Source organism: Lentisphaera araneosa HTCC2155, assembly GCF_000170755.1.
GTDB lineage: Bacteria > Verrucomicrobiota > Lentisphaeria > Lentisphaerales > Lentisphaeraceae > Lentisphaera > Lentisphaera araneosa.
The window spans coordinates 1-57671 of sequence record NZ_ABCK01000009.1; the positions used below are offsets into that span (position 1 = coordinate 1).

At 42.4% G+C, this 57671-nt stretch carries 45 protein-coding genes, 3 tRNA genes and 1 other RNA gene (1 of these 49 running past the window's edge); 18 read left to right on the forward strand and 31 right to left on the reverse strand.

What is annotated here, in order from left to right; all coding sequences use genetic code 11:
• From LNTAR_RS10590 to LNTAR_RS10620, 7 genes are all read left to right on the forward strand, one after another.
• On the forward strand, positions 1 to 451 hold a 451-nt coding region (locus LNTAR_RS10590), incomplete at its 5' end, for an ATPase, T2SS/T4P/T4SS family (RefSeq protein ID WP_007278694.1).
• A 2-nt stretch (positions 452 to 453) separates the two neighbouring features.
• Positions 454 to 1134 carry a 7-cyano-7-deazaguanine synthase QueC gene (gene queC / locus LNTAR_RS10595; RefSeq protein WP_007278695.1) on the forward strand — a complete coding sequence of 227 codons (681 nt, stop codon included), beginning with the start codon at positions 454 to 456 and terminating at the stop codon, positions 1132 to 1134.
• Between the two features lie 65 nt (positions 1135 to 1199).
• Positions 1200 to 1275, forward strand: a tRNA-His gene (locus tag LNTAR_RS10600).
• A gap of 11 nt (positions 1276 to 1286) precedes the next feature.
• Positions 1287 to 1362 (forward strand) — tRNA-His (locus tag LNTAR_RS10605).
• A 28-nt stretch (positions 1363 to 1390) separates the two neighbouring features.
• On the forward strand, positions 1391 to 1954 hold the full coding sequence (locus LNTAR_RS25545) for a response regulator (RefSeq protein ID WP_007278697.1): 564 nt from the start codon (positions 1391 to 1393) through the stop codon (positions 1952 to 1954).
• On the forward strand, positions 1951 to 3837 hold the full coding sequence (locus LNTAR_RS10615; protein ID WP_007278698.1) for an ATP-binding cassette domain-containing protein: 1887 nt from the start codon (positions 1951 to 1953) through the stop codon (positions 3835 to 3837). Before LNTAR_RS25545 ends, LNTAR_RS10615 begins: the two co-directional genes overlap by 4 nt.
• A 179-nt stretch (positions 3838 to 4016) precedes the next feature.
• Positions 4017 to 4098: transfer RNA gene (locus tag LNTAR_RS10620), tRNA-Leu, on the forward strand.
• A 69-nt stretch (positions 4099 to 4167) separates the two neighbouring features.
• Here the strand turns inward: LNTAR_RS10620 and LNTAR_RS10625 are convergent.
• From LNTAR_RS10625 to LNTAR_RS10640, 4 genes are all read right to left on the reverse strand, one after another.
• A complete protein-coding gene (locus LNTAR_RS10625) occupies positions 4168 to 5721 on the reverse strand; it encodes a sulfatase family protein (protein WP_007278699.1) in 1554 nt (517 codons plus the stop codon).
• A 9-nt stretch (positions 5722 to 5730) separates the two neighbouring features.
• Positions 5731 to 8829 carry a beta-galactosidase, LacZ type gene (lacZ, locus tag LNTAR_RS10630; protein WP_083800015.1) on the reverse strand — a complete coding sequence of 1033 codons (3099 nt, stop codon included), beginning with the start codon at positions 8827 to 8829 and terminating at the stop codon, positions 5731 to 5733.
• A 203-nt stretch (positions 8830 to 9032) separates the two neighbouring features.
• A complete protein-coding gene (locus LNTAR_RS10635; RefSeq protein WP_157473482.1) occupies positions 9033 to 9917 on the reverse strand; it encodes a glycoside hydrolase family 16 protein in 885 nt (294 codons plus the stop codon).
• A gap of 43 nt (positions 9918 to 9960) precedes the next feature.
• On the reverse strand, positions 9961 to 11286 hold the full coding sequence (locus LNTAR_RS10640; RefSeq protein WP_007278702.1) for a sulfatase-like hydrolase/transferase: 1326 nt from the start codon (positions 11284 to 11286) through the stop codon (positions 9961 to 9963).
• Positions 11287 to 11467: 181 nt separating this feature from the next.
• Between LNTAR_RS10640 and LNTAR_RS10645 the strand changes: the two genes are divergently transcribed.
• A complete protein-coding gene (locus tag LNTAR_RS10645) occupies positions 11468 to 12049 on the forward strand; it encodes an RNA polymerase sigma factor (protein WP_007278703.1) in 582 nt (193 codons plus the stop codon).
• Here LNTAR_RS10645 and LNTAR_RS10650 read toward each other — a convergent pair.
• From LNTAR_RS10650 to LNTAR_RS10710, 14 genes are all read right to left on the reverse strand, one after another.
• Positions 12022 to 14130 carry a serine/threonine-protein kinase gene (locus LNTAR_RS10650; RefSeq protein ID WP_007278704.1) on the reverse strand — a complete coding sequence of 703 codons (2109 nt, stop codon included), beginning with the start codon at positions 14128 to 14130 and terminating at the stop codon, positions 12022 to 12024. The genes LNTAR_RS10645 and LNTAR_RS10650 overlap by 28 nt on opposite strands.
• Before the next feature lie 118 nt (positions 14131 to 14248).
• Positions 14249 to 14809, reverse strand: a complete 561-nt coding sequence (locus LNTAR_RS10655) for a flavodoxin family protein (protein WP_007278705.1) — start codon at positions 14807 to 14809, stop codon at positions 14249 to 14251.
• Between the two features lie 66 nt (positions 14810 to 14875).
• Entirely contained in the window at positions 14876 to 15547 is a 672-nt protein-coding gene (pyrE, locus tag LNTAR_RS10660; RefSeq protein WP_007278706.1) for an orotate phosphoribosyltransferase, read from the reverse strand.
• Complete coding sequence (gene recR, locus LNTAR_RS10665; RefSeq protein ID WP_007278707.1) at positions 15547 to 16149, reverse strand: recombination mediator RecR; 603 nt, start codon at positions 16147 to 16149, stop codon at positions 15547 to 15549. The genes pyrE and recR overlap by 1 nt, the downstream gene beginning before the upstream one ends.
• Complete coding sequence (gene dnaX, locus LNTAR_RS25550) at positions 16146 to 18818, reverse strand: DNA polymerase III subunit gamma/tau (RefSeq protein WP_007278708.1); 2673 nt, start codon at positions 18816 to 18818, stop codon at positions 16146 to 16148. The genes recR and dnaX overlap by 4 nt, the downstream gene beginning before the upstream one ends.
• Before the next feature lie 35 nt (positions 18819 to 18853).
• An RNA gene (gene ffs / locus LNTAR_RS26615) (signal recognition particle sRNA small type) lies at positions 18854 to 18953 on the reverse strand.
• A gap of 72 nt (positions 18954 to 19025) precedes the next feature.
• The gene (accD, locus tag LNTAR_RS10675) at positions 19026 to 19895 is read right to left on the reverse strand and encodes an acetyl-CoA carboxylase, carboxyltransferase subunit beta (RefSeq protein ID WP_007278709.1); all 870 of its coding nucleotides are present in this window, start codon (positions 19893 to 19895) and stop codon (positions 19026 to 19028) included.
• Positions 19896 to 19898: 3 nt separating this feature from the next.
• A complete protein-coding gene (locus LNTAR_RS10680; RefSeq protein WP_007278710.1) occupies positions 19899 to 20582 on the reverse strand; it encodes a ComF family protein in 684 nt (227 codons plus the stop codon).
• Entirely contained in the window at positions 20575 to 21489 is a 915-nt protein-coding gene (locus LNTAR_RS10685; protein WP_007278711.1) for a CPBP family intramembrane glutamic endopeptidase, read from the reverse strand. The genes LNTAR_RS10680 and LNTAR_RS10685 overlap by 8 nt, the downstream gene beginning before the upstream one ends.
• Before the next feature lie 6 nt (positions 21490 to 21495).
• Positions 21496 to 22515, reverse strand: coding sequence for a UDP-3-O-(3-hydroxymyristoyl)glucosamine N-acyltransferase (gene lpxD, locus LNTAR_RS10690; RefSeq protein WP_007278712.1), 1020 nt, complete (start codon positions 22513 to 22515; stop codon positions 21496 to 21498).
• 2 nt (positions 22516 to 22517) lie between these two features.
• Positions 22518 to 23129, reverse strand: a complete 612-nt coding sequence (locus tag LNTAR_RS10695) for an OmpH/Skp family outer membrane protein (RefSeq protein ID WP_007278713.1) — start codon at positions 23127 to 23129, stop codon at positions 22518 to 22520.
• A gap of 18 nt (positions 23130 to 23147) precedes the next feature.
• Positions 23148 to 23627, reverse strand: a complete 480-nt coding sequence (locus LNTAR_RS10700; RefSeq protein ID WP_007278714.1) for an STAS domain-containing protein — start codon at positions 23625 to 23627, stop codon at positions 23148 to 23150.
• Between the two features lie 133 nt (positions 23628 to 23760).
• Positions 23761 to 24153, reverse strand: coding sequence for a hypothetical protein (locus tag LNTAR_RS10705; RefSeq protein WP_007278715.1), 393 nt, complete (start codon positions 24151 to 24153; stop codon positions 23761 to 23763).
• A 173-nt stretch (positions 24154 to 24326) separates the two neighbouring features.
• Positions 24327 to 26921 carry a hypothetical protein gene (locus LNTAR_RS10710; protein WP_007278716.1) on the reverse strand — a complete coding sequence of 865 codons (2595 nt, stop codon included), beginning with the start codon at positions 26919 to 26921 and terminating at the stop codon, positions 24327 to 24329.
• A 198-nt stretch (positions 26922 to 27119) separates the two neighbouring features.
• Here LNTAR_RS10710 and LNTAR_RS25555 point away from each other — a divergent pair, with 198 nt between their 5' ends.
• Both LNTAR_RS25555 and LNTAR_RS10720 read left to right on the forward strand, forming a co-directional pair.
• On the forward strand, positions 27120 to 28940 hold the full coding sequence (locus LNTAR_RS25555; RefSeq protein ID WP_007278717.1) for a sugar phosphate nucleotidyltransferase: 1821 nt from the start codon (positions 27120 to 27122) through the stop codon (positions 28938 to 28940).
• A 10-nt stretch (positions 28941 to 28950) separates the two neighbouring features.
• Positions 28951 to 29904 (forward strand): 5'-nucleotidase, encoded by a 954-nt coding sequence (locus LNTAR_RS10720; RefSeq protein ID WP_007278718.1) that lies wholly within the window; start codon positions 28951 to 28953, stop codon positions 29902 to 29904.
• A 189-nt stretch (positions 29905 to 30093) separates the two neighbouring features.
• Here the strand turns inward: LNTAR_RS10720 and LNTAR_RS25560 are convergent, their stop codons facing one another.
• The 3 genes from LNTAR_RS25560 to LNTAR_RS25570 form a co-directional block, all read right to left on the reverse strand.
• Positions 30094 to 30729: a prepilin-type N-terminal cleavage/methylation domain-containing protein gene (locus LNTAR_RS25560; protein ID WP_007278719.1), complete on the reverse strand. Its 636-nt coding sequence runs from the start codon at positions 30727 to 30729 to the stop codon at positions 30094 to 30096.
• 81 nt (positions 30730 to 30810) lie between these two features.
• The gene (locus LNTAR_RS25565; RefSeq protein WP_007278720.1) at positions 30811 to 31443 is read right to left on the reverse strand and encodes a prepilin-type N-terminal cleavage/methylation domain-containing protein; all 633 of its coding nucleotides are present in this window, start codon (positions 31441 to 31443) and stop codon (positions 30811 to 30813) included.
• 114 nt (positions 31444 to 31557) lie between these two features.
• On the reverse strand, positions 31558 to 32208 hold the full coding sequence (locus LNTAR_RS25570; protein ID WP_007278721.1) for a prepilin-type N-terminal cleavage/methylation domain-containing protein: 651 nt from the start codon (positions 32206 to 32208) through the stop codon (positions 31558 to 31560).
• A 222-nt stretch (positions 32209 to 32430) separates the two neighbouring features.
• On the opposite strand from LNTAR_RS25570, the gene LNTAR_RS10740 reads away from it, so the two are divergent.
• From LNTAR_RS10740 to LNTAR_RS10750, 3 genes are read left to right on the forward strand one after another with little or no spacing between them, the layout of a single operon-like run.
• Positions 32431 to 33099, forward strand: coding sequence for an HAD family hydrolase (locus LNTAR_RS10740; protein WP_007278722.1), 669 nt, complete (start codon positions 32431 to 32433; stop codon positions 33097 to 33099).
• The gene (locus tag LNTAR_RS10745; protein ID WP_007278723.1) at positions 33100 to 35304 is read left to right on the forward strand and encodes a DUF1592 domain-containing protein; all 2205 of its coding nucleotides are present in this window, start codon (positions 33100 to 33102) and stop codon (positions 35302 to 35304) included.
• Positions 35305 to 35336: 32 nt separating this feature from the next.
• Positions 35337 to 36668 (forward strand): DUF1552 domain-containing protein, encoded by a 1332-nt coding sequence (locus tag LNTAR_RS10750; protein ID WP_007278724.1) that lies wholly within the window; start codon positions 35337 to 35339, stop codon positions 36666 to 36668.
• Here LNTAR_RS10750 and LNTAR_RS10755 read toward each other — a convergent pair.
• From LNTAR_RS10755 to nrdA, 7 genes are all read right to left on the reverse strand, one after another.
• Positions 36665 to 38014 carry a nitronate monooxygenase gene (locus LNTAR_RS10755; RefSeq protein WP_007278725.1) on the reverse strand — a complete coding sequence of 450 codons (1350 nt, stop codon included), beginning with the start codon at positions 38012 to 38014 and terminating at the stop codon, positions 36665 to 36667. The two genes, LNTAR_RS10750 and LNTAR_RS10755, sit on opposite strands and share 4 nt — an antisense overlap.
• A gap of 38 nt (positions 38015 to 38052) precedes the next feature.
• A complete protein-coding gene (locus LNTAR_RS10760; protein WP_007278726.1) occupies positions 38053 to 39363 on the reverse strand; it encodes a transposase in 1311 nt (436 codons plus the stop codon).
• Positions 39364 to 39777: 414 nt separating this feature from the next.
• On the reverse strand, positions 39778 to 40356 hold the full coding sequence (locus LNTAR_RS10765) for an MjaI family restriction endonuclease (RefSeq protein WP_007278727.1): 579 nt from the start codon (positions 40354 to 40356) through the stop codon (positions 39778 to 39780).
• 108 nt (positions 40357 to 40464) lie between these two features.
• Complete coding sequence (locus tag LNTAR_RS10770) at positions 40465 to 42687, reverse strand: multiheme c-type cytochrome (protein WP_162026388.1); 2223 nt, start codon at positions 42685 to 42687, stop codon at positions 40465 to 40467.
• Positions 42688 to 42782: 95 nt separating this feature from the next.
• A complete protein-coding gene (locus LNTAR_RS10775) occupies positions 42783 to 43076 on the reverse strand; it encodes a 2Fe-2S iron-sulfur cluster-binding protein (RefSeq protein WP_007278729.1) in 294 nt (97 codons plus the stop codon).
• 2 nt (positions 43077 to 43078) lie between these two features.
• Positions 43079 to 44209, reverse strand: coding sequence for a class Ia ribonucleoside-diphosphate reductase subunit beta (gene nrdB, locus LNTAR_RS10780; RefSeq protein WP_007278730.1), 1131 nt, complete (start codon positions 44207 to 44209; stop codon positions 43079 to 43081).
• 20 nt (positions 44210 to 44229) lie between these two features.
• Positions 44230 to 46497: a class 1a ribonucleoside-diphosphate reductase subunit alpha gene (gene nrdA, locus LNTAR_RS10785; protein ID WP_007278731.1), complete on the reverse strand. Its 2268-nt coding sequence runs from the start codon at positions 46495 to 46497 to the stop codon at positions 44230 to 44232.
• A 534-nt stretch (positions 46498 to 47031) separates the two neighbouring features.
• Here nrdA and LNTAR_RS10790 point away from each other — a divergent pair.
• The 4 genes from LNTAR_RS10790 to LNTAR_RS10805 all read left to right on the forward strand — a co-directional run bounded on the left by LNTAR_RS10790 (position 47032) and on the right by LNTAR_RS10805 (position 53754).
• Entirely contained in the window at positions 47032 to 49992 is a 2961-nt protein-coding gene (locus LNTAR_RS10790) for an insulinase family protein (protein WP_007278732.1), read from the forward strand.
• A 146-nt stretch (positions 49993 to 50138) separates the two neighbouring features.
• Positions 50139 to 51053, forward strand: coding sequence for a sulfate adenylyltransferase subunit CysD (gene cysD, locus LNTAR_RS10795; RefSeq protein ID WP_007278733.1), 915 nt, complete (start codon positions 50139 to 50141; stop codon positions 51051 to 51053).
• On the forward strand, positions 51053 to 52483 hold the full coding sequence (cysN, locus tag LNTAR_RS10800) for a sulfate adenylyltransferase subunit CysN (RefSeq protein WP_007278734.1): 1431 nt from the start codon (positions 51053 to 51055) through the stop codon (positions 52481 to 52483). Before cysD ends, cysN begins: the two co-directional genes overlap by 1 nt.
• 221 nt (positions 52484 to 52704) lie before the next feature.
• A complete protein-coding gene (locus tag LNTAR_RS10805; RefSeq protein ID WP_007278735.1) occupies positions 52705 to 53754 on the forward strand; it encodes a protein kinase domain-containing protein in 1050 nt (349 codons plus the stop codon).
• 59 nt (positions 53755 to 53813) lie between these two features.
• Here LNTAR_RS10805 and LNTAR_RS10810 read toward each other — a convergent pair whose 3' ends face one another.
• Positions 53814 to 54224, reverse strand: a complete 411-nt coding sequence (locus LNTAR_RS10810; protein ID WP_007278736.1) for a hypothetical protein — start codon at positions 54222 to 54224, stop codon at positions 53814 to 53816.
• 748 nt (positions 54225 to 54972) lie between these two features.
• Between LNTAR_RS10810 and LNTAR_RS10820 the strand changes: the two genes are divergently transcribed.
• On the forward strand, positions 54973 to 55545 hold the full coding sequence (locus LNTAR_RS10820) for a rhomboid family intramembrane serine protease (RefSeq protein WP_007278738.1): 573 nt from the start codon (positions 54973 to 54975) through the stop codon (positions 55543 to 55545).
• Positions 55546 to 55633: 88 nt separating this feature from the next.
• Here the strand turns inward: LNTAR_RS10820 and LNTAR_RS10825 are convergent, their stop codons facing one another.
• On the reverse strand, positions 55634 to 56008 hold the full coding sequence (locus tag LNTAR_RS10825) for a GxxExxY protein (protein ID WP_007278739.1): 375 nt from the start codon (positions 56006 to 56008) through the stop codon (positions 55634 to 55636).
• A 166-nt stretch (positions 56009 to 56174) separates the two neighbouring features.
• Positions 56175 to 57671 carry the 3' portion of a VWA domain-containing protein gene (locus LNTAR_RS10830; protein WP_007278740.1) on the reverse strand. The gene runs 1005 nt beyond the window's last position, so 1497 of the gene's 2502 nt are visible here — the last part of the coding sequence; its start codon lies off the right edge, out of view; it ends in the stop codon at positions 56175 to 56177.

Consider the following 57671-nt stretch of genomic DNA (forward strand, 5'->3'; position numbering starts at 1 on the left):
GACAGTTATTCGTCTTCTTGATATCGGTTTGGATCCGATGAACTTTGCCGATGCACTTGTTGGTGTATTAGCTCAGCGTCTTATGCGTACTCTTTGCGGTAACTGCAAACAACCAGTGAAGCCTGATCCTGAGTACCTTGAAAAGCTTATTCATTTTTACGGTGAGGAGTTTATTGATGAACTCGGCTACGATTTCGATACACATGAAATTATGGAAGCCCGTGGCTGCGATAAATGTAATGAAACAGGTTATCGTGGACGTGTGGGTATCCACGAACTCATGGAAGCGAGTCCAGAACTTAAAAAATTAGTGGCAAAAGCTGCCCCCGTAGCTGAGTTGAAAAAACAAGCTGTTGAAGACGGTATGCGTACCTTGATGCAAGATGGTGTTTGGAAAACCTTCGAAGGTGTTTCTGATCTTTCTCAGCTCAGAAGGGTACAAGCGCACTAGTAATGAAGAAAGCAGCTGTATTAATTTCGGGTGGTCTCGATTCGACCACTCTTCTACACCATGTGATCAAGAGTCTTGGTTATGATGAAGTCTATGCATTGTCTTTTGATTACGGTCAAAAACATTCTCGTGAACTCATTGTTGCTAAGGCACAATGCGATAGCTTGCCGGAAGTGAAAGAGCACAACGTACTCGATATTTCTTACATGGGAGATTTTTTAGGCTCCAGTTCTGCTCTCGTTAAAGGTGGCGTTGAAGTTCCTGACTTGAAGGATATTGCCGAAGGTGATTTAGACCAGCCAGTGACCTATGTGCCCAATCGTAATATGATGCTTTTATCAATTGCTGCATCATTTGCGGAGAGCCGCGATTGCCGTCAATTATATTATGGTGCCCAAGCCCAAGATGAATACGGTTATTGGGATTGCACGGAATCCTTTTTAGCTCGCATGAATGATGTCTTCTCTCTTAATCGTCGAACAGGCGTGCACGTTGAGGCACCATTTGTGAATATGAGTAAGGGACATGTGGCCAAAATCGGTTTAGCCCTTGGTATTGATTACGCTCAAACTTGGACTTGTTATCGCGGTGGCGATAAGCCTTGCGAAGTCTGTCCCTCTTGTGTAGAACGTGCCCTTGCTTTCAAAGAATGTGGAATTGACGATCCCTTATTAAAAAAGTAAAAAAATCACTAAAAATTGGTTTTGCATTTTTTGTCTGTGCATGTACTATTCAGCCCTATTAGGTGGTGGCTATAGCTCAGTTGGTAGAGCACCGGATTGTGATTCCGGCTGTCGCCGGTTCAAGTCCGGTTAGCCACCCCACCTTTTTTATGGTGGCTATAGCTCAGTTGGTAGAGCACCGGATTGTGATTCCGGCTGTCGCCGGTTCAAGTCCGGTTAGCCACCCCATTAAAACCCTTTTTCCCCATGTGACTCTATGAAAAAACATGCTCTGACAACAAACGAAGCTGCAGACTTGTTAGGTTTTGCGCGTACAAGTGTAATCAACTGGGTTGAGAAAGGTGAATTGAAATCTTTCCAAACGCCTGGTGGCCATCGCCGTTTTGAAATGGAGGATATTCAAGCCTTTGCTCAAAAACGTGGCATTCAAATAGAAGGTCAAGTTGAGCAGAAAGTGCAATTAAATCGTGTGCTCGTTGTTGATGATGATCAAGACTTCCGTCAATTCTCCTTGGAAACCCTCGAGCTTGCCGGTGATTTTGAAGTCAAAGAAGCCGTCAACGGGATTGAAGCAGCGCTCGTTACAGGCTCATGGAAGCCCGATATTATTTTATTAGATTTACACATGCCACAAATGAATGGCTATGAATTTATAGATCAATTACGCAAAGATGAGCAATTTAAAGAGATCAAAATCATTGTTTTGACTGCTTATGCCGATGAAGAAACTCGTGAGAAAGTCGGCGATGTGCATGACTTAATTTGTAAGCCAATTGGGATAAAAGATTTCGTCGGCAAATTACGCGACTTATCTAAATGAAAGAACGCGGTATACCACTACTAGATGCGATTGATTTAACTTATGCTATTGGGCATAGGATGCTCTTGGATCATGTCTCTTTTACAATACATAATAAAGATAGAGTGGGGCTCATTGGTCGCAATGGCACGGGGAAGTCAACCCTGCTGAAGATTTTATCCAAACAACTTGAGCCTTTCGAGGTTTCCGAAATTCGTTTTAGCAAGGGCTTAAAAGTCTCTTATTTATCTCAAGATTTTGATATTGATCCGAATTTGACCGTGATAGAAAATATTCGTGAAGGCGCTGGCTATATTTATGAATTACTCAAACAATATGAAAGTGGTGATCAGACTGAAGATGAGATGTTCCGCATTCAAGATCAAATTACGGCTCTAGATGCCTGGGATTTAGATGCCTACGTTTTTGAACTTATCTCGCGCTTGTCTTGTCCGAGTGCAGACACTCCTTGTAAAGATCTTTCGGGTGGTGAAAAACGGCGAATTAACTTAGCGAAAGTTCTCGTTTCTAAACCCGATTTACTCATTTTAGACGAGCCGACAAACCACCTGGATTCTCATGCGGTTGAATGGCTAGAGAAATGGCTCGAGACTTATTCAGGGGCACTCATTATGGTGACACACGATCGTTGCTTCTTAGATAGTGTTTGTAATCGTATTCTAGAATTACGTGAAGGGCAAGCAGATTTTTTTCCTGGGAATTATTCAGTTTATTTAGAGCAGAGTGCTGCACGTGATATGGCAATGCTAAGAGCGGATAATAAGCGCCATCAGTTCTTGAAAAAAGAACTCGAATGGGTGCGTCGAAGTCCTAAGGCACGTACCACTAAGTCACAGAGTCGAGTCGATCGCTTTAATGATCTCAATGATAAAGAAAATTACGCTGTACAGGCCGATGCTGAACTCGTTTTACCTCCCGCGAAAGTTATTGGCAATGTAAGTGTCAGTTTAGAAAATGTGTGTAAAAGCTTTGGAGATAAACAGCTTTTCAAAGATTTGAGTTTTGAGTTAGAACCAGGTAGCCGCATAGCTCTAATGGGCGGTAATGGCATGGGAAAAACGACTTTGCTTAAAATGATTATAGGTCAGGCAGAAGCAGATTCTGGAACGATTGTTCGCGGAGCGAGCTTAGATTATAATTACGTTGATCAGAGTCGTAGTCAACTCAATGAAGATAATACCGTTTTTAAAGAAGTTGCGGATGGCGCAGAATCGGTGCGTTTGGGCGATATAAGTTTGTCAACGCGTTCTTACTTAAGACGTTTCTTATTCACTGATGATCGTATCAACACCAAAGTGAGTAAATTATCGGGCGGGGAACGCAATCGCCTCCTATTAGCTCGTTTATTGCGTAAACCCTGTAACTTACTCATTCTGGATGAACCAACCAATGACTTGGACTTATCGACTTTGCAAGTCTTAGAGGAAGCTCTCGTCGCTTGGAAAGGCACTTTGCTCCTTGTGTCTCACGATAGATGGTTTGTGAACCGTGTGTGTAATGGCATTTTAGGCTTTGAGGGAAATGGTCAGGTGTATTACCAAGATGGTGATTATGACTATTACTTAGAGAAAAAAGCCGAGCGTGAGACTAAGCAAGTTAAAGTCGAGGTGGAAACTAAAAAAGTTGCGCCCAAAGCTGAAGAGCCCAAGAAAGCCACTAAAAAACTTACTTGGAAAGAAGAGCGTGAACTCGAAGGTATGGAAGACTTTGTCATGGAGCTCGATGAGCAGATTTCCGCGATTGAAACAGCCATGCACGAACCCGACTTTTTTCAGCAAGAAGCTGAACTCATTCAAGAAAAAACGAATGAACTTGAATCCCTGCGTCAAAAGCTAGACCAAGCCTATGCTCGTTGGGAAGAACTCGAAGCGAAAAAAGCTTAATTTCTCGCCAAGAACTCAGTCATTTTATTGCTTAATAGGGATGATTTATCGCTGTTTTTCACAAAATAGTAAAAACCTTTGTAAAAAATTCTTTTCCTCAATATTATTGGCTTGAAGCCGAGTAAAAGGTAGCTATGTTCAGCCCACTAATTCATCTTTTGATGACTTAGATGCCAAATGCTCGAGTGGTGGAATTGGCAGACACGACGGACTTAAAATCCGTTGCCTCACGGCGTGCCGGTTCAAGTCCGGCCTCGAGTACTAAAAAGCCTCAGAACGAAAGTTCTGAGGCTTTTACATTTTACTGTGTTCGAGTCTTAAATCTTTCTCTTATTCAAAGCCGAGTTGGGAGGCACCGGGTGTTTTCTTATTAAGGAATTTGCTAGGAGCCTCTTTTTTGAGTATAGCGAGCATGGCTTTGACTTTCTTGGGATGTTGTTTGGAGAGGTCATTTGTCTCACCTGGATCATCAGCAAGGTTAAAGAGCATGCCGGGTGGGTGCACGGGTGTTTTGATCCATTCATCGAGTCCACCGCGTTCTGTAACAGTTCCAGGAGGAATGTATTTCCAGTCTCCCATGCGTAGGGCGACTTGTGAGAGTGCTTCTTCGACCAGATAGTCGCGTCCAACAGGACTTTTCCCCATGAGGGCTGGGAGCATGTTTTGTCCATCGGGGCTGGCGCTCTTGGGTAAGTCTTTGCCAATGAGTGTTGCGATGCTCGCAAAAATATCGACTTGACTAATGAGTGCTGAAGAAGTTCCACTTTGAATTTTTCCAGGCCAAGAAACGATAAAGGGCATGCGTGTGCCACCTTCCCATAGGCTGTATTTTCCACCTCGAAAAGGTCCAGCAGCTTTATGGTCGCCATTGCGAGCTTCAGAACCTTCCCAGTAACCATCAAAGAGCACGGGGCCATTATCACTCGATAAAATGATTAGCGTATTGCGGTACATTTTATTGGCCTTAAGTGTTTTTATTAGTTTTCCCACAGTCCAGTCAAATTGCACAATGGCATCACCGCGAGGTCCAAGGCTCGAAGAGCCTTGGAAGCGGGGATGAGGGCGACGGGGTACGTGGTTATCATGTGCGGCAAAGTACATAAAGAAGGGCTGATCTTTCGACTTATTAATGAAATCGATCGCTTTGTTGAGGTAGGTGTCGGCCATGTCTTCATCTTTAAAACGAGCTGCATGTCCACCAGTCATAGTACCGATGCGACTTATGCCGTTCACGATAGTGCCTGCGTGTTGAACATCAGCTTGAACCGTCAGTAAGTGAGGGTGGCTAATGCCAGTGGGCTCTGTACCTACAGGTTTGGCATAGCTGACTTTGATCGGGTCAGAAGGATCGAGGTCCACGACTTCGCTATTTTCGATATAAACCGAAGGTACGCGATCACCGGTTGCGGCCATGTAGAATGAATAATCGAAACCGAGTTCACGAGGTGCAGGTTTGATGTTCGAATTCCAGTCAAAAGAGCCATCCGAAAGGCCAAGGCCCAAATGCCATTTCCCGACTAGAGCCGTTATGTAGCCTGCATCTTTCATGAAACTAGCGATGTTTGGTTTAGCAGGGTCAATAATGAGAGGGGCATTGCCTGGAAGAATTTTGGCGGACTTATTGCGGAAAGCGTATTCACCCGTGAGAAGAGAATAACGTGAAGGCGTGCAAGTAGCGGCAGATGCATAGCCTGAACTGAAGCGTATGCCATCATTAGCTAAGCGATCAATGAAGGGAGTTTGAGCACCGGTGCCACCATAGCAACTGAGGTCGCCGTAGCCGATATCATCGGCATAAATAATAAGGATATTAGGTTTTTCTGTAGCAGCACTCAGTCCTTGGGTGAGGCTGAGAGCTAGTGCGAGGGCTAATTTTTTGAACATAGGTTTCTCCTATTGGATGGGACTTATAATGAAACTGTAAGAGTATTTCTGCTTCTTAATTTGGTAGGGTTTGAGGGCAATGGAACCCCAACTATCATTGCCGCCGACGCCAAGTTGGGCATGGTCAAGGTTGACGATGACATTTGGGCTACGCTCAAGTTCAAATGAGTACTTCGCGTTTTCTATCGCTTCCGTAGAATAAAATTTAGCACCGCCACTGAGGAAGTTTTGATCGGCTAGGAACTTTAGGCCATGCCCTTTGGTGTTTAGTAGGCTCATCCAGCGCATGTCAACTTTGTTACCATTCTCTTGAGGACGACTGTAATCAACCCACTGCTCATCGACACTTGATTTATAGAGTCCTACATGTTCAAGTTTACGATCGCTATAAGTGGCATTTGGGCCACGGCCAAACCAAGATATTTGATCATATTCTGCAGGGAGCGCAATCGTCATCCCAAGTCGGTGGGGAGCGCCAATTTTTGGGTTTGTTTGACTGAAGTCAAAATCGTTTTTCACTTGGATTTTGCCATTGCCAGAAATTGCATACTGACTCTGAACAGTGGTTTTTACTGTGGGGAAAAAGGAAGTGATCTCGACATGAACGAGTCCAGGAGATTTTTGTTGAACTTTGAAGTGTTTAACTTCGTACTTCTGTGTAGCATTCCTCCAAACCTTTTTGAGCTTGCCGCTATTAGTTGGGATTTTATCATTGTCTGTAAAAGCACGCCAAAAATTGATCTCTAAAGCATCTGCGAGAAGATTTTTACCCTTGTAATTATAAGTAGTGAGCTGACCAGATTTTTTATCAAACTTGATTTCAAACTCTGTGCCTTTGAGGGTTAAAGACTTTGCGGAATCCACAAGTTTAATTTCACCTTCATTAGAAAGGTTTAGTGCTGGTTTTTGACCAAATAGTTTAAATTGTGAACTTGTTAAAACATGTCCAGCGGGGACGAGTTCAGTATAATCTTTGGTGCTTTTGAAGCTGATATTGAGGAAATATTCTGAACCTGCGTTGCGTTCAATTTTAGGAAGGGAGAGCTTTACCTTTTTAGTTTGGTGAGGGGCAATAGATAAATCGTCAACTTTACCCGAACTAATGACTTTGCCATTTTCTTCGATGGACCAATTGGCTGATACGAATTTGTCGAGAGAAGTAAAATCAAAGCGGTTGAGAATTTCGATTTCTCCAGTATTTAGCTTAGGAGCTGTGACTTTGATATTGCTATAGACCGATTTGACTGCAAAGAGCCCCGGATGTGGGTTCCAGTCAGAATCGATGAGGCCGTTCATGCAAAAATTACCGTCATTGCTATATGGATTTTCAAACCAACCACCATAGGCAAAGAAAGTTTCTTTTACAGGTCCGACACCAATGTTTTTAGCGAATTTTTCTGGGGTTTTCTGACGGATTCCCTGATCCATCCAGTCCCAAATAAAGGCGCCCGTGTAACGGTCATTTTTATAAATATTGTCATCCCAGTATTCGCTAAGGTTACCATTACTATTGCCCATGGCATGTGAGTATTCGCAAAGAATTGAAGGACGGTCTTTTGGGCCGATCCATTTTTCATCGGCATACATGCGAGAGTAAAAATCACTAGCAGGACTTTTGTATTTATGTCCACCCTCATAGTGAACAGGGCGATGGGGGTACTGAGCTTTTAGCATGTCGTAAGCAGCTACGAAGTTAGGTCCGATTCCCGATTCATTACCAAGGGACCAAATTACAATTGAGGGGTGGTTTTTGTCGCGTTCAGCCATACGATTAACGCGGTCGATAATAGCTTTTTCCCATGTGCGATCGTTAGCTAGAATATTTTTATCGCTCGTGGCACCAAATTCATGTGTTTCAATATTGGCTTCATCGATGACGTAGATACCATACTGATCACAAAGATCATAAAATTCTGGGACGTTTGGATAATGGCTTGTACGAACGGCGTTAATATTGTTTTCTTTAAATAATTTAATGTCTCTTAGCATTTCAGAACGGCTAACTATTTGTCCATTGTCAGGACTGTGTTCGTGACGATTGACGCCTTTGAGCTTAATTTTCTGGCCATTGACCAAAAAGATGCCATTTTTAATTTCGACTTCACGAAAGCCAATATTCTGAGGTATAATCTGAAGCACTTCACCTGACTTATTTTTTAGTGTAAGAAGGAGCTTGTAGAGGTTCGGGCTTTCTGCTGTCCATTTAGCTGGATTCTTGATCGTTTTCTTAAACTTAATGGTTTCAGAAGCTTGATGAGTCACCTTGAGGAAAACTGCTTTGCCATTTTGATCGAGTAGTTCAATGTCTAAGCTAGCACCTTCTGGTTGTTTGATGTCAACTTTTACTTCAAGTTCGGCATTTAGGTAGTTTTGATCTAGGTCAGTAATGATCGTGAAATCTTCAATATGTTCAGTCGGGATCGACTTTAATGTGACATCTCTAAAAATACCTGAAAGTCTCCAGAAATCTTGGTCCTCGAGAAAGGCACCGTCACCCCAGCGATAGACTTCTGCCGCTAATGTATTATTGCCAGCTTTGAGGTATTTTGAAATGTTAAATTCTGCAGGTGTTCGTGAGCCTTGTGAATACCCGACGTATTGGCCATTAATCCAAAGGTAGAAAGCGGAGTTGACTCCAGCAAATTGGATGTGAGTATTTTTTCCTTTAAAGCTATTGGGTACAGTGAATTGAGTTAAGTAGGAGCCGACAGGGTTGTCATTATTGTCAATATGAGGAGGGTTCTTGATACTAAAGGGGTATTTGATATTTGTGTAGAGAGGCTGACCATGACCTTGGATTTGCCAGTTGGAAGGAACGGGAATACTTGTCCACTTGCTAGAATCAAATTCACTTTTGAAAAAATCTTTGGGGCGTTCGGCAGGATTCTTTGCCCAGTTAAATTTCCAATTACCGTTTAATGACTTGGTATTGATTGTTTTTTGATCGTTCATTTCTAGAGCATGATCACGATTGTCGTAAACGGTAAAAGTTGCTTGTGGAGCTTCGGTGTTAATCTGAATGATTTGTTGGTCTTGCCAATTTTCTAAGGCAAAGATTTGACTACTTAATGCGGTGAACATCAATAGTTTTTTGTATGTACTAGTCATATTATCCTTTTAATTATTCAATAATTTTATTATAAATACGCGTAAGCGCTGCAATCTTAACAAGTTTGATCATTTCTTATTTAACAAATTTGCATGACACGGACATAACAGAGCTTAGTAGTTTTCTATAAGCAAGAAAACTGCGCTCGAGTTCAAAGGTGACTGCAAAAGGGAAAGAAAATGGTAGAAAATACTTGTGGGAGCTATTGTTTTTGATAAACTCGAACGTAGTCAATTTCAAATTGATTGGGGAAGGGCGTTGAGCTTGGGTCGCCACCATTTGTGCCGCCAATCGCTAGGTTGAGTAAGAGGTAGTGAGCTTGTTGGAAGGGCTCTTTAGGACCTCGTGACGTATCGGGATTGATCGCTTTTTTTAAGTCGATGGTATTGAGTAATTGATCATCTAAAAAGAGTTTAATGGAATCTTTGTCCCAATCCATTTTCCAGATATGAAACTTTTTATCCCAATCAGGATCTTTAAAATCTTTGACGGGAGTTTTGCTACTATCCCATTTAGCCTGATAAGGACGCTTTGTTCCCCAGCAAGCATTGGCAAGGATCATGTCATTGTAGTATTCCATAAGGTCAATTTCTCCATTAGATGGCCATTGACCTTCCGTACCCAGAAACCAGATAGCGGGCCATAAGCCATCGGCAGCCTTAAGGCGTGCTTTGATCTCAAAGCGTCCGTATTTCCAGCTTTGCTTAGAAGTAAGACAACTGGACGTGTAATAAATATTTTTTCTCTTTTCTTTCCAATTATTTGCTTTCGCTTTAAAGCTAGGATTAGCTTTCATTTCTCGTCGACCCTCAATGAATAATTTGCCATCTTCGCAAAAGGCATTGTCCTCTTGATACCACTGGAGTTCGTGGTTGCGTTGAAAACCCTGCTCAAAGTCCCATTTGCTAGATTCAACTGAACCATCGGAATTGAATTCTTCCTGCCAAACTAATTCATAGCCTAAGCTCTTGTATTTGGAGGTGATTTTTTCTTGAACTGAAGCTTGTTTAGGCGCTTGAGTTTTAAGCTCATTCTGGCAGCTAGTAGCGAACAGCAATAATAAGGCAATAGATAAGATCTTTGTCATGGATAGTCCTTTGTTTTTTGTACTCATTACTTCACGCAAAGCCTTAGTGTGACTTCTTTTTCTTTTTATAGCCAGTTTGCCATAATGCTTCGGCATGGGTCGACTTCCATTTACTCATTTCTTTGATTAGTTGTGCTTTAATTTCGGGAAATTGTTCAGAGAGATCATGCTTTTCGGATTGATCATTTTCTAGATTATAGAGGGAACTACCAGTGGGTAAGATGTTGAGTTTCCATTTACCTTGGCGCATGGAGTAGTTTTTGCCGCGTGACCAAAATAGTTTGCGCGCATTTGTTTCTTGTGGCTTGTTAATGACGGGGAGCAAATCTATTCCATGGTAAGTTCGATCAGTGACTAATTCTCCACCTGCAGCCTGAATACATGTAGCAAAAACATCGTAGGCAATGATGGGCTTGTCAGAGCTGAGGCCAGCGCTTATTTTCTCAGGCCATTGAAGGAGAAAGGGCGTTCGATTTCCCCCTTCAAACTCGCTGCCTTTAAAACCTCGCAACGGCCAATTAGACGAGCCATTATGAGTGGTTGGGCCACCATTGTCGCTCATGAAAAAGATTAAGGTGTTTTCGTATTGCTTTGAATCTTTGAGTGCCTGTAACAGTAAGCCAGTTTGATCATCGAGGTTTTTCATGAGCCCACTATACTTTTTGCGAAGAGGATTTTTGAAATCGTAAGACATAATATCTTCATCTTTTGCATCCATGGGACCATGAACGGCATTGTGTGAGAGGTAGATAAAAAAGGGTTTGTCTTGTTCTTCTTGTATGATGCGAATGGCTTCTTGAGTAAAAACTTCCGTAGTATAGCCACTGGAGGGTTCAGCAAATTCTTTGTTGCGCATGATTCGATCCATGTCACCGCGAAGTTCTCCTCCTAAAAAATAGGTTCGTGCCCCAGATAAAAAACCGTAAAAGTTATCAAACCCTCGAGCGTTAGGATGAAAATGGTCAGCTTCGCCAAGGTGCCATTTGCCGATGCAGTGAGTGCTGTAACCGAGTTCTTTTAAGCTATCGGCTAGAGTAATTTCCGTGACTGGAAGTCCGAGTAATTCGGGGTCATTAGCTGAGTGCTTACTGTGAGGGATATTTGCAAGGTGTCCAAAAGTTTGTTGGTAGCGTCCGGTTAGGAGCCCTGCTCGAGAAGGGCTACAGACAGAGGAAGCAGTGTAGGCTTGAGTGAATTTAATACCATTATGGGCAATGCTATCGATATGAGGCGTTAACAGTTGTTTCGAGCCGTAGCAAGAGAAGTCGGATGAACCTGCATCATCGGCTAAAATAATGATAATGTTTGGCGGTTCGTTCGCTAGGAGTGAAGTGCATAATAAAGAGAAAAGGCAGAATAAAATTTTCACAAAAAAGTTCCTTTAGATATGGTTTATGCCTCATTACTTCATACACAATGATTATATGACAGCGAATAGAGAAAAAATACTTTTTGTGTTGTGACCTAGAGTTATTTTTTAATCATCTAGGAAATGAATTTGCTAAAACTTAGGTTCGCATGTTAAGGTAAAGGGAACTTCAGGAGATAAGATGACTTATAGAACACGCCTCACATTGATGCAACGATTGAAGAACTCTGGTGATGATAAATCTTGGGAGGAATTTAACGAGATCTACCGCCCATTTATTTATAGTATAGTTCGTTCGATGTATGTGGAGGCTCATTTGATTGATGATCTTCTTCAAGATGTTCTCGTATCGGTTTGGAAAGCTTTGCCTGGCTTTGAATATGATCCAGAGAAGGGGCGTTTTAGCTCGTGGTTAGCAACGATTACGATTAATCGAGTCAAGAGTACTCAGTTGAAACGCAGTAGGCAGGGAGCTCGAGATCATAAAGCTTTTGAACGTGAAGATGAGCTTGATGAAGGCGATTTAGAAAAAATTGTGGATCGTGAGTGGGCGTCATTTTTAACGAAAACTGCTTGGGAGAATATCTCGGAGGATCTATCACCCGCAATGAAATCTTGTTTCGAAGGTGTTATTGCAGGCAAAAAAGTTCGCGAGATTGGAAAGGATTTAGATATCCCAGAAAACACCGTCTCAATTTATAAGAAACGCGTCTCAGTGATTATGCGTCGTGAGATTCATCGTTTGGAAGAAGAACTTAACTGATGAACTTGGACTCCTCTATCTTGGAGTGCTGTTGTGAGTTCGGTATTTAATTGACCTTGATCTACAAAAAGCTCTTCAAGAGCAGGGTAAGATAGTAGTCGTGGTAAATTTTTTATATGATTTTTGGTGATATTCAGAATGCGAAGTTTGGGAGCATGTTTTGGAAGCTCTGTGATTTTTGTTTTATTCATGCTTAAGAGCTCAAGTGTAGTGAAGATTTGGTAGGGGATTGTCCTAACTTTAGTATGGTTGATGTTGAGCTCCTTCAGTTCACAGTTGGTCAGAAGCCACAGACCTTCAATATAACTGTTGCTGAGATCTAATTTTTCTATCTTGCAATCGGCTAAAGGGCTGAGATCCCAGATAGGGGCATGAGCAATATTGAGTTCCTTTAAAACTGAGTTCCTCAAAGAATCAATGTTATCTGTACGTGTCTCGCTTAGGTTCACTTGTTTTAACTTGAGCGCGCGCAAGAAATTGTTGTTAATGAAATGACTGTTGCCGTGGACGTCAAAAAGATCTCCATCATAAGAAAGTTCGAGTTCCGTTACTTTTTGGTTTTCAATCTTAATGACTTGCTTGAGTTGCTCTAGGTTTCCAGATTGAAGAAAGCTGTGAAATAAGGCTCTTGCTTTTAAAATCTTGATAGGAGAAGAGTTTATGCGGTAATTATAAATATCCTTAGGCTGAGGATCTTTTTTGTCTAAAAGAAATTGGTTGAATGAGTGTTCTTGGCCAGAGTTATTAAGTAGTTCCCAGATATTTTTCGCTTGCGTGTAATCGCCATAAGCGAAATAGAGCTTAGCGCGCATTTTTTTGGCTTCTATGTTGTTGGGGTTGACGCGTAGAGCTAAGTCACAATACTCAATTGATTGATCAAGTTCATAGTATTCCCAATGCTCTTTCGCAATATTGAGGTAACGAGGAGACAGGGCAATAGAAAGTTTTTCATTTTGCTTTTGCTCTTCAATAACTTGTTGAAGGTAGACTTCGGCTTGCTCTTTGGCCTGAATGGCTTGTCCTTTAGCATATAGAGCATCGGCGCGACTTTCTTGGATCTTGTGGATATAAAAAAGAGATGTGAGAATAAGCAAGACAAATGAAGCTAGTAGAAAATGGCAGCTTTGGCGATTGCGCTTGTAGAGCATTTTACAATGATGAACAAAGTTAGCTTCTTCGGCAGAGGGAATAAAGTTGTTCTGAAGTGCATCCAGGTCATCTAAAAGTTCACGCATGTTTTGGTAACGATCTTCTTTTTTGGCGTGTAAACATTTAAGCATAATTGCGCTGAATCCCGAACTCATACGGTCTTGGTCAAAATAGGGGATTTCTCCTAGTTGGGTCTTAATACAAATGCTTTTAAGATCTGGGGCATGAAAAGGCGATTGATTAAAAAAAATCGAATAGAGCAGGGCGCCAAGAGCGAAAACATCACTTCTTACATCGACATTTTGATTACAGATTTGTTCTGGTGACATGAATCCTGGAGTTCCACAAAAGGTCGTGTCACTAGATAGGGCTTCTCGGGTCGAAATCAGGGGGTTGTCTAAGGGACTTTCGAGGCTTTCGGTGAGGAAAATTTCAGCGAGTCCCCAATCAATCACTAAAACTTCGCCGTATTTATCTAAATGAATGTTCTCGGGTTTGAGATCGAGATGAAGCACGCCGCGAGAGTGAGCATAATTCATGGCTTCGCATATTTTTCTAAAAATGGCTAAGGTATCGCGCTGATTTTGTTGTTTCTTAGACAGTTTTGCGAGGTTGGAGCCACGTAATAGTTTGCAGACTAAATAAGGTTCTTCACCATCATTCATATCGTAAACGGGAAGAATATTCGGATGCTGCAAGTAGGCCGTGATTCTTGCTTCACGCAGGAAAAGTTCCGTCGTGATAGAATCGTTTTTCAGGGGGCGGGCAAAGGCAACTTCCCGGCCACTAAGGTTATCACTGGCGCGATAAATGATTTTCGAACCACCACGGCCAATTTCTTCAAATTCTGAATAATGACCTTGATGTTCGTTGGTAGAGTCTTTGTGCAGAGTGTCGAAGAGTTCATTCCATTTGGATGTATTATCTACCATAGATTTGACCGCAATGATTAAAGTGAGCTACTTAAGAATTAAACCTATGAAATTATTTATACCAATAAAATAGCTTTAATTGGGAAGTTCTGAGTCAGCTGATTTTAGAACTAAAGGCTTAACCTAGGTGTTTAAAACGGTCGTAGTCTTGTGCGAGTGGGTGATGATGTTTATTGCCGTGATGCAATGTGCTGACCCATTCGCTGAGACGGCGGCCGAGTCGGCGGCAAGATTCTTTGACTTTCTCTTCTCTGGGTTCTCCAGCACAAATACTTCCATAATGTGGGGAGAATTGCTTATCGACATAATCTGTCACACCAAAAGTGAGGAAACCATAATTCATTAGAATGGTGAGAAGAGTCATACAGGTTAATTCTTGGCCTCCGCCCCACGCTCCTGCAGAACTAAAAGCACAGCCGATTTTACCATCGCTTTGGCCCCAGCCTTCGGGAGGGAGTTTATCCCACCACATTTTCATTTGATGAGAAACCGTGCCATAATTTGTGGGTGAGCCTAGGGCAATTCCATCACACCAAATGAGGTCCTCGTGACTGGCTTCGTCGACAGTTAAGCAGCGGACAGTAGCGCCTTCAATTTGCTTTGCGCCTTCCGCAACGAGTTCAGCCATTTTTGCCGTATTGCCATCGTTACTATGAAATAGGATGAGTATTTTTGACATGTGAAACCTCTGGGTGTGATTGAGTAATAAAAAGCGACCTTTAGGAGGTCGCTTTAAGGATGTTAATTAGATGCCGTACTGCGCTCTGTAAGCTTTGATGCGAGCTAATGTTTCATCGTCGATGATGACTTTGCCATTAACTTCTCGATTATAGAGATAATCCACAACCTCATCAATGCTGACGATGGGGTGAACGGGGATTTGGTAATCTTTTTCGATTTCTTGGATGGCGGATAAGTCGCCAGTACCTTTTTCCATGCGGTCAACAGAAACAATGATTGCCTCGATACTCAAGTCCGCGGCATCTTTCAAGATGGGGAGGTTTTCGCGCATTGCGGTTCCCGCAGTGATTACGTCTTCTACGATGATGACCTTTTGTTTGTCAGCAAGTTTGTAACCGACAAATGAACCGCCTTCGCCATGATTTTTAGCTTCTTTACGGTTGAAAGTGAAGCCGATATTTTTGTCGAACATAGAATAAATCGCCGATGAAATGGTGACTGCCAGAGGGATGCCCTTGTAGGCAGGTCCGTAAACTAAGTCGAAATCAAGCCCATAGCGATCTTTGATAGTTTCGGCGTAAAATTCGCCGAGTTTAGAGATTTTTTTTCCTGTGTCGTAATTACCTGTATTGACAAAGAAAGGGGTTTTACGGCCAGATTTCGTCGTGAAATCGCCAAAAGTTAAAACCTGTGATTCTACCATGAAATCGATAAAATCTTTTTTGTATTGTTCCATTAGAGTTCTCTTCTTGAGTTTATAGCCATGGCAATTGACGCCGCGTCTGCATAATTGAGGTCAGCCCCAATAGGGATACCTTGAGCAATGCGCGTCGTGTTAATGCCGTGTTCGTTTAAAAGTTTTGCAATAAATGAGGCCGTTGCCTGACCCTCAATGTCGGTAGAAGTCGCTAAGATGACTTCACTCACGTGGTTTTCCTTACAGCGTTGCAAGAGGCTGTCAATATTGATGTCATCTGGACCAATCCCACTCATGGGACTTAATTTGCCGTGCAAGACATGGTATAGGCCTTTAAAAGAGCCGCTTTTTTCAATGACTGGAAGTTGTGATACCTGTTCGACGACACAGATTTGGTGATTGAGACGTTTAGGGTCGGAGCAAATGGGGCATAAGGCATCTTTTTGAGAGAAGAAGCCACATTGCGCACAGTTGTGTAAGTCGTGTTGCATTGAATCGATAAGTGAAGCAAAATGTTTCAGTTTTGACTCTGGCCAAGAATAGAGGGCGAGGGCGAGTTTTTCAGCGCCTTTTTTTCCTATTCCCGGTAAGCTAGCAATGGTTTCAATTGCCTGTTGAAATTGTTCGGGGTAAAGCTTCATTTAGAATCTTTCACGCTGATGATTGAGGCTTCAAAAAATTCTTGATAGCGTTCGACCGTGGGGTTGGAGTAGGCGCTTTCATTTTTCGTCTCAGCAGTTTTCGGCGAATTGCTAATGAGAAAAACTTTTAAGCGGCTTTCTCCGGAAAAACCCGCCAGCTTTGTTTCGATAAATTCACTAAAGCCTTTTTTCTCTTTGATCTGGTCAATGCTTTCGTTTGAGCCTTGGATGACAAAGCGTTCACCACCTTCATAGACCGCCGTGCATTGTTCTAAAATGGCGCGGTTTTCCGTTTTTAAACCGTCTAGTAATTCCAGCCAGGCGCGAGGAGGGGGAAGTTCTTTCACTTCAACAACGGGGCGAGCCTTAGCTTCCTCTTCAACGGGAGCTTGACTGACTTTCTTGACCTCAGGTAGGTGAGCGTGGATTTGCTCCAAGCGCATGTTAAGGCTGTTTTTTGCAATAGTCAGATTTTTCTTGTCGTTGGGTGCAGAGAGTTCGACAAGGCGAAAACGTTCAAGACCAAGGCCGAGAATATCGGACGTGTTTGAATCAGTGACTAAGCCTTTTGCATAAGGTCGGTCGGTGTAGTCAGGCTGGAGGTAGAGTTCGATTTCCTTGTCGTCAAAAATGTGACGTTCAAGTTCTTCGTCTTCGGGAGTAAGAGTTTCTTCTTGTTTTTCCGTAGTGATTGTTTCTTCTGAACGAGAATCCTCATTTGCATTAGCAAGTTCAGGTGTTGCTTGCACATTGGCTTGCTCATTGGCTTGCTCATTGGCTTGCACATTGGCTTGCACATTGGCTTGCTCGTTTGCTTGCTCGTTTGCTTGCTCGTTAGCTTGCTCTGGAAGAACCTCAGTTTCGACTACAGGTTCTGCTTGGACTTCTGAGTCTTCAGCGTCGGGTTTAGTCTCAACTCCAGTCTCAATATTGCGTTCATCTTCAGAGTCAGGCTGCAATAAAATTTTGGAGAGTTCAGGATCATCTTTTTGGACAAAAATCGTTTCGGCTTTTGTGAGAGTGTCTTCATTTTCCGAAGTAGGAATGGCAAGCATTTGTTCAAGGGCAATACTGTTGGAGTGTCGCTCTTGTTTCGCAGGTGTTTGATCAGTACTCGGGCTTGCTTGGAAATTATCTACGGGTTCTGCTGCTTCCACTTGAAGAGCTACTTCTTCCACTTCAGTTTGAAGTGCGTCTTCTGGACTTTCTTTATCTTCTACAATTGCTGAGATAGTTTCTTCAGTTTCAGTAGCTTCGACTGTTGGAGTCGTCTCTTCAGCAGTGTCTTCTTCATAATAGTCATTTTGAGTGTCACTAGCACTGCTGTCACCGATGTTTTGAGTGTCGTTAACTGTATCTACTTCCGCTTCAACTTTTGTGTCGATAATCGGTTTCTTAACGATAGATAAAGCTTCAGCGTTGGTGGCAGGGCGAAGTGATCGAGCTTCTAGCGACTCATTTTTTTTTTGAGTGATACTGAGTGGAGGTAAGTCGCCTTCTAGATCTTGAAGATTGCCTTGTTTACGTAAAGTCTGAATATGTTTGAGGAGGTCTTCCACTCTTAATGAGTGAGCATCTTTCATGATACGTAGAAGAGTGACTTCTAAGTAGGTGCGCTTATTGAGTGTGTGGCGAATTTTCCCGTCGTAATCGAGGAAGCCATTCAGTAGTTTTTGTAAAAGCTTATTATTGGCTAGCTGCGCGAGTTCATAAAGCTGTTGGATTTCAACTTCTTCTAGGTCAAGAATGGATCGTGCTTGTTGTGGAGATTCAAGTAAAATCATCACGTCACGGAAAAGTTGGAAGAGTTCGGAGTAGAGTTGCTCCATGTTACGTGCGGCTTTCGCAAGTGTATCAATGGCCTCAATGAGTGCTGGAGCTTGGTTTTGTAAAATGGCCGATGCAATGAGTTTGAGCTCGTTAGAGGAGCTCATGCCAAAGACGTCAATGACATCTTGTTCAGAAATAATTTCATTGCCAGAACAAAAGGAAATCATTTGATCGAGAATACTTAAGCCATCACGCATACCACCGTTAGCCGTTCGTGAGATTGCGTTAATCGCAGAATCTTCAATCGCAACGTTTTCAGTTTCACAAATGTGTTTCAAACGTCCTGCAATGACATTGCGTGGGATCGGTTTGAGTTCGAGTCTTTGGCAGCGCGAAAGAATAGTTGGTAGAACTCGATGAACCTCAGTGGTAGCAAATAAGAATTTAATATGAGGGGGTGGCTCTTCGAGTGTTTTTAGAAGGGCATTCCAAGCTGCATTAGACAGCATGTGGACTTCGTCAATAATGAATATTTTATAAGGGCATCTTGCAGGAGTGTATTGAGCGCCTTCGCGGATCTGTCTAATATCGTCAACGCTATTATTGGAGGCACCATCAATTTCGATAACGTCGATGCTAGAACCTTGAGTGATTTCAGTACAGTTAGTGCATTGCCCGCAAGGGTTGAGGTCGGCTCTAGGTGTTTCGCAGTTGAGGGCTTTGGCAAAAATTCGTGCAGAAGTTGTCTTGCCGATACCGCGTGTGCCAACAAAAATGTAAGCATGACCTACGCGTTGGTTTCGAATCGCATTTGTGAGTGTGGAAGTGATATGGTCTTGACCAGCCAAATCATCAAAAGTTTGTGGACGCCATTTACGTGCTAAAACTTGGTAGGTCATAGTAAATTCTCTTTTGGGAAGGGGAATTTGAAAACACAGCCCGGGTTAACCGCCTGCACCCGACATTGTTCCTTATGGCTGCTCGGTTCCCCGCCTGACCAGGTTCGGAACGCAGACGCCGCAGGGGGCCCGGACTGTGAGATTGGACTATACATCAAGACTGGTGTTTTACAGTCGAAGTATAGTAAAAAGTACTAAAAAAATTACTTACTTGCATTTGCCTGATACATAGTCGAGAATCAGTGCTAACTCGTCTTGGAGTTGTTCGCGATGTACGATGCGATCCACAAGGCCGTGATCAACAAGGAATTCCGCTGTTTGGAAGTTCTCTGGGAGCTCAGCTTTAATGGTTGTTTCGATAACTCGTGCACCTGCAAAACCAATGAGAGCATTGGGCTCAGAAATAATAATATCTCCAAGAGAAGCGTAACTTGCTGTGACGCCGCCATAAGTTGGGTTAGTTAAAAGACAGATCATTGGGAGATCATTGTTAGAAAGTCGAGCCAGTGCACCACTCGTTTTTGCCATTTGCATGAGGCTTACACAGCCTTCCTGCATACGAGCACCACCTGAAGCAGTGACGATAATAACTGGAAGGCGTTTTTCTGTAGCGGCTTCAACAAGGCGAGTGATTTTTTCGCCCACAACGGAACCGAGGCTACCGCCCATGAATTTGAAGTCCATGACAACAATGCCAGTTTTTTGACCTTTGATTTTGCCAAAGCCGCAAATTACTGCGTCTTTGGTGTCGAGGGTCATTTGCTTGGAAGTGAGAGTTTTGTCGTAGCCAGTGAAGCCTAAAAAGTTAACGGACTGCATGTTGGCGTCGATTTCCTCGAAGTCGGTCATCAGTGAGTTAATACGGTCCATGGCACGAAGTGGAAAGTGGTAGTCGCACTTAGGACAAATGGAACTGTTGGCCACAAGTTCTTCAATGAGAATGGGGCTTTCGCAACTACGGCATTTGGTGAAACCCTCTTGGGGGTTTTCGCTATCCTCAAGTGAGGGCATCGCCGCAGTGGGCGTGGTTTTGTCATAGTTGACAGTAGAAAATTTAGTTTTTCCGAAAATAGGCATGTTCTATCCTCTTGCAATCGTTAATACGGAGATCTCTTTAGGCTTTTCTTGTTGCAGAGCTTTGCAACAGGCGTTCAGAGTGGCTCCTGTGGTTAATATATCATCTATAAGCAATATACTTCGATCTTTTATCTTGTCTCTATTTTTGGGTGAGAAAAGATCCTTTACTGACTTAAGTCTGTCTCTCTTTGCTTTAGAAGCTTGGGCTTTCCCTAGGTGGCGTCGTTTTAAGAGTGCAAGGCATTCTGAATTTGGGTAGAGTGAGGCAAATTCTTTGGCTAATAGCTCACTTTGGTTCCATCCTCGGCTCAGTTTTTTGAGGGGGTGCATGGGCACGTAGGTGATTATATCAAATTCGGGTAGCTGCTTGGCTTTGTAGCTGGAGTTCATTTCTTTGCAAAGAAAATCGAGTAGGTAGAGGTGACGGGAATATTTAAACCGCAAGATGAGTTCGCGAGCTAGGCCTTCGAAAGCAAATGCGGAGGTGGAATGGGACCATTTTGGAGGAGTTTTAAGGCAATTGCTACAGAGCCTTGTAGCCGTATCATTAAGGCCGTGACATGACGAACAAGTGTTTTCGTGATCGATATAGCTGAGTTTTTTTGTACAGGTTTCACAAAGAGGCGATTCGGGAGGTGTGGGTGCTTCACAGCAGACACATACATCCGGGTAGATATAATTAAGCACAATTTTTGTTGCGTTTTTCTAGAAAGAACCAGGTGCCTAAGCAGATGATAGCGAGCCATAAAAAAGCGGCGTAGCCAGTGAATTTATCGTAGTTTCCCACAAGCCAGTAATAGGGAGAGTCTCCGTCTGTTCTAGTGACATTTGAATTGCCTTTGATGATACAGACCCAGCCAGCATGAATCCCAGCTGCCAGGGCGATATTACCTCGTTTTAATGTGAGGGCGGCTAGGAAAATGCCGACGGTTAGTAATGTGAGGAATGATCCAATAAATCGGGGGTCGGCATAGAGGCCAAAGGCGCTTTTGAGGTAGGTGAAGCCACTGTGCCAATGAATGACGTCATAATTGGTGCTGGAATCGCCTTTTATGAAGTGGACTGCGGCATAGATGGTGGAACTGATGAAAATGGCCATGAACAGGGTGCCAAGTCGAGAGAGGATGCGAGTGAGGATGCCGCGAAAAAAAATCTCTTCGATTAAACCAACGACAATTCCAGTTACAACGCCTTTGCGAATGCCTTTGAGGATGCGTTCATCGATGGGGCCACTTTTGAGTGTACGTAATTCGATGAAATAGAAAAAGAGTGCTAAGCATAGGAGGGTTATGGCTCCAAAGATGAAGCCCATGCCGAATTCTTTTAGAAATGATTTGCGAGGGATGGCTAAGCCAAAGTCGTCTTTGGTGGTGCAGTTAAGTTGTTTAGCTAAGGGCCAGAGGCCCCCGAAAGCAACGAGCATAAAAGCACGGTTGCAAACTTTGCCAAAAGAGGCTTCGCCTATAGATTCAATATTTTTTAAGGGGGTATTGTGAATGATCTCCCAAAGAAGAGGACAGATTAAACTGCCGAGGATGAAGACACTCAAAAGATAGGTGGTGAGTGCAATAATCTTTTTGCGGTCTTCGTTCATTGGGGCTTATTTTAGTTTTTCTTCGAGCGCTTTAAGGCGTTTTTCGAGTTTCGAGATTTTGCGGAGTTGTGCGCGGTCCGCAATGAATTCTCGTCTAGATGTGGCAGGCATGCCCATGACGACTTCACCTGGGTTGAGATCGCGTGTAACACCAGCTTTACCCATGATGGTGCAACCATCTCCGATCTGTAGATGGCCGCTGATCCCTGCTTGCCCAGCAATCGTCACAAAGTTGCCAATTTGAACGCTGCCCGCAATCGCTACAAGAGAAACGATGAAGCAGTGTTTGCCGATGATGACATTGTGGCCAATTTGAATGATGTTGTCAAGTTTGGTGCCTTCGCCGACGATTGTTTTGCCAAAGCGAGCGCGGTCAATAGTTGTACAAGAGCCAACTTCCACATCATCATGTAATTGAACAATGCCGATTTGAGGGATTTTCTTATGGCCGTCTTTGCCTGGTATGAAACCAAAGCCGTCTGTACCAATCACGCAGGAGCTGTGTAAAATGACGCGTTGGCCAATAATGCAACGTTCCCTAACCGTAGAGTTTGGGTAAAGGATGGAGTAGGCGCCGATTTCAGCTTGGTGGCCCACGTAGGCGTTGGCGCAAATGACTGCATTATTTCCAATTGTGGCGCCATCCATAATGATCGCACCTGGGCCAATGTAGACGTCTTCACCTATTTGGGCGTTTTCTGCGATGTTCGCAGCGGGATCGATCCCTGCTTGGTATTCAATTGTGGGTGGAGCAAAGTAGTTAGCAACTTTTGTAAAAGACGCGGAAGGGTCTTCACAAGAGATGAATAGTTTGTCAAAGCCTTGTGTGTCGAATTCCTTGTCAACCAAGATGATGGCTGCTTGAGAATCCTTGATTTGAGAGATGTAGCGCTTATTGCCTAAGAAGGAAATTGAATTTATGCTCCCATCTATTAAGGCGCTGACTTCCTTGATTGTGATGTCAGCTTCTCGGTTAGCAGTTCCTTCGGTGATTTCGAGAATCTGCGTGAGATTAAGGGCTTTCATTCTTATTTTGTAGCTTTATCAGTTTCGGCTTTTTTCTCATTCATGATTTTGTTGACAAAATCCTCGTGGCCTTTGTTGATTTTAGCAAGGATCTTATCTGTGATTGATAGAGAATTTTTGCTGTAGATTACAAGGTTGACGCCGTTGACTGATTTGCCTGAAGCATCGAGGACTAGGTCGACTTTGTTATCAACAGCGTACTTGTCAACAACTTTTTGGATATCTTTTGTGAGTTCGGCAGTAATTGTACGGCGTTTGCCAACAGCTTCTTTTTGAAGGTTTTGCTGGAAAAACTTTAAATTTTTGAGTGCGGCTTGCCCTTCTGTTGCTTTTGCTTCGGCATCTTGTTTTTTCTGTGTGCGCGCACCTTCGCTGAGGACTGGATTCATGGATTCACGCATGAGAGTTTGGTAATCGTTTTGAAGTTTGTAGACTTGCGCCTGCATTTCTTTTAAACGTGATTCAGTGATGTCTTTTTCTTTAGCGAGTTTTTTGTTCTCAATCAAAGTACGGTAGTAGTTTTCGAAAACTTTGTTCATGTCGATGGTGACGACTTCTAAAGCTTGTGTCAGTGGAGCTGCAATGAAAAGAGCAATGAAAAGGAGTTTTTTCATGGGTATATCCTAAGGGGGTTATGAGTTGTTTTCTTTTAAGTAAGTGATGATGTCTTGGAAAACTGGACGATTTTCTTCGTTGGCGTCTATGAGTTCTTGGTGTGCATCGAGAATATTTTTATGTTTTTCTTCTTCGCTCATGTTTTCACTCTTTAAAGTGTGCATGGGGATTTGCTGAGTCGAAGTGTTGGTGAAGTTGAGGATTTGGCTGATGCCTAAAGAATTAAAGTTCTTTTTGTTGGCTTCGTTGACATTGTTGAGCTCAACGGGGCAGGATTTCATGGTGCCCATTCTAGAAAGCATCGTGAGGATGCCCATGAAAGTACTATCCATGCCAGTGCATTCGAGCATATTGATGTCAATTTTTTGAGCAGAGCCTTCAATGGCCATCATGCAGAAGCTTCTAATGGCTTCGCTATTATCAAATGTACCTCGGCCTTTTACGGCGAGATGAGCAATATCTTTGTCCATACAAACAGTGATTGAGGCGCTTTGCATGATGATTCCTATTTGATCTAATGTGATTTATTAGCCATTAGAGTATACCCAAAATTTAATCCGTAAAAGTGGATAGGCGTTTTCTTACATAAAAAAACCTGCATTTAAAAATGCAGGTTTTTGTAGTAAGAAATTATTCTTGCTCTGAAGAGCCACCATCATTGATAATAGACTCAATAGCTTGGGATATTTTGGAGTGAAGAGCACTTTCAAAATATGTCCTATCTAAGCCGGGAGGCAAATGGAAACGTAAGTGCAGATCAAGCATGTTGCCGTCAGCAGGGGCTTGGGTGGCAGGCGTTTCTTTGTTATCCACGTCGTCGCTTTCTGATGCAGGAGTGATTTTCGATTCTTTGATTTCCAGAATATGGAGGTTATCTGGAAGTGAAATCTGGTCATCCATGTGCGCTATATAGAATGAGCTCTGAGGATCTTTCTCTAGTTTGATTGAAGCCTCTTGCAAACTTGCGGCTTCAGCAACAGAAGATACTTCGCCAAGAGGGAGGATGTATTTTTTTAGTGACATGTGTGTCTCCGTAAATTGTTTGGCATAGGAAAAGCACGAGTCGTGCCATCAAGTATTTTTGAGTGTGTAAAATATTGCCTTCTAGTTAATTATGTGTTAAAAACAGGAGCTTATCAAGTCTTGTAGTGAAAGTAATGGCGTCATAATGACGCATTACAGGGCGAAATGTCCGCTTATTTTGGCAGGAATGGCGTGATGTCTGCTTTCCGGCTATTCAGACTGCCTTGTTTGATTTTGAGGCATATAATCGATCTTTTTTCTTTATTGTCTCGTATTGTGTAAGGCAACTTCAGGTTGTTTGTTATGATTGGTATGAGTATCTTGTTGTCCTCAGCGTTCGAGCCTTCGATGATGACTTCTTCAATAACGTCAGGGTATTTACTTGATTGTGTGAAGGTGTTAAAGAAAATTCTTAAGTGTGATTCAGCTTGTTCACTATTAGAGTTGATACGAATCCAAATTTCATCACAGCCTTCTGAGTTTGAGTTTGATCCCTTCATTTCAATAGTTGAGTTCATCTGTAAAAAGAGATCTACAACAGAAGATTTCCGAGCAACAACTTCATTGCTATTTAACCAGCTCTCGAGAAGTGCATCACGATGCTCATTAAAACAATCGCGGTTATTGGGGAAGATTTTTAGTTGGCTAATTGCGCAGAACTCGTTTTGGATTTTGCGATCTTCGTAACAAAACTGGTGGTCTTTTGAGTTGGCTAACCATTGGCTAATCAAGACTTCGCGATAATCAAAAATGTTTTTGTAGAATGATTTTACATCTTCGTTATGGAGGAATTCCTTGATAGCGGCCTTGAGATCAGTTTTTGAAGCCCTGTTATATTTTTCTATGCTAAGAACTTGGACTTCTTTTTTACAGACGATGCTCTTCATGCGGTTGACGAGGTGAGCGACAGCACTGAGGTCACGCCATCCACATTTGTTGAAGAGGTCAGTATCATCAATAATAGCATTGAGCATGAGTGAGTATTCAATGAGCTCTCGTTCGGGGTTAATGAAATATTTGACCCCTGACCTGTAGACGGCTTGTTTTTTTTGGATTAAACGATTGAGAAGGCTAAAACCTTCAGAATTCAATGATTTGTTCTTGTGAAGTTCTGCCATTTGATCTTCGATTGAGTGAAGACTTTGGTTCTGACAACCATAACGATCGTTAATTGTGAAGGCTTGTTCGGCTATGATGACGTTGACAGATTGCACGTCTGCAATGGTGACCGTCATGCACTCTCTGGAGTTCATTTCCGACCTATGGTGATCGATAGCAGAGATCGTACGTACGCTTGGAGCAATTTTTATTTCGTCTAAATTACAGAAATCACGCAGTGTGACTGAACCAAGGGAGTCGCTGACCATGTCCGAACGGTGAATCACCCCGACAGGGATAAGTCGTTGTTTTTTATCGTGGAAGCAAACTGTGACGTGCTGATAGCCACGGAGCTTGTTCTTGATTTCAGTGGGTTCAGCTTTTGTACTAACGTAGTTGATTGTGTTGCCCAAAACTTCTTTTTTGACGGCAAGAGCGAGGTCCATGCGGTCATAGTAATTGCGACCAGCTTGTATTGAGGCACTTAAGTTGTCAAAAGCTTTGTTAAATGTGGCAAAGATTTTTGATCTCGCTAGAGAGAAGGCTTCGTTCTTGTAATCAAAGTTCTCTGGAGCAAGGAAAGAGTTCATGTGATCAACAAATTCACAGTAGTTCGAGTTCGAAACTTTATCCATGAATCTAAAGAAATCGAGGAAGCTGGTTTTACTACCGTGCTCGAGCTTTAACACCTTTTTCAAATAGAGGTCCAAGAGTTCGCAATCTTGGTGGTGGTAGCGCTGGAAGCTCATTTGACTGTCGCTTAAACTGCTGTTGAAGCTCTGGTCCAAGTACTCTTGTATTTCCTGATGAGTGATGGTGTCACGACTCATTAGCGCAGTGAAAGATGATATAAGTACTTTTTCGTATGAATGTATGGTGATGTTGAGCAGGCGCTGAATGCGACCTACCGTATCAACATCAGCTACGCGCCAGTCACCGAGGTAGTAGCCATCTTCATCCACCACGATTATGTGGTTAGTATTCCTTTCGTGTTGAAAGTCGCGGATGTTAGAATTGCCAGTTACACGAATCAATTTGTGTTGGTTGACAATATCCATTGCCACTGGGGATATGAGAGACTTATGTTTGGCGACTCGACTGAAAACGTTGGGGGTGAAAATTTTGTTGAAAAAATGCGAGATGAGCGGGCTGGGCTCTCCCTGAGGGACATTCCAGACAGTAAGTGTTTGGCCAACTTTACAAGAGAAGGCATCCAACCAGCCAATAAAAGATCCCGTGGTACTATCGAGGTCTGGGGGATTGTGCGCCGTGATATAGTGCGAGTTTGGGTAGTATTTGTCGTGGCCAATAGGAAAGTAGAGTTGGTACTCATCTCTTGGGATGTGTTTCCCACTGATTTTACCACGAATAACGAACTGTTCTGCTTCATTGAGACCTGAGTGTTGGTTTAACCAACGTTCAAAAGCAGTAACATTAAATTTGCCGTCAAGGACGTGGCTCTCGGTGATTTTTGCCGCATAATCAATCACTTCTCTGAGTAGGAATGAATTGCGAGGTTCGGCTTCAATAAGCTCTAAGAGTGTTTTGTTGACCAACTCATTTCTTACGATGCTATTTTTATTGAGAAACTCTTGTGTGCAAAAGTTATTGAGGATTTCGTCCGTGTTTTTGAAAGATTTTTTTTCAAAAACTGTGTCTCCGATGAGCATTTTTTTATTCCTTGAAGTGAGAGGCTTAACTTAGTGACATGTAAAAAAGAGAGTTTTAAATTAAATCATGTCATATTTTGGACTGGTGAAGATTAAGTTCAAGCATATTTTCCTATAAAATGCTTTATTTAGACAAAAAACAGATCAATAGTATACAGTTTTGTATTCTTAGAAGGCTAATTTCAAGGGGATTTAACAATGCCAATCAATTTATTTATTGCGTCAGCAGGGTATGGGAGTCGCTTGCGTCCAGTGACAAATTTGTACCCTAAACCTCTGTTGCCAATTGCGGGTCAAAGTTTGATAGATAGAATGATAGATCGAGTTTCTATGAGTGTGGATATCAATGAGATAGCTTTGAATGTTCACTATAAAAAAGAACAATTCGAAAAATGGAATGAAGCAAAGCAGTATCAATTTTTTGAAGAAGAAGAACTCTTAGGGACAGGTGGCGCAATATGGAATGCTCAAAACTTTTTCAAAAAACAGACAAGTCTGTTAATTAATGGTGATGTCTTGACTGATTTTGACTGGAAAGGGATGCTCGAATATCATGAAAATTCAGGGAATTTAGTCACCTTAGCCGTGCAAGATCGCGAGCATGAACGTCGAGTTGGAGCCTCTGGAAAAGGCGCGTTTATTTGCATCGATAAAGCAATGAAAGACCCTCGTGTCGAGTGTTGGTTCGGCTATGCCTGTGTGGTCTTGTACGAGCCAGGGTTTTTGAAATATTTACCTGCGGGGGAATCTCATGTTGTGCCTTTTTGGGAAGATGCACGTAATGCGGGTGAAAAAGTGGGCGTTTACGATATTGGGCGAGAGTCGGAATGGTTGGATTTGGGCAATGTGAATACATACGCCGCAGGTGTTTTAGAGAGTATGAATGGAGTGAAGAGGTTCTTTGCAGAACCTTTAAATATTCCATGGGATTGCCAAATAGACTCTTATTGTGTCGTTGAACAAGGCGTTGAAATTGGAGGCGATGTGCAACTCTCTAATGTTATTTTATTGCCTGGTACAAAGGTGGCTCAGGGAAGTCGACTGCAAAATTGTATCCTTGGGCCCGGGATGAAAGTTGATTTTGATTATACTGAGGCGAGTAAAAATAGCGATCTAGATACGATTGGTAATGGTGGTTCGGACAGGATTTACAGAAGGCGGGATGAGGGTGTCGTTTTAGACTACTCAAGCATTGATCATACAATTGAGCGTCAGAAAACACTTACACAGCGCTTGCTTGCAGAGAAAGTATCGGTCCCTCAAATTTATAATCACCGACCAAAAGCTAGGCAATTAGTTTTAGAAGATTGGGGGGATGATACTTTTCGTCTATGGTCTCAAGGTAAGACTCAAGAGCAAATTTTAGGCAAAGCTAAAGAATGCTTAGTTGAGCTTCATAAGTTCCAATCTATAGCGGAACCTTTGAGGGACAAAGTTTTTAATTTAGATGTCTTGATGTGGGAGAGTTCTTATTTTTTAGAGCGCTTTATTTTTCGTGTGGCAGGCTTGGAAGATGAATACAAAAAAAATCAGGCTCAAGTTGATGCGGAGCGCCTAAGTTTAGCGAATCAAGTGAATGGCTTAGATAAAGTTTTGATGCATCGCGATTTTCAGTCTGAAAATGTGATGATTCGTCAGGGGAGTGTAGGTTTGATTGATTTTCAAGGAGCGCATTATGGGCCCGCACTTTATGATGCGGCATCCTTCATTGGAGATCCTTACATGGATTATGATCTTGATTTACAAGAAGAGCTGAAAAACTATTATTTTTCAAAATGTGCTCATGTGACTGATACAAGTGAAAGTGACTATAACCGTTGTGCGATACAAAGGCACATGCAAGCCTTAGGTGCCTATGGTTTTTTAAGTCATATTCGAGGGAAAGGGAGTTTTGAGTTTTATATCCCCGTAGCATTAAAAATGTTAAATCGTGAGTTGGGGCTTCATCAAAATGAGTATGAAGCGCTATATTCATTGGTGCAAAGTGCTGCCGACAAACTTTCCATTAAAGTTAATTAGAGCGATAAAGATGAAAGTAGATTTAGAAAAAACTTTAGTGGTTGCGGTGTCCGCAACAGCTTTATTTGACATGAGTGAAGCGGATGACGTCTTTCAGGAAGCCTTCAAAGAAAACCCAGAAACTGCAGTAGAGAATTATCGTGCATACATGTTGAAGCGTGAAGAAGACGACTTAGCAGATGGGACGGCGATGCCTTTGGTGAGTGCACTCTTAGGGCTCAATCAGTATAAAAAACAGGGTGAAGTCCCCATTGTGGAAGTCGTTGTGATGTCGCGCAATAGTCCAGAGACGGGTGTAGTGGTTTTTAATAATATCAGAAGTCGTGGCTTAAATATTAGTCGACATGCTTTTACGGGGGGTGAATCAGTTGTGCCCTATTTAGAAGCCTATGATGTGGATCTCTTTTTGACAACGAATGTGCGAGATGCGCAAAAAGTTATCGATGCCAAAAGCTGTGCTTCTGCAATTGTACAAAAGCCACCACATACCTCCAATATCGAAGAAGGTCAGGTTCGCTTAGCTTTTGATGGTGACGCTGTCTTGTTTGATGATAGTAGCGAAATCGTCTTTAAAGCTCAAGGTCTCAAAGGTTTTTTTGATCATGAAGACGCCCATCAGGATGTGCCGATGCCCGAAGGACCCTACGCTCAGTTGTTACGAAGCATATCACAACTTCAGAGCCGTTTGCCCTTTAATGTAAAATCATCTCCCGTACGGATTGCGATTGTGACTGCCCGCAGTGCCCCTGCAGAAATGCGTGTAATTAAAACACTGCGGACTTGGGGCGTTTACGTGGACGAAGTTTTCTTTTTGGGTGGTCTAGATAAATCGAAAATTCTCAAGGCCTTCCGTCCCCATATTTTCTTTGAAGACCAAGATCTTCATTTAGAAGAAGCAGCCAAGTATGTGCCATCTGGCAAAGTACCTTATAAAAGTGAATCAGAGATTCATAAGTATTTATAGTCATATCTTTAGAGGAGTACAACTTTTAGTCAAGAGTTAGAGGTGACTTATTAAACTGTTTACTATAAAACTATAGCAGAAGTTTTTGGTGTCGTTTTTAGTTAAGGCTTCGATTTGATTGAATCCTGCTTGTTTTCATTTAAATCATATTTATGCTCAAGTGATATTTGCTAATTGTCTTAAAAAATCTTAGGGTTTTTCTATTTCATAATACCAATCAGCAACACCGTTTTTGCCCGCCTGTATGCTTACTGTAGAAGACCAAGCTACATGACCATCGGCCCATAAAATATTGAGACCATTTTTATGACGATAGCCAACAGCATTTTCAGAGGGAAGGAGTTTGGAGGCAATCAGCCAATCACTTCCATCCACAGAGTCAGCAATGACCCCTGTTTCCACAGCAGATTCGATTTCTGTTAATTTCACTGCAGGCTTGTTTGCAAATCGGTCATCACCAAAATTGATGTTATAAGCAGTTCCGGCCTCTTGGTTTGTGTAGCCAGTACCAAGTTCTGAGTTTGGACATCTGAATGGGGCTGAACCACCACCGGAACCGTTTCCTTCTGTATTGAGGTAGGATGCTACGTGCATTTTCCATCCTAGTCGGCTCGATTGATTAGGATGTGATGTGGATGGCATATATTCGTTGTCATCTACGTATAAATAAATTGAGGTGCCAATTTGTTTTTGCTGTGAATTACAAACGGCTTGCTGAGATGTTTTACGAGCTTTGCCAAGAGCAGGTAGAATCATTGATGCTAAAATACCTATTATAGCAATGACGACTAGGAGCTCGATGAGGGAGAATTGTCTAACTTTCATATCTATTTCCTTTTAAACTTATTGCAGGATGAATAGCGATATAGTTAGTTGTTTTGACAGCTCTATGAAAAAAAGTTTACTTTAAGGTTTGCTGACTTCATAATACCAATCCGGAGTTCCATTCTTTCCAGCTTGAATGGCTACAGTGGTAAACCACTGCACGTGACCATCCGCCCAAAGAATATTTAAACCATTTTTGTGACGATAACCAACGGCATCCTCGGATGGTAGAAGTTTTGAGGCAATAACCCAATCGGTACCATCCACAGAATCTGAGATTACTCCCGTTTGGACAGCGGATTCAATTTCATCTAATTTGACTGCTGGGCGGGCAGGGTAACGGTCATCACCCATTTTTATATTGTAAGCGGTGCCGGCTTCTTGGTTAGTGTAGCCAGTGCCCAGTTCAGAGTTTGGGCATCTAAAGGGGGCAGCGCCGCCTTCAGAACCATCTCCACTGGAGTTGATGTAAGGACCGAGGTGAACTTTCCACCCTAAACGACTGCTTTTAGTGGGGTGAGAAGCAGAGGGCATATATTCATTGTCATCTACATACATGTAGATGGCAGAGCCTAGTTGTTTTTGTTGAGATTTGCAGACGGCCTGTTGTGATGTTTTTCGAGCTTTTCCTAAAGTAGGTAGAAGAAGTGATGCAAGGATGCCAATAATGGCTACGACAAGCAAAAGTTCAATCAGTGTGAATTTATGTTTCATGTGCCTATTTTGCCTTAAGAATTGCCAATCATTAAATACAAAGAATATGACCTTTGTCTTAAAAACAAATTTTATGGAGGTTTTTCATCAAAATCATATGAGTATAGTATAAACTCAAGGCTTGTCGAAGAGGTAGTAGTAATGGTTTTCGCCATTTTTTCCTGCAGACATGAATTCTGTCGATTGCCAAGATACATGACCATCAACCCATGCCACATTGACACCACCTTTATGTCGATAGCCCACGGGCTTATCCTTAGTATTGGATGCGCTGTTATAATCAGTGTTGTCTAGGGAGTCAATAGTTGTTACTGTCTCAGTAGAATCTTCAATAGCACTTAATTGTTTTAAAGTATTGAAGGCTGCACCATTCGAATAAAAACGATTTGATCCAAAGTAACGGTTGTAAGCAGTTCCAGTCGCTTGATAAATGGTGCCTGAAATATTTTCTTGACTTGGGCAGTAAAATACTGATCCTTCAAAGTTGTCTCTATCTGTAGTGTCTATTTTTAGGTATTCTGCAATGTAGAGTTGCCAGCCTTTCCAGGTGTTTGATGTAGGATGATCAACTGTAGGGAAGTAATCATCATGATCATCGACGTACATGAAAATGGCAGTGTTCATCTGTTTATGTTGAGAGTTACATACAGCTTGTTGAGATTGTTTACGAGCTTTACCCAGAGCCGGTAGGATGAGGGAGGCTAAAATGCCAATGATCGCAATGACGACCAAAAGTTCGATGAGGGAGAATTTATTAGTTTTCATATCGGATTCCTTTGTAGTGCTTTGTTTCAAGAGGAATCGCAACGCAATGAAAGGTTTTGACAGTCTTTTCATTTTCATTTTATAATGACTTATCTGAGCACAGCTCTCATGAGTGGAGTTTAATAATAATCTGTTATTAAGAATGCTTGGGTAAATGTACTTTATATGTAATATTTAGTCTTTATGATCGTATTATTAGTATGTAGATATAGAAAAGGGCCCATGATTCTAAATAATATACAAGCAGCTGTTTTTGATATGGATGGCCTTCTTCTCGATACGGAGAGGATATGTTGTGAAATCTTGACGCAAGTCTTCAAAGAATATGATCAAGAATTATCTCTCGATGAGTATCGTTCTTTGATAGGTTTAAATAGTCGAGAAGTTCGTTTGCGAATCGCGCAAAAACTGGGGCCGACTCATGACTTGGAGCCATTCGTCAAGCTTTGGAAAAGTCGCTATTTTGTGCAAACAGTTGAGAAAGCGGCGCCCGTGAAACAAGGAGTTGTTGCTTTGTTGGAGTACTTGAAACAAGAAGAAATTCCGATGGTGGTGGCGACATCTACAGACCATGCAACAGCGGAAAAAAAGTTGGCCAAAGCGGGGCTAATAAAATATTTTTCTATTCTTGTTGGTGGAGATCAAATCGAGCATAGTAAGCCCGCTCCAGATATTTATTTAAGCGCGGCCCAAAAACTTGGAGTCGATTCATTAAATTGTTTGGCCTTTGAAGATTCACGTTACGGAGTGGAGGCGGCGTTGAATGCGGGCATGCAAACGATTCACATTCCCGATATGCTTGAACTTCCCCAGGGCTTACTTGAGCGTTGTGCGGGTGTTTATCGTGATTGCGGAGATTTTTTAAATATTTTCGATAAGGTAAATACTTAATTGAAACTTTTTCCCTTCTTTCTCTTTTTTACGCTCATGAGCTATGGGTGGTGTGCTGTTGATTTGATTGAGTCAAAATGTTGCCGATGCCATAAACCTGGAAAAGAAAAGGGTGGCTTAGATTTACAATCATTATTACCAAAAGAGCAAGGTCATTTGCGGTCACCGCAAAAATGGAAACGTGCTTGGAGCTATTTAAAGAGCCATGAGATGCCTCCGCAAGATAGTAAAAAAATCAGCTTAGAAGATCGGGAAAATATGACTGTTTGGCTCGAGGATAGCTTGAGTAAAACCTACATGTCCATAGATCCTGAAATTAGTGCTCTAAAACCTAGGCGTTTAAATAAGCAGGAGTACCAGAATACGCTTCAAGACTTGCTCTACCTCAGTAAGGCTCCGAGTTTAAACCTGCCTTCCGATAACTCTGGTTACGGCTTTGATAATATTGCCGAGCTCCTTAGTGTGACCTCACTTTCAATGGAAAAGTATTTGAAATATAGTAAACAAGTTCTTGATCAAGCCATTTTAGATGAATTACCCCAGCATAAAGAGTGGACTTTTGATGTCGAAAGTATGACGCGTTTGCCAAAAGCAAGTGGGCGAGTTATTGAAGATGTTCACCATGTGTGGGCGAATGGTAGTTTGTCGGTGAATTTCACTCTAAAGCATCAAGGTAAATACAGAATTCAGATGAAAGCAGAGGGAGACCAGGCAGGTGATGAAAAGGTCCAGGTTGAAATAGCAGTCAATGACAAGAAACTAAAAACTATTGATGTAAGTGCCGAAGAAACTAAAGCGGAAGGCTATTCTTTGGATGTGGACTTAGAACCTGGGACTCATAAAGTGAAGGTTTCCTTTATAAACGATTATAATCATCCTCTTCACGGCGATCGCAATTTCCATTTTCATAACTTAAAGATTAGTGGACCTCAAAAACTTCCTGCAATCCCTCAAAGCCATCAGCGCTTGGTACCAAAGGATCAAAAATTTGATGTGATTCTTAAACGTTTCATGGAGAGGGCCTACCGGCGTCCTGTAAGTGTGAAAGAATCAGAGAGCTTTAATCGAGTTTACAAGGAATTACGTGCTCAAGGAGATGGGCATTTGAAAGCTTTGAAAAGCTGTTTTTTGGCGGTCTTAGTTTCACCAAAATTTTTGTTTCGAGTCGAGCAAAAACCTAAAGCAGCAATAACAATGCTCAACGATTACGAGTTAGCTTCGCGTTTGTCATACTTTTTGTGGTCCAGCATGCCCGATGAAAGGCTTTTTCATTTAGCTCAAAAAAATGACTTGAATAAGGTCGAAGTTTTAAGGACCGAAGTGAAACGCATGCTGGAGTCTTATCGAGCAAAACAATTTGTGAAGAATTTTTCGGGTCAGTGGTTACAAGTGAGAAATTTAGAATTTGTGGATGTGAGTAACCGCAAATTCCCAGCTTGGAATGGCGGGCTTAAAGAGTCTATGAAAATGGAAGTCTACGCGTACTTCTCTTATGTGTTAGAAAATAACTTGCCGCTGAGTTTTTTTATCCGTGGGTATCAATTATTTATCAATGAAAAGCTGGCGAAGCACTATGGAGTTAAAGGTAAATATCAATGGAATATAAAAGCAGTCCCTGCTTTTGCGGGGCGCGATAGTATTTTGTCAACGGCATCTGTTTTAACAGTGACTTCAGAGGCGTCGAGAACAAGTCCCGTTAAACGAGGAAAATGGATACTGGAAGAAATGTTGGGTTTCACACCACCTCCGCCACCTCCCGGAGTTTCGGCTTTAGAAGAAGGTGATGAGAATCATGTGGGAATGACGATTTCTCAGCAACTTGCCAAGCATAGAGAAGATCCAGATTGCGCGGTTTGTCATTTGCGAATGGATCCATTAGGACTGAGTTTTGAAAACTACAATCCCATCGGCCAATGGCGCGATACTTATGAATTAGGGAAAGCGATTGATTTAGGAGGACGCTTACCCGACGGAAGTCAATTAAGTGGTTTGGCTGATGTGCAAAATTACTTAATGAATAACGAAACTGAGTTTCAGCATACAGTGATAGAAAAGCTAATGATATACGCCTTGGGTAGGGGCTTAGAGCCTGGTGATTATCGGACGCTTTATGAGATTCACCAAAAAACACTTGAAAACTCCTGTCGTCTCGAAGATGTTATTATAGAACTTGTTTTATCAAAAGTCTTTAGGTATAAATCTTAATATGAAAATCTTATCCAAGGTGAAAGTTATTTATGAATGCGTTTGATCAGTTTAGTCGCCGTCGAGTGATTCAAGTTGCGGGACTCGCCATGAGCTTGCCCTGGCTCGAGACTTTTGCAGATAAGAAACAGGATATAGCTAAAACACGAGCAGTATTTATTTTTCTGCCGAATGGAGTTTGGTCTCCTGACTGGAAGCCGGAGCAAGCAGGCGCCGGCTATACGATGCCAGCGAGTTTGAAAAGTTTAGAAGAGTACAGAAAAGATTTCCTTCTTCTGAGTAATCTAGGTCATGAAAAAGCTCGTTCGAATGGTGATGGCGCAGGTGATCACGCACGAAGTAGTGGGACCTTTTTAACGGCGCGTCAAATTCGTAAAACTTCCGGGAAAAATATCCAAGCAGGGGTATCATTTGATCAAGTTTTGGCATCGCAAATTAGAGGTGAATGTACTTTTGATTCCTTAGAATACTCCATGGAATCGGGGGGCGTGGCAGGTCAATGTGATTCGGGTTATAGCTGTGCTTATGTAAATAATATTTCTTGGGCCAATGCTCAACTTCCCTTAGCGCGCGAGAGTGGTGTACGCGATGCTTTTGAACGTTTATTTGGTGATCCAGAAGCTCATTTATCGAGAAGGCAAAAAGCCCTAGCACGAGCACGTCAAAGTTCAGTTTTAGATTTAGTTCAACAAGAAAGTCAAGATTTAATGAGAGTTGTGTCGAAGAGTGATCGACTAAAAATTGAAGAATACCAAGATGCGCTCAGAGATATGGAAAAAAGCATGATGATTGCTTCAGAAACAGACTTGGATGAAAGTTTTGAGGTGCCCGATTTTTCAACAGATAAAAGCTTTAGCTATCCTCGCAAAGTCAAACTATTTTATGATGTCATGACTTTGGCTCTCCAGACCAATAAAACTCGTGTGTCCACACTCATGCTCGGCCGTGGGGGTTCTAATTTACGCCATAAATCCCTCGGCGTTGAAGAAGGGCATCATTCCTTATCTCATCATCAAAATAAAGAGCATAAAATTGAGCAACTGAAAAAAATTGATCGCTATCATGTTGAGCACTTTTCTTACTTTCTTCAGAAGCTTAAAAGAGTTCAAGAAGGAGAGCAAAATTTACTCGATAATTCGATGGTGCTTTTTGGTTCCTGCATTCGCGATGGCAATCGCCATGATCACCATAACCTCCCATTGATTCTCGCAGGTAAAGGGCGAGGAGCTATCAAGAGTGGGGGACACAAAGTTTATGCGGAGGAAACCCCGCTCTCAAACCTGTTTCTCGGTATGTCTAATGCCTTTGGCACTCCTGTTCAGAAATTTGGAGACTCTACCGAGAGGATAGCTCTGGGGTCTTAGTTTAGGATAAAGGCAATGACGTCACTCGCGGAATAAGATGTTTTATCTCGAGTGAGCTTTGTTAAAAATGAAAAGTCCTCACCAGCCGTCAAGAGTGGCGGTTCTACGAAGTCTTTGCGTACTTGGCCTAATCCAACTGTGGCTAAGAGTGAATTGCACAAGCATTGACGTCCTTCGGTGTCTTGAAGCTCGCCACCCTTAGCGATGTAATTATCAGTATTTTCTGCGGGACAGCGATACTCGAGTTTACCTTCGTCATTCAAGCAGGCTTCGCGTAGGTAACCTAGGTCGCAGACGCGTCGACGTTCTACTGCAGTTTCTTGCTTGTGCCAAGTTTGCTTGATGATCTTGAAGGGATAGCCAGTGGGGGAAGCTTTGAAATCAGTGTAAATCTGTAAACCTTTGGAGGTGTTTTCGCTGCTCACCTGGTTTTTAATTTCAGTGGTGATTCCAGATTCTTCGCAATAGGCAAAGGCTGAACCTACTTGAATGCCTGAGGCTCCTAAATCTATTGCAGTTTCTAAAGCGTTTTTCTGAGCGAAAGAACCCGCTAGCCAAAATGGATAGTTGAGATTTTTGAAGCGTTCTAGGTCGACGGAATCTTTAGAACTAAAGGCCTCGGTAGTTTGGTCTTTGACCTTCCTCGGAGGAGCATTGTGGCCACCCGCTGAGTGTGATTCAATGATAAAGCCTTCAATAGAACCCGTGGCGCGCTTTATAAGTGTTTTTGCAACAATTTTACTGCTGATGATGGCTAAAAAAGCAGGTCTATTCAGCTCTGTATTTGGGCAGAATTCTTGTGGGTTAAATTCTTGATAGAAATCTTGTTCCTTTGAGGCGCCGCTTACAGGGATAGAGAGTCGACAGCATTCACCTTTACTCAGTTGATCTAAGATACCTGGGATAGCAATCGGAATTCCTGCGCCCATGAGTACGGCATCAACATTTGCGAGCATCGCACCGTAAAGTGCAGGAAGAAGTGGGAGCGAGATTTTTTCTAAATAGTTGATACCCACTTGACCACCAACCTGCTTAGCCAAGTAGACTTCACAAAAGTTAGCAGCAATGATGAGCTCTGTGAGTTCTGTCTTGAGCGGGATCGAGGCGAGTGGAGCTAGGCGATAGGGACGGTCCGCAACTTTTCCCTCAGCTAAGAAAAATTTAGAGATGATTTTTTCACTAATTGCCCTAATCGGGAAAGATTTAAGAGCTTTTAAAGTGTTGCGGTCGCCATTTTGTAGGCGACGAATCATGACATTTTCAATTGCTGTGCCAGAAACGACACCTAGTTGACCTTGTTGAGCTACGGCTTTGGCGAGTTTCCAGTCAGAGACTGCGATGCCCATGCCACCTTGGATGATTTTTGGTCAATGGCTTCCGTAAATCAGGTTAATACTCGTGGTTTGAGTTCCTTGTAAAGCCATCTCAAGAGTTCTCGTATAGGCGTTTCTCTTAAAATGGCATTTTGAATGGATGAGACGGTCTTTCTGCTGAGCCGTCTTAAATTACCTGCGAGTCTAAGAGGGTTGATTTTTTGAGCTGAATCCGCTAGTGAATTACGGAGTTTATCAGTTCGCTTTTCTTGCTTTATCTGGGCAGGATGAACCATATCGGGATTGCGAACTAAATTCAGCTCGTTAAAACTGCGTATAATATTATAAGCAGATACGATTGAACACATCTGTATTTTCATACTGGGTATGCTGGTTCCCCAAGCTTTAATTTCACCTAAGTCATTTTTGGTGTTATCAAATGCCTTTTCGAACTGCCATCGTCTTCTGTAAAGTTCTGCAATTAAACCAGGGGGTATATCTGTACTAAGCGTGGTTAAAAATCGATAAGTTTTTTGACGCTCGACATCATAATATACGATAAGGCGGAGCTTTTCGTTTTTTCTCTTGAGCTTTTTGGTAACAAGGAAATCCTTGAGTACATTAGTGTTGCTAGGGTCATTTTTATCCCACTGTAGTTTCTCCATTTTATCCCATGTCGAATTCTTTTTGGAGCGGGTAACTAAATAGTGCTTCTTTTTCATTTCATCAATAAGAAAACCTGCGCTAGACATAGCACGATCATAAACTGTAATCTTCTTATTTCTACACCATGAGCTTACTCTTTGATCTTCACAAAAATCTTTGAAATATGGTATCTCACTTTCTTTTTTACTGCCATCTGAGACAACTTTTACGGGCTCAAGGAAGCCTGTTCTTAAATCAGTGCCAAATATGTAACCTGCATTGGCTTTGTTCTTAGCCCCTGGTGCATTTTTAACATGACAGGCTCGTTTCATAAAGTGTCCGTCGTAGGCTACACAATCGTAGTCATCTAATTCATTGAAATCTTTTAGGTGATTAACGCCTTGATCCGAAATTTCCTTTTGTAAAAGCTTATTAAAAAATGGAGTCACCGCCATAACCATTCGGGCACGACGTTCAGACTCATTAGCGTCAAACCACGTACTCGAAGCAACCTGTTGTTCAAGAACTTGGTCAAGGTGTTGCAGAAAATGAAGACCGCTTTTGACTTGAATAGTCGCTCGTAAAATACTGAACAACAAAAAATCAATATCTGAGATTACCTGACATTTTCGTATCCAATCAGGATGTCTTTCAGCATCCCTCGCCATTTCATAAGCTCGTATTAAAATTGCTTTTAGCTGATTTTGAATCGTTTCGTTTCCGTTGCTCTGTAACATCTATAAACTCCTTGTTATTAAGTACTTACATAGTTTCGAAAATCACGTAAATGCTTATCTGTCAAGTCCTTATAGAAATATATCAAGAGTTTTTCTCAGTTTGTGACTTTTTGAGATTTCACAAAATAATCTGATTTAATTAAGTTTAGCTCAGAATCAGCGCTTACGGCTGCCTGGGATTGACATCAAGCACAGAGTTGGGAGTTATATACAGATGCCGTTGATTTTTGGTAATGTATTCATTGTATCCTCATTCTTAAAAATAAAGAAGAGAATAGAGCAATGACTTTACTTAAAATAAATTATTTACATATAAGTATTTAATTATTAATTCTTTATGTTGTTGATGTTGTCTAATCTATAGTGTACGATTATGGATGTTCATCCATAATCGTATAGTCACTCTAAGGGAATCTAACTAGCCATGTTATACATAAGCTCGATTTCATCTTCATGGAGTTCATAAAAGATGGTACTCGCTTGTGTGATTTCTTCTACAGCATTATCGTGACTCGTATGGTAGTGTTTGATGATCACTGGATGCTTATTTATATAACCGTCATAAGCTGAGTCTTTATTGGCCATCTCCAGAGCACAATGATTTTCTAGGGCAATTTTTTGTAGGATAGCGTGTTTAGCTTCAGTGCCGATGAATGAGTCAGTTATCAGTCGTTCTCGACAAAAATTCTTAATGTCGCTAGGTTTAAGTTTAGACAGTGAGCTAATCATTCTTTTGATCATAAAAGTCATTCGACGAGTTTCTTGATTAAGAGAATCATTCATTTGATCATGGTACCATTCCTCCCAATTATTTTCATTACCCATTTTTTGTTCATTTTGAAGTTCTTTCATGATATGGGGTAAGTCAGGTTTATGTTCGGGTAAGAGGCGGGATCCAAAATCAAGTAAATGACATAAAAGATCTTGGCTTTGAAAGTGACCTGCATTAGATAAAACAGAAAACTCACTATTGCTTAAATGAATGTGATTCATGGTATAACTCCTTTTATTTTACTGAATAATAAAAGGAGTTCTTACGCAAGTTATAAAAGCTAGATTTAACAGATTTGTAATTTTTCTCTGTGTAAAGCCTTGCTAAGCTTATTGCGGAGGCTGTTGTTGGAGTTGCTGCTGGCGACGTTGTTCACGTTCCTGCTGCTGCTGTTTAGCGCCTTCAATACGTTGAACGAAAGCACGGAGTTCGCCATAGCCTGGGTAAAGACGTAAGCCACTGTGGTAGATTTTTAAGGCTTGTTCATGCTGTCCCATTTTCTCCATGGTGAGGCCCCAGTTGCGAAAGACTTGAGGCGGGCAGTTAGGGAGTTGTGCTGCTTTTGCAAAGTGCTTTTGAGCTTCCATATAACGCGCTTCTTCAGCGAGGAGCTGACCGATCATGTACTGGAATTGTGCCAGCTGTGGATATTGAGATATGATGATGCGCAATTCTTTTTCAGCAAGATCATTTTTACCTTGGCGTGAATAGAGTGTGGCCATAGCGCTTCGGGCTGGGTGGAAGAGTTTGTCCACTTTTAAAGAGGCGCGATAGAGATCAAGAGCTTCTTCTTGCTGACCTTTACGTTCATTGAAAATACCATAACGTAAGAGCCCGCCCGGTGAGTCACCAGTGCTTTCATTGGCTTGGATGAATTCGTCTTCGGCCTTTTTGCGAGCATTTCGATCTTTGCTTGGGAAATCGGCATCAGCAATAGAAGAGAGAACAAATGCGGCTTCTTGACGAACACTACGAATTTTATCTTTGAGTATAGGAGTTAAAAGACGAAGTTTTTCAGCGGCCGAGAGTGGATCACAAATTTCAACTGCAGCATAACGAACGAGATCAGAAGGATCTGTAAGTTGCTTTTCAATCAGACGAACGACTTCTAGAGAATAAGTAGCGGGCAATTCCGAAAGGATCGCCGCACGTCCCATCTCTGGAGTGAGTTCAGGAGTCTTTAAGAGTTGCAAGGCGCGTTCAACGGAGCCAGGCTCATTATTGCGTAGGCTGAGAAGAACTTCACTGAAGTGAGCCTTTCTTGTGGGGCCATAATTCTTTTCGATGGCCTGTGCTGCCCAGTTGAAAGTACGGTCAGTGTGGCAGTCATTACATGCATTAGAGGTATTATAACGCTGGCTTAAGTCAGGTCGAGGAATACGGAATGAGTGATCGTGACGGAAGTCAACACCCATGTAAAAACGTCCAGGCATGTGGCAGTTGATGCATTTAGAGTCTTCAGCATCTGTATGGAAAGTGTGTTTTGGCGTGTCGTATTGATCAGGAAGATGACATTGCGTACAAGTTTTATTGCCGGGGAACTTAGTTTTACCTGAGTGAGGGTTATGGCAGTCAGAGCAACGAAGGCCAAAGCGGTGGTGACGACTTTGTGTGAATGAACCGTAAACAAATACTTCTGTTAATATCTGGCCGTCAGCTTGATACTGACCATTGCGTGCGAGGTTCATCGCGTAGTTGTCGCCAATTGCTCCGTGTGGATTAGCGGCGTGATCAAGGCGGCTACGAAGGCCGTGACAAGGGGCACAGCGATTGAGTTCTTCTTGTTGAGTTGTTCCGGATTTTTTTGTGAGTTTGATGAGGTCATCAACAATGCTTTTATCGCCCTTGTAATGATCTACGTGATTTTTCCCTGGGCCGTGACAAGATTCGCATGAGACAAAGCCTTCGGAATAATTGGTGTTAAATGAGTTGCTAGCACGATCATAGTTCACTTGAGTGTTGGTTGTATGGCAGTCGGCGCATTGTGAGTTCCAAGTCATGCCTTGACCTGTCCAGTGAAGCCAATCGCCTGCAGGGGGATTTTCATTCTTGTAGAGATGGTACCATTCTTTTTTATTAGTATCCCAAGCAGTATGCAAGCATTGAATTCTATTGCCAGGCATTTTGACCATGTATTGCTGTAGAGGTTCATGACCTAAAACGTATTCGACTTTGTAGCTCACCATTTCGCCTTTTTCATTGTCGGTTTCGACCATGAAGTCACCATTTTCGGCGCGGTAAAAACGGTGCGTAACGCCATTGACTTCTAGAGTTTGATTATCGAAGTTAGCTAAGACAGTCTTCTCGTCTGCGAGAGCCATCGCTTTTTCGTGGTCAGAGCCTAGCCATTCTTCATGTTCTTTTTGGTGGCATTCTGCGCAAGTTTTAGCCCCCACAAAATTGGCGTGTGGGTCATTGCTATCGCTTTTCTGCGTACTTGTTTGTTCTTGAGTTTTTGGTGCGGGACTCGGTTTCGAGTTGCTCTTGTTATCACAAGAAAGGAAGAGAAAGAAAATGATGGAGAGAGTGAAAGAGGTGAAAAACTTGCTCACGTAATTAATCCTAATTGGTTTTTCGTAAAAATAGAGAAGGCTCCACATTGGGAGCCTCTATCAAAATAAGTGCTTATTGAGTTTAATTCAACTGCTTAAATGTTGAGTGAGTAAGCAGATTGAAATATATTTAATCTTTCTTTAAAGGAAAGTTCGACATCGCCTACAGCTTTGCTGCAACAAGTGAGGACTTCATCTTTCCCGAGTATATACATGCTGGACTCAATATTTTCTACATCGCCCTTTACAACAGTAGCTTTGCAAGCTCCGCAAAAACCGGAGCGGCAGCTGTAGTTAACATCGAGATTTTGAGCTTCGAGCTCTTCAAGGAGACTGATGTCTCCTTGTGCTTCAAAGCAGTGTGCGTCTTCTACGTGGATCTTAGACATAGTTAGAAATCAAAGTCGTCGAAGGCATCTTCCGATACTTCGCTATCGATTTGTCCAACGAGGTAAGAACTGAGTTCAACTTCCTGTGGTGCCACTTGTACAGCGTCAGAGGAGAGCCAGCTATTCATCCACGGAAGTGGATTTTGTGTTGTTGGGAAAACGTTTTTGTAGCCAGATGCTTTAAGGCGAACATTAGTAATGTACTCAACGTAATCACCAAGGATGTCAGCATTTAAACCAATCATTGAACCATCGCGGAAGAGGAATTTTGCCCATTCTTTTTCCTGCTCAGCAGCAGAAGAGAAAATTTGGTAAACTTGACCTTCGCATTCAGCGGCGATTTCAGCCATCTCGGGGTCATCTTTTCCTTCGCGGAAAATTTGAATCATCTGCTGAGTCCCAGTGAGGTGAAGAGCTTCATCGCGAGCAATGAGTTTAATGATCTTTGCATTGCCTTCCATAACTGCGCGTTCCGCAAAAGCAAAACTACAAGCAAAGCTGACGTAGAAGCGGATGGCTTCCAGCACGTTGACTGAAACAACGGTCAAGAAAAGGCGACGCTTGAGTTCGCGCATATTAACGACAACTGGAACATCGTTGATCATGTGGGTACCTTCACCTAGGAGGTTGTAGTAACACTGGAGTTCGATGAAGCTATCGTAGTAGTGAGAAACTGATGAGGCGCGCTGAATGATGCTTTCGTTATTGACAATATCGTCAAAAATTTCTGAAGGATCATTGACGATGTTACGAATAATATGTGTGTAACTGCGCGAGTGAATTGTTTCAGAGAAAGCCCATGTCTCAACCCAAGTTTCGAGCTCAGGAATAGAGATGACGGGGAGGAAAGCGACGTTTGGCGAGCGTCCCTGGACACTATCGAGGAGTGTTTGGTACTTGAGGTTAGACAAGAAAATGTGCTTCTCGTGAGCCGGTAGTTTTTTGAAGTCCGCACGATCGCGGCTCAAGTCGACTTCTTCTGGGCGCCAGAAGAAGGAGAGCTGCTTCTCGATAAGCTGTTCAAAAACAGGGTGTTTTTGTTGGTCGTAACGGGAGACGTTCACGTTGTTGCCAAAGAACATAGGTTCTTTGAGGGGGTCGTTTGGGACCTGACTGAAAATTGAATACTGCATGATTTATCCTATTGAACTCTTTAAATTTTGCATGCGCCACCAGCACAGCCATCGTCTTCTTCTTGGGAATCACCAGCACCATCACGTGTATTGTGGTAGTACAGGGTTTTGACGCCGTATTTGTAAGCAGTAAGTAAGTCCGTCAGGAGAGTTTTCATCGGAACCATGTTACCTTCAAATTTGGAGGGGTCGTAGTTTGTGTTGGCAGAAATTGTTTGGTCAATGAACTTTTGCATGATCGCTACGAGTTGGAGGTAACCCGTATTATTTGGCATCTGCCAAAGAAGTTCATAGTAAGATTTATATTTTTCGATTTCAGGAACAACTTGCTTAAGGATGCCGTCTTTACTCTGCTTCACAGCAATGAGACCACGAGGGGGTTCGATGCCGTTTGTTGCATTGGAAATTTGGCTAGATGTTTCAGAAGGCATGAGCGCAGAGAGCGTACTGTTGCGCATACCGTGTTTTTTAACATCTTCTTTGAGTTGATCCCAATCGAGGTGAAGGTCTTCGTTACAGAAATCATCAACAGAACTTTTATAGGTGTCTGTGGGCATGATTCCCTGTGAGTAAGTCGTCTCGTTAAACTTAGGACAAGGACCGAGTTCTTGGGCTAACTTACAAGAAGCCTTAATGAGGTGGTACTGAAGGGATTCAAATGTTTTGTGCACCAAGTTGTTGGCACTGCCATTTGAATAGAAGACACCATTTTTCGCGAGGTAGTAAGCAAAGTTAATGACGCCAATCCCGAGGGTACGACGATTGAGTGATGAATTGCGAGCTGCGGGCACAGGGTAGTCCTGATAATCCAAGAGGCTATCGAGAGCACGAACGGCTAGCTCAGTTAATTCTTCCATTTCATCGAGGCTTTCGAGTGCGCCAAGGTTAATGGCGGAAAGAGTACAAAGAGCAATTTCACCATTTTCGTCATTGATGTGTTCGAGAGGCTTAGTTGGAAGCGCGATTTCTAGGCAGAGGTTACTCTGTCTGATAGGAGCGACATCAGCTTGGAATGGGCTGTGAGTATTGCAGTGGTCGACATTTTGTAGATAAATGCGGCCCGTACTTGCACGTTCTGAAGCAAAGAGGGAGAAAAGCTCGATAGCTTTCATTGTTTCTTTCTGGATGCTCGGATCATTCTCGTACTTAATATAGAGCTCTTCGAATTTCTCTTGGTCTTCGAAGAATGCATCGTAGAGACCTGGAACATCGCCAGGACTGAAGAGAGTGATATTGCCTTTTTTGACGAGGCGCTCATACATGAGTTTGTTGAACTGTACGCCGTAGTCGAGGTGACGAACGCGGTTTTCTTCAACACCACGGTTATTCTTTAAGACGAGCAGAGATTCAACTTCACGGTGCCATAAGGGGTAGAAAACCGTTGCCGCGCCGCCACGAACACCACCTTGTGAACAACTTTTAACGGCTGTTTGGAAGTGTTTATAGAAGGGGATACAACCTGTGTGGAAGGCTTCGCCATTGCGGATGGGGCTGCCGAGGGCGCGAATGCGACCGGCGTTGAGACCAATGCCTGCACGTTGGCTGACGTATTTTACAATAGCACTTGAAGAAGCATTGATCGAGTCGAGTGAGTCACCGCATTCGATGAGAACGCAGGAACTAAACTGACGAGTAGGTGTACGGACACCCGCCATGATTGGCGTAGGCAGAGAGATTTTGAAATTGGAAGCCGCATCATAGAAACGGATGATATAATCCATACGCGTTTCTTTTGGGTATTTAGAGAAGAGGCAAGCACCCACAAGCATGTAGAGGAACTGAGGACTTTCGTAGATAGCGCCTGTAACGCGGTTTTGCACGAGGTATTTACCTTCGAGCTGTTTTACGGCTGCATAAGAGAAGTTGAGGTCACGCCAATGGTCAAGAGCATTTTCCATTTCGTTGAATTCGTCTTCTGTATAGTCTTCGATTAAATGCTTATCGTATTTCCCGTCTTCTACAAGTTTAGTAACGTGCTCAAAAAGCGGGGGCGGATCGAATTGGCCATAGGCTTTTTTGCGTAGGTGAAAAATAGCAAGACGAGCAGCAAGGTATTGGTAGTCGGGGCTCTCTTCAGAAATCAAGTCAGCTGCGGATTTAATCATCGTCTCGTGGATGTCTTCTGTCGTAACACCATCATGGAATTGGACATGCGATCGCAATTCTACTTGTGATACACTGACGTGATTGAGGTCTTTGGCGGCCCAGTCGATAACTCGGTGGATTTTTTCAAGATCAATGGGCTCGCGAGTGCCGTCTCTCTTGGTGACTTGGATGTTTGAAGTCATAGTTTCTCTACTCTACTCTCTTTTTTGGCTAATAAGAATTAGTCGGATTATTTTTAAGTGCTTGATTTCTACTGTGAGAATGGCTTATAAGGTGCAGAACTTGTTCATACTTAGGCTAAGCTAAGATCGGATTTTCGCGATGAAAAGTTATGAAGAAATTTTGGCTGATTGAGTCATCCTTAATTAAGTTTATCATGCTCTAAAAATTGGTCAATAGTGAAAGAATGGTAAAAACAAAAAAAAACAAAACTTTAATAAAACCACTAGATCTAGTGGCTGTGCCCTAAAACAACACTAGATCTAGTGTGAGAGGGTGAATTAGCTTTTGAGGTGATCAAAATAGATAAAAAGCTATAAAAACATAAAAAAAAAATGACAGAAGTCGTGTTTTTTGGCTTGCATAAATACTTGTTTGGCGCATCGGTCGAAAAATTTCTTATCTAGTATTATTAAAAATCAGGACTAAGTTTTTGAGAATTAAGCAAATAGATTTTCAGATTGCGCAGTAGTAACTAATAAATATAAGCATATTTTATGTCAATTAATAGCCAGTTTTACCAAGAAAAGAGTCATACATACATCAATGAAATTGCGAGTGACGCAAAGGTTTACGAACATCCTGAGAGTGGAGCGAAAGTTCTCTTTTTAAAGAATGATGATGAGAATAAAGCCTTTTGTATCGGCTTTCGCACGGCTCCTAGTAGTGATAATGGTGTTGCGCATATTATGGAACACTCTGTATTGTGCGGATCTCGCAAATATCCGGTCAAAGAACCCTTTGTTGAATTGATGAAGGGCAGTTTGAATACCTTTTTAAATGCCATGACTTATCCCGATAAAACGGTTTACCCCATCGCCAGTTGCAATGAAGAAGATTTTCATAACTTGATGGATGTTTATCTGGATAGCGTTTTCTATCCCAAGTTAGATAAAGGGGCTTTTTTACAGGAGGGTTGGCATTACGAATGCGATGAATCCGCTGATCCTTATTATAAAGGCGTTGTGTACAACGAAATGAAAGGGGTCTATTCTTCGCCGGAGAGCATTTTATTCCAGGAACTCGACACGCATTTGTGTCCTGACACTAACTACCGTTATGATTCTGGGGGCAAGCCGTCGGCAATCCCTTCTCTCTCGTATGAGGAATATTGCGAATTTCACAAGGAAAAGTATCACCCCAGCAATTCCTGGACAGTAATTTATGGTGATGTGGATGTGGAGCGCTGCCTGACGCATTTACATGAAGATTATTTTCAGCACTTTAAAAAGTTAGACGATATAAAACCCGACGCTTTATTTCAGCCAGCTTTTGATAAAGAGCGCATGGGCAAAATTTCTTATGCTTCTGGACCGGTTAAAGATGATGCGGAGCAAACATTTTTGGCGATGGCCTATTTATTATGTTCGAGTGGTGAGCTCGACGAACTCATGGGCTTACAAGTTTTAGAGCATGTGCTGACGGGAACTTCTGCGTCTCCATTGCGCAAAGCTTTAAATAGTTCAGGACTCGGTGGTGATGTGATTGGTTATGGTTTGAGTGATCAGGCACTGCAGTTGAGTTGGACCGTGGGCATTCGCGATAGTAAAGAAGAACGCCGAGATGAATTTATGGCAGTGGTCGATGGTGTCTTTAAAGACTTAGCAGAGAATGGCGTTCAAAAAGAACATGTCGACGCAGCGATCAACTCGATTGAATTCCGTTTGCGTGAAGCCAATTATGGCTCTACTCCTGCAGGAGTAGTCTACGCTTTAAATGCGATTTCCGCATGGAATTACGATTATGATCCCCTGGAACGTTTCTGTTACGAAAAGCATCTTGATCAATTAAAGAAAAATCTCAAAGCAGGCGGCTATTTAGAGGGACTGATTAAAAAGTACTTTATCGACAACTCGCATCGCGTAACTTTAGTTTGTGCTCCAGATGAAAACTTGGGTGAGCAAGAAGCTGCGGAAGAGCAAGAGCGCTTACAGCAGGCTTGGGGAAGTTTTAGTGAGGACGAAAGAGTGGCCCTCCAAGCAGAGGCTAGCGAACTCCTCAAAGCTCAAGCTCAGCCAGACTCGCCCGCAGACCTTGAGAGTATTCCCCAGCTCTCGAGAAAAGATTTGCGTCGTGAAATCAACAAAATCCCTTATGAAGTTAAAGAAGTCGATGGCGTCGAGTATTTGAGATGTGCGCAAAACTCGGGTGGGGTTCAATACATTAAATGGGCCTTTGATTTAAATGACTTCACAGTTGATGAATTACCCATGGCCAAACTCTTTGCTTTGGCTTGCCTGACTTGCGGTACGGCAAATAAAGGTTTTGAAGAATTGACGACGGAGCTGGCTTCTTGTGCGGGTGGCGTGGGCGCTTACTTCAGTTTGCCAAATAATTTGGATGGGCAGCACAAACGCAATCTCTTTATCAGCGCTAAAGTGATGCAGGCTCGTGAACAAGAGTTTCTCGACTTATTAAAAGAAGTCGTTCGCGATTTAGATTTTTCCGATTCAAAGCGCCTCAACGAATTGCTGCATCAGCAAATTTCCAAAGTGCAGTCCTCTTTCGTTAAAGGTGGAGAATGGATTTCTCGACTAATCCTTAATAGTGGGCTCAATGAAGCCGACTACCTCGATGAAAAAGTCAGTGGGCCTAGTTTTTTAAGTTTCCTTCAGAAAGCTTTGGAGCGCGTCGAAAGTGGTCAGTTAGGTCGTGAATTGTGTGCTCTAAAAGAGCGTGTCTTTAATAAAAATGGCTTGATCGTTAGCCTTACAGGTGAAGCAGAAACCATCGACCAAGGTCTGAAGAATCTTGCGAGCTTTTCGGGTGTTCTCCCAGTGAATCAAAAAACGTTTGTTCAGCCGCAAATCAAACTCGAAAAAGCTAATGTGGGCTTGGCAACAGAGGGCCAAGTTCAGTACGTGAGTATGGGAGTGAACTTAAAGGAATATGGCCTCCAAGATGATCCTCGTTTCCCTCTCTTAAGCCAATTGCTTTCCACGGGTTATTTATGGGAGCGCGTCCGCGTTCAGGGCGGAGCTTATGGTTGCTTCCTCAGTTACGAAAAATTTGATGGCGTTTTAAATATTTGTTCCTACCGTGACCCGAATTTAGAAGAGACCTTAGAGGTCTATAAAGGCGTGGCTGATTTTATTCGCAACTTAGATGTGAGCGAAGTGGAATTCGATAAGATCTTCATCGGTACTTTTGGTCGCATTGACTCACCCATGACAGTATCGCAAAAAGCCGGCGTGGTTTTAAGTCGTTATATGGCCGGGATCGATGATGAGCTCTTACAGTCGCGTCGCGATGCCTTGTTGAAATGTACTTTAGAGGACATCAAAGCCTTGGCCCCGTGGTTCGATAAACTCAATGAATCTGGACAAATTTGTGTGCACGGAGGACGAGCTCGAGTCGAAAAAGCGAGCGCGCTGTTTGATCGCCTCGATTACCTCGCCGGAGCAGGCGGTGACGAAGACGACGATGAAGAGGAAGACGATTTTTTCACAAGTCCTTGATTTGAGGGCTTTTGAAAGCCCTTTGTGGTCTGCGTGATTGACTAAGTTTTTGAACCATTTTTAACTGTCCTAACTTGGAATTTTTGTGGATCGGTTAATAGTTGGGCTGATTAAATTTATTTAAGATATAATAATAGGAATTATACATGTCACTTCCTGAACATCGCGTTACGCACTTAAAAGCGTTGGAAGCGGAAAGTATTCACATCTTCCGTGAAGTCGCAGCTGAGTTCGATAATCCTGTCATGCTCTACTCTGTAGGTAAGGATTCATCCGTTCTTCTCCATTTGGCACTCAAAGCCTTTTACCCCGCAAAACTCCCCTTCAAACTCCTCCACGTTGATACCAACTGGAAGTTCAAAGAAATGATCGAATTCCGTGATGAGTTTGCCAAGAAAAAAGATCTCGACTTAATCGTTTACAAGAACCCTGAGGGTCTTGAAATGAATATCAACCCATTTGTTCATGGTAGTGCCGTTCACACGGATATCATGAAAACTCAAGGCCTCAAAAAAGCTTTAGATATCTATGGTTTTGATGCAGCCTTTGGTGGTGCTCGCCGCGATGAAGAAAAATCTCGTGCAAAAGAGCGTGTGTTCTCTTTCCGTGACCGCAATCACCGCTGGGATCCAAAAAATCAGCGTCCTGAACTTTGGGACCTCTATAATCCTCGCGTCCGAAAAGGCGAGAGTATTCGCGTTTTCCCAATGTCGAACTGGACTGAGTTGGATATCTGGCAATACATCTATCTCGAAAATATCGAGATTGTTCCACTTTATTATTCTAAGCCACGTCCTGTCGTTGTTCGTGATGGCGTAAAAATCCTCGTTGATGATGATCGCCTCGAACTCGAGCCTGGCGAAGAATCCACAATGGAAAGTGTGCGTTTCCGTACACTCGGTTGTTACCCACTTACAGGTGCAGTTGAATCCGAAGCTGCAACGCTTCCGGAAATCATTCAGGAAATGCTTCTCACTAAGACATCTGAGAGACAAGGTCGTGTCATCGACAGCGATTCATCTGGTTCCATGGAGAAGAAAAAAATCGAAGGGTATTTCTAATGTCACATAGTTCAGATCTTATTGCAGAAGATATTCATGCATATCTCAAAGAACACGAAAACAAAGAGCTTCTTCGCTTTTTAACTTGTGGTAGTGTAGATGATGGTAAATCGACTCTTATCGGTCGTTTGCTTTACGATTCAAAAATGATCTACGAGGATCAGCTAAGCGCTATCCAAAAAGACTCAAGTAAGTACAACACAACAAACGAAGAGTTCGACCTCGCTTTATTGACTGATGGCCTTCAAGCTGAACGTGAGCAAGGTATCACAATTGATGTGGCTTACCGTTACTTTTCTACAAATAACCGCAAATTCATTATTGCCGATACTCCTGGGCACGAGCAATACACTCGTAACATGGCCACAGGTGCTTCCACATGTGATTTAGCGATTATTTTGATTGATGCACGTCATGGTATCCAAACTCAAACTCGTCGTCACAGCTATATCGTATCACTTCTCGGTATCAAGCACGTTGTGATCGCGGTGAATAAAATGGATATCGAGATTGATGGCAAAACTTTCAATGAAGATGTTTACGACAAGATCGTTACTGACTACAAAGTCATTGCCAACGAACTTGGTATCAATGATCCTATCTACGTTCCCATGTCGGCACTCAAGGGCGACAACGTCGTTAACAAGAGTGAGCAAACGCCTTGGTACAAGGGTCAATCTCTCATGGAAGTACTTGAGACCGTTAAGATCTCTGAAGACAGAAACTTCGAAAACTTCCGTTTCCCAGTTCAATACGTCAATCGTCCGAACTTAAACTTCCGTGGTTTCTGCGGCACGATTTCTTCTGGCGAAATTAAGCCAGGTGATGAAATCGTTTCATTGCCTTCTGGCATGACAAGTAAAATCAAAAGCATCGTGACTTATGATGGTGAGCAAGACACTGGTTTCGCTGGCCAAGCAGTCACTTTGACTACTGAAGATGAAATTGACATCAGTCGCGGCAATATGATCGTGAAAAAAGATGATCAGCCTTCCGTGAGTAACTCATTCACTGCTGACCTTGTTTGGATGGCAGAAAAAGATCTTGAGCCTGGCCGTGAGTACTACTTCAAAGTGGGTACAAAAACTGTTTCAGGTACAGTGAGTCATATTGAGTACCGTACAGATGTTAACACTTGGGAACATCAGTCAGTCGATTCTTTAAAGCTCAACGAAATTGCTCGTTGCGTCATCAACCTCAGTGAGCCCATGGCTGTTGACGAGTACAAAGTTTGCCGTGCAACTGGCGCCTTCATTGTCATTGACCGTCTCAGTAACACAACGATGGCGGCTGGTATGGTGGCATCGGTGCTCAGTTCTGCTGAAACTGAAATTCGTCGTGAATTCAGTGAAGATGAGCTTACACTCAATGCTTTCATTCGTGAGCAATACCCCCACTGGAACTGTGTTGATATAAGCAAGCTCAAGTAAGTTTAAGCTTCACAGATCTAAAAAAAGCACTCGCCAAGGCGGGTGCTTTTTTATTTGAGAGCAAGGTCAAAATTCTGTACTCCTAGAGCTTACGTTCATTAATATAAATGTTAAATTATTATTAATGTATCACTTTTGGATATATATTGTTAGGTATCTAAGCGGATAGCTCTGCGTAGATTTAGTGAGGACTGAGCTATCCCATTTTAGGAGATAGCACTATGGCAAACCCGCAAGAAAGCACAGTTTTACAGGATATATGGAAGGCTTTTGAAGCCAGTTTACACACTTCGGATTATGAACCCGTCAATACGAGCGAAACAGCACGTATGGATGGTGAAATTTTAGCACCCGAGCCTGAAAACAATGAGGTCGATTCGGAAGAACTTGTTGAAGAAGAATATCATGCCAATATGCTCTGCCCAGGATGTAAAAAGACCAGCGTCTTTTCTTTCAAAAAAATGTTCGAAAAAGTCGTCTGTGCGGAATGCCAAGCAAGCTTTCGTGTCCCCGTTAATACGGAAGAATTTATTTTCGATAAGCATGTTTTAGGCTTGCCCAACTTTAATATTTTCCGAGCCTACAATAAAGAGAATGAATTCTACGGCGATGTGGTCATCTATGATCAACAAGGTAACTGTGAGCTAGATGAAGTTGTGCAAGTGGTTCGCAACTTCTCGCAGCTCCAATTAAGCAAGTATGTCAGTCCCCATCACTTTCAGGTCGATGATAAAGCTTATTATTTGACGCGGCCTCAAGCAGCTTATCAGATGCAAATTTATCTCGATCAAAATGAAGAGACGAGCAACGGACAACTGGCAACGATTTTGGATCAAACAACGGTCTTGTTAATGAGTTTGTGTAAGCACCAGGTCATTGGCGAAATTCTCCCCTCAGATATCTGCTTAAATTCTGAAGGCCAAGTAGAGATTTGTGACTATGGCTTGAGAGAAGCGCTTTTCGCAAAGCTAGGGACTCATTTACCTTATACTCTTTTAGCGCCAGAAATTATTGCTGGCGGACAACGCAACGAAGCTTCCTTAGTTTACTCATTAGGTATTCTTGCAGCAACACTTTTAAAGAAAGAACCGCCCTTTAATGAATTAGATGCTCAGCTCATTAATCAAGAACGAGAAAACTACATCGAAAATTTCCAAGAAACGAAACTCCCTGGCTTCTTAAAATTACTCCTCAAAGTCGTCCCCAAAGAACGCCCACCGCTCATGCAATGCCGTGACTTCTTCCTGCGCCTCTCCCGCCAAAGAAAGTGATCTCACTCACTTTTCGTTCAAGCCTAATGTTCACTTGTTATAGGTTCCCATTTTTTTACTTAGTGATCATGAAAATATTCTCTGTTCTTGCATCTACCATATTTAGGATCTTTACAGGCGCCGCATTTATGGCATTGAACCCAACCACAAGATTTACAAACGGTGTCTACTCGCTTATCGATAATGACTTTTTCACCTCTTTTGATTAAACAATCCCAGCAATTGTTGAAATAATTACTGGATGTCGTAGGTAGCAATAAATTGGCTCTTTTTTTATTTTCCTGTATTTGAGCAACTAATTCTTTAGAAAAAGGTTTATTCTTATAAATTTCTCTAAGTTTGTCAAGGACTGTCATAATCATTTGAGTTCGACCTTTCATAGATGATCTATTGTTTACTTGTTTTGCCTTTAGTAAATCATCAACATACCGACTAAGTCTTTCAATTAGTACTGTAGGTTTTTCAGACATGATTGTTTATTTTTCCATATAACATTATAATTGGTAGAATGTTCTGATTTATTTGTTAAAATGGGGCGATTGTGGATCCGCATGATCAGTCTCTGTGATAAAGACCGATTTGATTTGGTGGCAAGTGTATTTGTAATAATGAACCTCCTGACCTTAGTTCTTATGACTCCTTGGCATAAATGACTACTTTGAATAGGGACTTCAAGCTTTTTCGGGAATGAGGCGAGGTTTTTGCTGTGAAAATTTCTAAGAAAAGTATTCGTCTAGAGGGCTGATCTACCCATTACCTTTCAATGTTTCACTCCGCGACTCTGCGTGATAAAGGGCAATTTTGAATGGTGAATGTTTAATGACTATAAGTTGTTTCTTCTCGGTGTTCTCCGTGCGCTCTGTGGTGAAATATCTTAGTATAGCTATAAAAAAAATTCTCAAGTATAAGTCTAGAAAAAAACTTCGTGCCTTGGCGCCTGCGCGAGAGAATCTAAAAGTCATTTTCCTATGCCAATTCTGTTTAAATAAAGAAACATTATTTCACGCTAAGTCGCCAAGAGATCTAAAGGGCAATTTTGCATGGTAGGTAGTTCACGCTTCAACGTGTGGGATAGGGCTGGAGGACCTCTTATTATGGGATTTCAGTTCAATGGTTTTTGAGTTAAATGAATTCTCACAGAGTCGCGAAGGCGCAGAGAGTGATTGATAAATGACTTGGGGGATTTAAATTAAGTTTAAATGATAGGGAGTGAATGTAATGGCAAAGATGAAGTTTTGGGAGAGGTTTAAGATCTCATTTCGCTGGGTTGCGAGCTTATTGATTTTTATGGGTGTCTTGGAGTTCGCCAACCACTTATCGAATTACGCCTTGAGTGTGAATGGGGGTATTGTGCCGCGCGTGCCTTCTCGCCTTTGGGCCATTTTCACGGCGCCCTTTTTACATTTTTCCCCAGAGCATTATTTGCTCAATAGTATTTCCTTTGCGATCTTGGGTGGACTCGTGGTCTTAGAGGATCGGCGGATCTTTGTGAAGCTGACTTTATTCTCATGCTTTTTTGCGGGGCTCGCCGTGTGGTTGGTGGGGCGACCTCATTCAGTGCATGCGGGCTCCAGTTTATTGATATTTGCTTACTTTGGCTTTGTGGTCGCATCGGGTTGGTTCGCCAAAAATTGGAAGTCATTCTTTTTGGCGATACTCATTGGTTTGATCTATGGCGGGATGATTTTTCAGGCTCTACCCACAGAAGAATTCATTTCTTGGGAAAGCCATTTATTTGGTATGATAGCTGGCATCCTCTTTGCCAAAATTCTCGGGAAACGAGGCAGATAAGTATATTTAAGTAGAAGATCAAAAGCTTAAACCACAGAGGACACAGAGAGCACTGAGTAAATAAATAAAGATTTAGCTAAAACTTTAATTACAATACAAAGCGTTTGATACCATTTTTAAGGAGTCGTTCGTTAAAATTGATTAATAAGCCAGTGTTCATTTTTGCTAATTTCATATAGGTCAATAGTTGTGCTTCGTGAATTGGTAGAACTTTACTCACACTCTTGAGTTCAACAATCACTTCCTGTTCAATAACTAGATCTAAGCGATAGCCACAATCTAAGTTTAAACCTTTGTATTTCACTGGCATGGCTTGTTCTAGGGTGAAACGCAAGCCAGCCAAACGTAACTCATGAGCTAAGCATTGCTGGTACGCGGACTCCAATAAACCTGGGCCAAGATGTTTATGCACCTCAATCGCACAAGCCAATATTCGCACAGTTAAATTATCGTTCCCATCCATAACTATGTCCTTCCTAATATTCAAATTTAGATTACTTACTCTTAAAACAACTCTCAAGCTCCCCTTAAGAATCTACTTAGATTTTCTCCGTGATCTCTGTGGCCTCTGTGGTGAAAATATATCTTCGGAGCATGCTTAGCAGCCGATCTGCCAACTTCTTTTAAACCTAAATCCTGCGGAAGAGGGTGCTGAGGATGAGGCTGCAGATGGCCATGAGCGCAAAAATATTGAGGGCACTCTTTTGAGTTTTGATTTCTTTGCGCTCTTCGCTAATTTTTTCAAAGCTCTCGAGACTATCAAAGATTTCTGGTTTCGTTGATGCGAGTAAATATTCTTTGGGGTAGGTACTGATTTTACTGATGGTTTTGAGTCGGTTATTGCTTTGATCGTGGAGGCGCAGAGTGAAGTTCTCGTCTGCGGGTTTCGCAAAGTTCGTATGGTAATAACCAAAGCCCACTTGCTGAATCGGAAGTTTTTGAACTTTGCCGTTATTATCCATGAGGGTGGCATCCCAAGTAATATGATTTTCAGGCGTGCCATTTTCATTGCTGCGGTAAATCTGAATGTTCATTTCTTTATCATTGCCTTTGAGATCCGTAATGAAGCCCTGGGCGGATTTATTGCGGACAATTGAGCGCACTACTTGAGCCCAAAACTTACCAAAGTCATTCCATTCTAACCATTCCCCAGCCCACAAATCCGTGGTGTCGGAAGTGAAGGCCACTGATTGACCCAAGCCATAACGGCCAGAAGCGAGCAGGGGGTCACCCGTTTCGGTAAGTAACTGCACCTGAGCACTAGCTTTGACCTTGGTCATGACGTAACCGAGGAGAAGTGGTGTTTCGTCTATATTAATGCCTTGGAGGTAATCTGAGTCATCAATTTTAATGGGTGCAAAGGGTTCCTCTTTAATGGCCGAGCGTGAGGCCTCCATAGTCTCCTTAGTGAAGATACGAGGCATTTCTTCGGCATTATTAGTGACGTAAGCTCGGCCATTGCCAATTTGTGCAATGGCAGCCATGAGATCGACCGCAGCGCCTTGTCCGAGGGAGACAGTTGAGATAGTTACGCCCATTTGAGCGAGTTCGGAACTGATGCCTTCGAAGTCACCGCCTTGGCTCTGACCATCACTCAAGACAATCATGTGTTTGATTTTGGCACTAGCGATACCCAGCATATCACGGCCCATGACCATGGCGGGATAGAGGTTTGTACCACCACCCGCACCGATGCCATCAATCTGAGAGAGTACCTCGCCTTTATTGGCAGCAGAAGTTAAGTCAGTCACGAGTTTGGCACTGCCATCAAAGGCAATGACCCCCACTTGATCTCGGCTTGAGAGCAGTTCAGCTGCGGCCTTTGAGGCTTCGCGAGCGAGGACAATTGGTTGACCATTCATACTACCGGATTTATCGATGACGAGAACGAGTGCGAGTGAGGGCTGTTCTTTTTCTTTTTCGTAACGGGAAGTGACGGGGAGGACTTCTTCAATGGGAGTTTTATAATAACCGCCTAGGCCAAAACTATTTTCTGAGCCAGTCATGATGAGTCCACCACCGAACTCAGTGACGTACTTGCGAACATTATCCATTTGTCTCGCACTCAAGTGAGTGGCTTCGATATCGGCAAACATAATGGCGTCAAATTCGTTGAGTTGCTGCAA

Coding starts and splice junctions, on each gene's coding strand:
- queC (WP_007278695.1), top strand. CDS start 454: ATGAAGAAAGCAGCTGTATTAATTTCGGGTGGTCTCGATTCGACCACT.
- LNTAR_RS25545 (WP_007278697.1), top strand. CDS start 1,391: ATGAAAAAACATGCTCTGACAACAAACGAAGCTGCAGACTTGTTAGGT.
- LNTAR_RS10615 (WP_007278698.1), top strand. CDS start 1,951: ATGAAAGAACGCGGTATACCACTACTAGATGCGATTGATTTAACTTAT.
- LNTAR_RS10625 (WP_007278699.1), bottom strand. CDS start 5,721: ATGTTCAAAAAATTAGCCCTCGCACTAGCTCTCAGCCTCACCCAAGGA.
- lacZ (WP_083800015.1), bottom strand. CDS start 8,829: ATGACTAGTACATACAAAAAACTATTGATGTTCACCGCATTAAGTAGT.
- LNTAR_RS10635 (WP_157473482.1), bottom strand. CDS start 9,917: ATGACAAAGATCTTATCTATTGCCTTATTATTGCTGTTCGCTACTAGC.
- LNTAR_RS10645 (WP_007278703.1), top strand. CDS start 11,468: ATGACTTATAGAACACGCCTCACATTGATGCAACGATTGAAGAACTCT.
- LNTAR_RS10650 (WP_007278704.1), bottom strand. CDS start 14,130: ATGGTAGATAATACATCCAAATGGAATGAACTCTTCGACACTCTGCAC.
- LNTAR_RS10655 (WP_007278705.1), bottom strand. CDS start 14,809: ATGTCAAAAATACTCATCCTATTTCATAGTAACGATGGCAATACGGCA.
- pyrE (WP_007278706.1), bottom strand. CDS start 15,547: ATGGAACAATACAAAAAAGATTTTATCGATTTCATGGTAGAATCACAG.
- recR (WP_007278707.1), bottom strand. CDS start 16,149: ATGAAGCTTTACCCCGAACAATTTCAACAGGCAATTGAAACCATTGCT.
- dnaX (WP_007278708.1), bottom strand. CDS start 18,818: ATGACCTACCAAGTTTTAGCACGTAAATGGCGTCCACAAACTTTTGAT.
- accD (WP_007278709.1), bottom strand. CDS start 19,895: ATGCCTATTTTCGGAAAAACTAAATTTTCTACTGTCAACTATGACAAA.
- LNTAR_RS10685 (WP_007278711.1), bottom strand. CDS start 21,489: ATGAACGAAGACCGCAAAAAGATTATTGCACTCACCACCTATCTTTTG.
- lpxD (WP_007278712.1), bottom strand. CDS start 22,515: ATGAAAGCCCTTAATCTCACGCAGATTCTCGAAATCACCGAAGGAACT.
- LNTAR_RS10695 (WP_007278713.1), bottom strand. CDS start 23,129: ATGAAAAAACTCCTTTTCATTGCTCTTTTCATTGCAGCTCCACTGACA.
- LNTAR_RS10700 (WP_007278714.1), bottom strand. CDS start 23,627: ATGCAAAGCGCCTCAATCACTGTTTGTATGGACAAAGATATTGCTCAT.
- LNTAR_RS10705 (WP_007278715.1), bottom strand. CDS start 24,153: ATGTCACTAAAAAAATACATCCTCCCTCTTGGCGAAGTATCTTCTGTT.
- LNTAR_RS10710 (WP_007278716.1), bottom strand. CDS start 26,921: ATGCTCATCGGAGACACAGTTTTTGAAAAAAAATCTTTCAAAAACACG.
- LNTAR_RS25555 (WP_007278717.1), top strand. CDS start 27,120: ATGCCAATCAATTTATTTATTGCGTCAGCAGGGTATGGGAGTCGCTTG.
- LNTAR_RS10720 (WP_007278718.1), top strand. CDS start 28,951: ATGAAAGTAGATTTAGAAAAAACTTTAGTGGTTGCGGTGTCCGCAACA.
- LNTAR_RS25560 (WP_007278719.1), bottom strand. CDS start 30,729: ATGAAAGTTAGACAATTCTCCCTCATCGAGCTCCTAGTCGTCATTGCT.
- LNTAR_RS25565 (WP_007278720.1), bottom strand. CDS start 31,443: ATGAAACATAAATTCACACTGATTGAACTTTTGCTTGTCGTAGCCATT.
- LNTAR_RS25570 (WP_007278721.1), bottom strand. CDS start 32,208: ATGAAAACTAATAAATTCTCCCTCATCGAACTTTTGGTCGTCATTGCG.
- LNTAR_RS10740 (WP_007278722.1), top strand. CDS start 32,431: ATGATTCTAAATAATATACAAGCAGCTGTTTTTGATATGGATGGCCTT.
- LNTAR_RS10750 (WP_007278724.1), top strand. CDS start 35,337: ATGAATGCGTTTGATCAGTTTAGTCGCCGTCGAGTGATTCAAGTTGCG.
- LNTAR_RS10755 (WP_007278725.1), bottom strand. CDS start 38,014: ATGGGCATCGCAGTCTCTGACTGGAAACTCGCCAAAGCCGTAGCTCAA.
- LNTAR_RS10760 (WP_007278726.1), bottom strand. CDS start 39,363: ATGTTACAGAGCAACGGAAACGAAACGATTCAAAATCAGCTAAAAGCA.
- LNTAR_RS10765 (WP_007278727.1), bottom strand. CDS start 40,356: ATGAATCACATTCATTTAAGCAATAGTGAGTTTTCTGTTTTATCTAAT.
- LNTAR_RS10775 (WP_007278729.1), bottom strand. CDS start 43,076: ATGTCTAAGATCCACGTAGAAGACGCACACTGCTTTGAAGCACAAGGA.
- nrdB (WP_007278730.1), bottom strand. CDS start 44,209: ATGCAGTATTCAATTTTCAGTCAGGTCCCAAACGACCCCCTCAAAGAA.
- nrdA (WP_007278731.1), bottom strand. CDS start 46,497: ATGACTTCAAACATCCAAGTCACCAAGAGAGACGGCACTCGCGAGCCC.
- LNTAR_RS10790 (WP_007278732.1), top strand. CDS start 47,032: ATGTCAATTAATAGCCAGTTTTACCAAGAAAAGAGTCATACATACATC.
- cysD (WP_007278733.1), top strand. CDS start 50,139: ATGTCACTTCCTGAACATCGCGTTACGCACTTAAAAGCGTTGGAAGCG.
- cysN (WP_007278734.1), top strand. CDS start 51,053: ATGTCACATAGTTCAGATCTTATTGCAGAAGATATTCATGCATATCTC.
- LNTAR_RS10805 (WP_007278735.1), top strand. CDS start 52,705: ATGGCAAACCCGCAAGAAAGCACAGTTTTACAGGATATATGGAAGGCT.
- LNTAR_RS10810 (WP_007278736.1), bottom strand. CDS start 54,224: ATGTCTGAAAAACCTACAGTACTAATTGAAAGACTTAGTCGGTATGTT.
- LNTAR_RS10820 (WP_007278738.1), top strand. CDS start 54,973: ATGGCAAAGATGAAGTTTTGGGAGAGGTTTAAGATCTCATTTCGCTGG.
- LNTAR_RS10825 (WP_007278739.1), bottom strand. CDS start 56,008: ATGGATGGGAACGATAATTTAACTGTGCGAATATTGGCTTGTGCGATT.